Consider the following 57,671-nt stretch of genomic DNA (forward strand, 5'->3'; position numbering starts at 1 on the left):
ACCTGGAGGCCGGGGTCTGCGCGGCGCGCCAGCTCTTCACCTCCACGTCCACGCTGCCCGGCTACCAAAGCTCCGGGCTGTTCTACCTGGGCGCGCTGGTGGACTCGCAGCGGTCGGTGATGGAGCTGCGCGAGGACAACAACGCCTTCGTCGAGAACTTCCTCGCGGTGCTGCCGTAGCCCTTCCCCACGGCACGTAGGACACGCGGGCGTCGGCCGGGGCCTTCACGAGCCCCGGGCGGCGCCCGCCGCCGTTTCACGCGGGCTTCAGCGGGAGGTGGCGCTCCACTCGCGGTACCACGCCACCAGCCGGGCCACGCCCTCGTCCACGGACACGCGCGGCCGGAAGCCCGTCAGCGCCTCCAGCCGTGAGGTGTCCGCCCACGTGGAGACCATCTCCGCGGGCGCCGGGGGCACGGACGTCACGCGGGCCTTCGCGCCCCAGTGCCGCTCCAGCAGGCCCACGAAGTCCCCCAGCGCCACCGGCTCGCCATGGCCCACGTTGAGCAGCCGGTGCGGGGGGCTTTCCGACGGCGGCCGGTCCAGCACGCGCAGCACGGCCTCCGCCACGTCGTCCACGAAGGTGAAGTCGCGCCGCATCCGGCCGTCGCCGTGCAGCCGCAGGGGCTCCCCCTTCGCCAGCGCGCGCAGGAAGAGCAGCGGCGCCATGTCCGGGCGCCCCCACGGGCCATACACCGTGAAGAAGCGCAGGCCGCTCGTGGGCAGCCGGTGCAGGTGGCTGTACGCGTGCGCCATCAGCTCGTTGGCGCGCTTGGTGGCGCCATACAGGTTGAGCGGCTGATCCACGGGCGCGTCCTCGCGGAACGGAGCGGGCGTGGCCGCGCCGTACACGGAGCTGGAGGATGCATGGACGAGGTGCTGGACGCGCGCCTCGCGGCAGGCCTCCAGCACGCGCACGAAGCCCGTGACGTTGGTGTCCGCGTACGCCGGGGCCTCCGCGTCCGGGGCCCGCACGCCCACGCGCGCGGCCAGGTGCACCACGCCCTCCGGACGCGCGGCGGTGAAGGCCTGTCCCAGCCGGGCCGCGTCGGTGATGTCCCCGGCGAGGAAGGTGAAGCCGCGCGCGCCGGCCAGCCGCTGGAGGCGCGAGCGCCGCAGCGCCACGTCCCCGGGGGCCGCGTCCAGCGCGTCCAGGCCCACCACCGTGTCGCCCCGGGAGAGGAGCCGCTCGCAGACGTGGGCGCCGATGAAGCCCGCCGCCCCCGTCACCAGCACCCGCATGTCACGGCACCACCTTGACCGCGTCGATGACGGCCCGGCGCAGGAACGAGTTCCAGTCCGTCGCGGACTGGTAGGCGCTCACCACGGGCTGCGAGCGGAACGTGTCCGTCCAGAGCACCTGGCCGTTGGGGTCCACCATGCCCAGCCGCAGCACCACGTCCACCCGGTTCAGCACCGCCGCGCCGGACACGTCCAGCCAGTCCAGGATGACCACCACCGCGGCCTCGGCCTTGTTCTGCTGGATGAAGGACGCCACCTCGTCGGTGAGCGGGACCGGGGCCTGGGACTGGCGCGTGGCCACGACCTCGAAGCCGCGCGAGAGCAGCTCCGCCTCCGTCTGGCGGGCCAGCACCGTGCGCGGGTTGCTCTCACCGATGATGTCCTGGCGGAACGAGCCCGTGGGCAGCACGTCCACGCGCGAGCCCGACACCACCACCACCTTGCGGATGGCTCCCTCCGGGCGCACCTGCCGGGCGGCGCAGGCCGGAAGGACGAGGAGGGACACGAGGAGCAGCGGGAGGAGTCGTGCGGGGCGCATGCCGTCACGCTAGGCCACAAGCGGCGGGGCCTCCACCCCGACCGCACCCGCCCGCCCCTCAATCGAACAACCCCTGCAGGTAGAAGTCCCCGTCCCGCCCGTCCCGGTACACCCAGGCGGGCCCCAGCCCCTCGAAGTGCACGCGGTAGTAGTCCCGCTGGTACGGGGTGTCCGTCCACCACTCACCCCCCAGGCGCTCCGGCCCCGCCATCGCCGTCACCCGGTGCCGCCGCCCCGCGAGCCGCGCCGCCAGCAGCTCCCCGGACGCCGCCACCTCCGCGTCCAGGCGGGCCGGCCGGGCGAGCAGCCGCGACGGCCGCTCCCGGGCGGCCCCCGCCTCGCGCCAGACGGTGATGGGGGCCCCGGGCCTCTCACCCTCCGGCGCCGGAGCCAGCGCGCCGGACGGGGACAGCAGGCCGCGCCGCGTCTCCGGAGGATGGAAGGCCCGGGGCGTGTGCGCGGACTCCGGCCGGTGCACCGCCTCCAGGGACGCGGCGAACAGCGCCTCCTCGCCCAGCGTCGTCGCCAGCCGCGACAGCACGCCCTCCAGGGCCGCGTCCCCCTCCGGCGCGTCCCCCAGCGCCAGTTGCTGGCCCAGGTCCTCGTCGTGCGCGTCCACCCGCACGGCGACCTCCGCCACCGGCCGCTCCAGGCGCAGCTCCCCCAGCCGGTGCCGCGCCAGGTCCAACAGCAGCTTCGCGCGCGCCGTGGGCCGCGCCAGCAGGAGCGGCACCTCGGCCTCGCCGGTGGGGTCCAGGCGCAGCAAGAAGGTGAGCCGCACCGCCGCCCGCTGCCGCCCGGACAGCCGCGCGCCCAGCCTGTCGAGCAGCGTCTTGAGCGCGAACTGCACGGGCTCGAAGGTGTCCGCGGGCGCGTCCAGCACCACCCGGTCCTCCAGCGCCTCCTCCAGCGGCTCCGGCGTGAAGGGCGTGTCGTCCACGCCCCGGCACCGGGCATGGGCCCGGGCCGCGGCCGCGCCTCCGCGCGCCGTCACCGCCCCGGCCGGCAGCGCCGCCACCTCGCCCAGCGTGGACAGCCCCAGGGCGCAGAAGGCCTTCGCCGCCGCGTCCTCCAGCGCGCCCAGCGGCAGGGGCGCCAGCGCCCTCGCGCCCTGCCCCTGGGGCACCACCTCCACCCGCCGGGAGCCATGCCGCGCCAGCGCCCGCGAGGTGAACGCCTCCGACGCCACCGTCACGTGCGCCCGGTAGCCCTGCTCGCCGCAGACCTCCAGCACGCGCGCGCCCAGCTCCCGCTCGCCCCCCACCAGGTGCGCCGCGCTCGCGTCGAACCACAGCCCGTCCGGCGCGTCGCGCTGGAAGCCGGGGCACAGGCCGAGCAGCGACTCCCCCAGCGCGGCCAGCGCCTGGGCCTCGTCCTTCAGCCGGTACGGGAAGTGCCGCAGCCCGGGCTCCAGCGCGGTGGCCGCCGTCAGCGTCATCCCCGGCCGCACGCCCACCTTCAGCGCGCGCGTGGAGGCGAAGGCCACCCGGCGCTGGCCGCGCACCTCCTCCACCAGCACCAGCGGCTGTCCCGCGAGCGCGGGCGATTCAATGACCTTGCGCTGCACCGGGAAGCGCGTGACGTACAGGTAGCCCCTCCGCATGGCCCCCCCTCCTTACGTGTCAGCGGCCGGCCGGGGACAGCGCGCTCCCCAGCGAAGGCATGGGCGCGTCCCGGCCGGGGCGCTGGCCCAGGATGCCCAGGCCGTTGCGCACGCGGTCGGCGGCGTCCCGGTAGAAGCCCGGCCCCGCGTCCCCGGACGCCTCCACGTCCACGTCCAGCAGCCGCGCCCCGGCATCCAGCCCCACCTCCGGGTAGAGCTCCCGCCAGGGGCTCACGACGCGCGTCCCCACGCCCCCGCCCCGGCTGCGCTCCAGCTCCACGGACCAGCCCTGGACGCCCCGGGCCTCCAGCCGCAGCCGCGCGAGCCCGTCCGCGGGCGCCTCCGGCGACGTCAGGAGCAGCACCAGCGCCCCGCCCCGCGCCGCCGCGTCCGCGAGCTTGCGCGCCTCCGTCAGGGCCAGCCGCTCCGGACGCCCCGGGGCGCCCACGCCGAGCGTCAGGTCCACCACCACCGCCGTGAAGGCGCCGCTGCGCGCGAGCTGCACGGCGGCCCACACCCGCTGCGCGAAGGCCTGGGGCCGCACGACGAGCAGCCGCTCCAGGTCCACGCCCAGCGCCGCCGCCGCGGGGGGATAGAGCTCCTTCGGGCCGTCCACCCACGCGCACAGGCGCAGCTCCCGGTGCGCGGACGCCACCGCGCGCAGCGCCAGGCTGGTGCGCCCCGACGCCGCCTCGCCGCACAGCTCCACGGAGGTCCCCAGCGGCAGGCCCCCTTGCGGCAGGAGCGCGTCCACCGCGTCCACGCCCGTGCGCAGCACCGACAGCGCGCGACGGGGCGCCGCCTGCAACTGGCGGATCCGTTCGCGCAGCTCCTCCACCACCGCCAACCCCGACCGTTCGACCGCCGCGCCCATGGGGCCTCCTCGAGTCGCGCACCCGCCACCGGCGCGCGCATGGGGCCAGTATCCGAAGCCGTCTGACACCCGAGCAGGCGGCGTTCCGGGCGCGCCGGACCTGTCGCGTCGGGTGCTCCGCTCGACGGACCGGGGCGGATCCGCGCGCATGGTTTTTCTGGCACCGGACATGACAGGTCACGTGCGGGGCCACGAAAAAGGGCCCCGCGTCCTTCGCGGGGCCCTCCGGGTGAGGCGAGCGCGGATCAGCTCCGGGCTACCCGGCGCACAGCACCTTCACCTCCACCTTCGTGTCGCCCACGCGCCGCAGGCACGGGCCCAGGAAGAAGATGCGCGCGGAGCGGTCGCCGCTGGGCGGCTCGTAGCGGAAGTCGCCGTTGGCCGCCGTGCACGTCTGCACGGAGCCGTCCGCGCGCGTGACGTACACCACCGCCAGCCGCGGATCCGGCAGGTTCACCACGGCCACGCTCTGCGCCACCGTGGCCAGGTCCGCGATGTCCAGCAGCGTCTGCCGGTAGCTGGGCTTGCAGATGGAGTCCAGGTTCGCCCGGGTCGCGTCGAACGCCTTCGCCATGTCGCTCTGCCGGTAGCCCGGCCCGTAGGACGTCGGGCAGTCGACGTTGCGCACGTAGGCGGTGCCGCCCGTCGTATCCACGGTCAGCTCCGCGCGCTTGTCCGTCACCGCCACCGGCCCGATGGTCGCCCACAGCACCTCGCGCGACGCGCCCCGGCTGTCATGCAGGCCCTGGAAGTCCTGGTAGTACTCCCCCACCGGGGTCAGCTTGTCCCCCTGCTCCGTGCACGAGTCCACGGTCCGGTCCACGCCCAGCCCCACCGGGGGCGGCCGCTGCTTGGAGCTGCAATCCTCCTCGTCGGACACCACCACCACCAGCAGGCGGGAGTCGTCCCGCAGGAAGCCCCCGTTGCCCCCCTCCTCCAGCGGCTGGGTGGCCAGGGGCGAGGCGACCGCCAGCCGCACCGCCTCGAAGGGCGCCTCCTGACCGCTGCCGGAGGTCCCCTGGTCCACCAGGCGCTGGAACTTGGGCAGCAGCAGCGGATCCGACCCCTCGATGAAGCGCTCGGCGGTGGGCTGGTTCGCGTCGTCCCGCACCGGCTGCAGGCGGCCCTCCTGATCCGGGAAGGAGCGGATGACGTCCCCCCCGTCCGGGAAGAGCTGGCGCTGGTACACGGAGGTGGTGATGACCCCCACGCGGAAGTCCTGGGACACGCCGTTGCCCTCCTTCAGCGCGGCCAGGAAGGCGGGCAGCTCCGTCGCGATGCCCTGCTGCTCCTCGCTCATGGATCCCGAGTTGTCGATGACGAAGAGGATGTCCGTCTTCTGGGGGGCCACCACCGGAGGGGTCGCCTCGCAGGCGTCCGGGACCGTGGAGCCGTCGTCATCCACGGGGGAGTGGCAACCGAGCGCCAGGAGCGCGGACAGCGAGACCAGGTGGGCGCAGGTGTGGAGCTTCACATCGTCCTCCAGTGCGGGGACGCGCGCTCGCGCACCGCATCAGGCGTGAGAGGGGGCGAGCATGCCCCACCCCTTCGCCGGACGCGAGACTTCTGGGCCGTTACATAGAGGAGCGTCGTACAGAAGACGAGGCACGGAAATAACGCACATCGCGTTTGCCATGTCCCGTTTGGTTGTTACGTTGGTTCATCCGCCGCAGAAAACAACCGGATGGTTCACCGGCCCGGCCGCTTGCTGACCGGGTTCAAGCAAGGAAGAGGCCGAACTCCTATGTCTGACGAGAAGAAGAAGGGCACCGCGGCCAGCGCCATGCCCACCGCGATGGCCCCTCCGGGGCTCATCAACAAGGAAGACATCCCGCAGGTGCTGCCCATCCTGCCGCTGCGCAACAGTGTCTTCTTCCCCGGCGGCGTGCTGCCCCTGGCCGTCGGCCGCCAGAAGACGATCGCGCTGATCAAGGACGCCGTCCGTGACGACCAGGTCATCGGCGTCGTGACGCAGCGCCGCGCCGAGGAAGAGGATCCGGGCGCGTCCGACCTGTACACGATGGGCACCGTCGCCCGCATCGTGAAGCTCTTGAAGATGGGCGAGGACAACTACTCGCTCGTGGTCCAGGGCCTCGCGCGCTTCCGCGTGATGGAGCTGGTCCAGGAAGCGCCCTACCTCAAGGCCCGCGTCGACGCGGTGGAGGACAAGACCTCCAGCGAGAACGTCGAGGTGGAGGCCCTGGGCATCAACCTGAAGAAGCTGGCGCGCGAGGTCATCGAGCTGATGCCCGAGCTGCCGGCCGCCGCCACGGAGCTGGTGGAGAGCATCACGCACCCGGGCCACCTGGCGGACCTCATCGCCGCCAACGTGGACGTGCCCATCGAGGAGAAGCAGGCCGTGCTGGAGACGGTCGACCTCAAGGCGCGCATGAAGCTCGTCCTGGAGCTGCTCAACCGCAAGCGGGAGATCCTCAAGCTCTCCAACAAGATCGACTCCGCCGTGAAGGGCGAGATGTCGAAGACCCAGCGCGAGTACTACCTGCGCCAGCAGCTCAAGGCGATCAAGGAAGAGCTCGGCGAGATGGGCGAGGAGGAGGAGGAGCTCGACGAGCTCCAGGAGCGCCTGAAGAAGGCCGCCCTGCCCCCCGAGGTGGAGAAGGTCGCCCAGAAGGAGCTCAACCGCCTGAAGACGATCCCGGCGGCCTCCAGCGAGTACACCGTCGCGCGCACCTACCTGGACTGGATCGCGGACCTGCCGTGGTCGAAGGTGTCCGAGGACAACCTCGACATCGAGAACGCGCGCCAGCAGTTGGACAAGGATCACTTCGGCATCAAGAAGGTGAAGAAGCGCATCCTGGAGTACCTGGCCGTCCGCAAGCTCAAGAACGACATGCGCGGGCCCATCCTGTGCCTCGTCGGTCCCCCGGGCGTCGGCAAGACGTCGCTGGGCCAGAGCGTGGCCAAGGCCACGGGCCGCAAGTTCGTGCGCCTGTCGTTGGGCGGCGTGCGTGACGAGGCGGAGATCCGTGGCCACCGCCGCACGTACGTGGGCGCGCTGCCGGGCCGCTTCATCCAGAGCATGAAGAAGGCCGGGACGAAGAACCCGGTCATGATGCTGGACGAAATCGACAAGCTGGGCGCGGACTTCCGCGGCGACCCGAGCGCGGCGCTGCTGGAGGTGCTGGACCCGGAGCAGAACAGCACGTTCAGCGACCACTACCTGGACGTGGCGTTCGACCTGTCGAAGGTCATGTTCGTCGCCACGGCGAACCAGTTGGATCCCATCCCCGGTCCCTTGCGTGACCGCATGGAGATCATCGAGCTGACGGGCTACACGTTCGAGGAGAAGCAGGCCATCGCCCGCATCCACCTCGTGCCGAAGCAGCTCAAGGAGCACGGCCTCAACGGGGACCACATCGAGGTGCAGGACGACGCGCTGCTGATCCTCACCACGTCGTACACCCGCGAGGCGGGCGTGCGTAACCTGGAGCGCCGCATCGCGGACATCTGCCGCGCGGTGGCGGTGGAGGTGGCCGGCGGCAAGCTGGAGAAGCAGGTCATCGGCGCGGAGCGCGTGAAGGAGATCCTCGGGCCCGAGACGTTCTACTCGGAGGTCGCGGAGCGCACGGAGGTTCCCGGTGTGGCGACGGGCCTCGCGTGGACCGCGGCGGGCGGCGACCTGCTCTTCATCGAAGCGACCAAGATGGCGGGCAAGGGCGGCATGACGCTCACCGGCCAGTTGGGCGACGTGATGAAGGAGTCCGCCACGGCGGCGCTGAGCTACCTGCGCAGCAAGGCGGAGGCGCTCGGCATCAACCCGAACTTCCTGGAGAAGACGGACATCCACCTGCACTTCCCCGCGGGCTCCATCCCCAAGGATGGTCCTTCGGCCGGCGTCACCATCCTGACCGCGCTCACCAGCCTGCTGACGGGCATCCGGGTGCGGCACGACACGGCGATGACGGGCGAGGCCACGCTGCGTGGCCTGGTGCTGCCGGTGGGCGGCATCAAGGAGAAGGTCCTGGCGGCGCACCGCGCGGGCATCAAGCGGGTCATCCTGCCGGAGCGTTGCCGCAAGGACCTGATCGACGTGCCGGATCAGGCGAAGAACGAGCTGGAGTTCATCTTCGCCACGAAGATGGACGAGGTCCTCAGCGCCGCGCTGGAGACGTCTCCGTTCAAGGAGGGCGCCGCCATCCAGGCTCCCACCACGGACACGCCCCCGGCGGAAGTCCGGGCGTAACGAGGTCCAGGGTTTGAAGTGACGCGGGCAGGTTCCCTTCACCGGGGACCTGCCCGTCGTCTTTTGCGAACATCCCTGGCACTCAAGCCGAAGGAGCGGACCCATGAAGTACACGAACCTGGGACACACGGGCCTGCGGGTCTCCCGCATCTGCCTGGGCTGCATGAGCTACGGCACCCCGAAGTGGCGCCCGTGGGTGCTGGACGAAGAGGCGGCGCAGCCCTTCTTCCGCCGCGCGGTGGAGCTGGGTGTCACCTTCTTCGACACCGCGAACATGTACTCGGACGGCGTCAGCGAGGAGGTGACGGGCCGCGCGCTGCGCAAGTACGCGAAGCTGGACGAGGTGGTGCTGGCCACGAAGGTCTACTTCCCCATGGGCAGCGGCCAGAACGAGCGCGGCCTGTCGCGCAAGGCCATCACCCAGGCGTGCGAGGCGAGCCTCAGGCGGCTGGGCGTGGAGACCATCGACCTCTATCAAATCCACCGGATGGACCCGAACACGCCCATCGAGGAGACGCTGTCCGCGCTGGATCAGCTCGTGCGCCAGGGCAAGGTGCGCTACCTGGGCGCGAGCTCCGCGTACGCGTGGCAGTTCATGCGCGCGCTCAGCGTGTCCGAGCGCAACGGCTGGGCGCGCTTCGTGTCCATGCAGAACCACTACAACCTCGTCTACCGCGAGGAGGAGCGGGAGATGCTGCCCCTCTGCGAGGCGGAGGGCGTGGGCGTCATCCCGTGGTCGCCGCTCGCGCGGGGGCTGCTGGCCGGCTCACGCAAGTCGCTGGACGACAAGGAGGCCACGACGCGCGCGGGCTCCGACACGCTGTCGCCCATGCTCTACAACCAGCCCGGGGACTGGGACGTGGTGGAGGCGGTGAAGCAGGTGGCGGAAGGACGCAAGGCCCCGCCCGCGCAGGTGGCGCTGGCGTGGCTGTTGTCCAAGCCCGTCGTCACGGCGCCCATCATCGGCGCGACGAAGCCCGCGCACCTGGAGGACGCGGTGAAGGCCATGAGCCTCAAGCTCACGCCCGAGGAGGTGAAGGCGCTGGAGGCCCCCTACAAGCCGCACGCGGTGCGCGGCCTGTAGGCGGCGGCCAGGGGTGGACGCGCCTTCAGCGCTCCTTCACGAGCGCGTCCACCTTCTTCTCCAGCGGCTGCACGTCCTCGAAGAACGAGTCCATGGAGTGCGCCGGGGCCACGCGCAGCACCGGCGGCAGGAGCGAGCGGGGGAACTCCAGCGCCTCGCTGAAGGGCTCGTTGCCCAGCAACTCCGACACGTTGGTCAGCGCCAGCACGCCCAGCGACGCGATGACGAGCCCGCGCACCAGCCGCTTCGAGCTCCAGCGCGTCACGTAGCGCAGGTGCCAGTAGAGCCCCCACCCCACCAGCCCTAGCACCCCCAGCGTGCGCACGAAGCCCAGCCACGCGCCCAGCGAGAAGCTGAAGCTCAACAGCGCGAACAGGGGCGGCGACACCGCGAAGCCCAGCAGCAGCAGCGCGCCAAGGGTGGCGTGCACGCGGAAGTGGAAGCTGCGCCGGGCGATGCGGCTCGCCAGCGACCAGCCTCCGGCCCACAAGAGCGCCAGTCCCAGCGGCAGCACGCTGGACAACAGCAGGTCACCCCAGTCCGTCTTCCCGAACTGGGTCACCCGCTCGGAGATGAAGGACATGACCACCAGCGCCTGCATCGCCAGCGCGAAGGCGCGGGGGCGCTCGAAGAGGCGCTCCCGTGGCGCGGCGGAGGCTTCGTTGACGACGGTGTCCTCCACCACGAAGTTGCGCGGGCGGAAGCGCAGCACCGTGTCTCCCACGGACACGCGCGTGTCCGGGGTGAGCACCCGCTCCTTCAGCGCCGCCCAGGGATCCACGCTGAAGGTGCCGTTGACGCTGCCCACGTCGTGCAGCACCACCGCGCCGTCCTCGCGCCGCTCCAGGCGCAGGTGCTCGGCGGAGACCTTCGGGTCGTCCAGGATGACGTCGTTGGCGTAGCCGCGCCCCACCGTCACCGGGAACCGGTCCAGCTTGTGCCGCGCCTGGACGGCGTCCCCTTCCAGCACCTCCAGGAAGATCACTTCGTCCACGACAGGCCCTCCAGGTAGCGGCGCGCCAGCTTGCGCGCGTTCTCCGCGGAGAAGCCGCCCAGCGTGAGGCTGGTGTCCACGCCGTGCGTGGTCGCGTTCAGCGTGGCCGCGCGCAGCACCAGGTCGTAGAGGCCCGGGAAGCGGCGGTAGGCGCGCAGGCAGATGGCGGCGCGCACCGTGAGGCCCTTCACGTCCACGAACTCCGACTTGCAGCGGAAGTTGGTGACGTCCTCGCGCGTGGCCGCCACCGCGTCCGGGTCCTGGGAGAAGAGCGTGCTGTAGAGCGCGGAGAAGCGCATGGCGCCCAGCTTCTGGCTCTCCACGTGCTGGTGCAGGTATGCCACCACGCCCGTGCGGTGGCTGGAGGACAGGAAGATGTCCTCCTCGGAGGAGCACTGGTAGCTCGTGACCGTGTAGGGCGTCTCCGGATCATGCGGCGTGTCGCCCCAGCACTTGAGGAAGGGGCTCCAGCGGCCGGGGACGCGGTACTCGCCCAGCGACTGCTTCGGCAGGTCCGTGGCCATCAGCCGGTCGGTGATGCGCTGCTGGTTGGCCAGCAACTGCTCCTTCACGGACGTCATCAGCGCGGCCGGGTCCGGCGGAGCGCCCTGCTCCAGCGCCCGGTCCAGCAGCGCCCGCGCGCGGGCCACCGGCACCAGGAAGCCCACCTGGTTGCCCATGGTGGCCACGTTGACGCCCACGACGCCGCCCTCGCCGCTGAGCGTGGGCCCGCCGCTCATGCCGGGGTTGATGGCGCCGGTGAAGTGCACGCGCTCGTAGAGGGCGTCGCGCACCAGGCCGTTGTAGGTGCCCTCCACGATGGTGGTGCCCAGGTCGCGCGGGTTGCCCATGGCGAACAGGCGCGTGCCCTGCGGCGGTTCATGCTCCTCCAGCTTGAAGAAGTCGCTGACGGGCGAGTCCACCTGGATGACGGCCAGGTCGCTGGCCACGTCCACCGCGAGCAGGCGCACCGGCACCGTCGCGTCGCCGCGATCCAGCTCCGCGGTGTAGTCCTCCGGGTGGAGCACCAGGTCGGAGACGACGTGGTAGTTCGTGAGGGCGTGGCCCTTCGCGCTGACGAAGAACGCGGAGCCGATGGAGGACTTCGTCCCGGAGCGGCGCTCGATGATGCGCACCTGCGCGACGCGGCCCTGGATGCGGCGGAACAGCTCGTGCGTGGCGGGAGGCAGCGACGCCACCGGCAGGGGCGGCACCACCGCGTCCGCGACGCCGGCGTCCGGCACCGGGAGGACCGGCGGGGCCGGGGACGCCGAAGGCTCCGGCGGGGCCGAGGGCCCCTGCGCGAGCACGGCGACAAGGAGAAGGGAGAACATGGGCGGCGGCACCGTATCCCACCGCGAGCCCCACCGGGGGACGCCTTGGCCCTGCTGCCAGGCCGCGCTACGGACCGGCCGGCTCCTCCCCCTGCCGGCGGCGGCGCCACGCCGCGTACGACACCACCAGGGCCCCGGCCAGGGTGCCCGCCAGCGCCCCCGCGAGCCGCCGGGAGACGACGCCCGCCACCGGGGCCTCCATGCGGAAGGTCTCCAGTGACGCGCGCACCCCGGGGGCCAGGGCGTCCCAGCGGGCGGCGGGCGCGCTGACCGTCACCACGGCGTGCCGGCCCTCGGAGGCCAGCCCCGTCACCAGCACCGTGCGCACCTGCCCCGCCTCGCGGAGCGTCCCCAGCACCTCCACCCGGGGCACGGGCCCGCCCACGCGGTCTACCCGCTCCGGCGTCAGCGCCACGCCCAGCTCCCGTTGGAAGTGCTGGACCACGGCGGTGGAGAACGCATCGCGCTCCGAGGGGCTGGCGGAGAAGCCCCCGTCCACCACGGCGATGAGGAACGTGGCCGCGTCCGGGCCCTCCCCATCCGCCAGCGCCGCGGACAGGCCGCGCGTGCGCACGCCGTCCTCCGACACCGCGCCCACCTGCGAGCCGGTGTAGCGCTCCCAGCGCGTCATGCGGAACGTGTCCGGAGGCCGGAAGCTGTAGCCGTCCCGCCGCAGCTCCGTGCCGAGCGCGCCGGACAGCGACAACCACACACCGGTGAGGACGGGCAGGAGCACGGGCCCCGAGGATAACCCCGAAGCCCGCGCCACGCCCGCTCCCCTGCCCCGCCGCTACCCGAGCTTCTTCTTCAGGTCGTCCACCGGCGTCGTGTGCGTGACGATGCGGGACTGGAGCTCCCGCGCCACGTTGGTGATCAGCGGCTTGCGCATCATCGTCATGTGCGTGCCCGGCATGTCCACGATCTCCACACCGCCGGTGACGAGCTCCTCCCAGCCGGTGTGCTCACGCGTGTCCGGCCGCTGGCTGGCGCGCAGGAGCACGAGCTTCCCGTCGAGCGGCTTCGCGTCGTACTGCGTGAAGGCGCGCGAGGTGGACTCGAACACCCGGTACAGGTTGCGCACGCGCTCCACGCCCACGTCGGCGATCTGCGTGTCGCCCTGGCTGCCCACCTCGTAGAAGTAGTTCACACGCTCCGCCTGCGTCATCTTCGAGATGCGCTCGCGCAGCTCCATGGGATCGCGGCCGGTGGTGGCGGCCAGCATCATGGTGAGCTCGGAGGTGAGCATGTCCTCCAGGACCTGCTCCGGCGTCTTGTCCGGCACCATGTGCTGCACGGTGTACGCGTCGATGCTCGCCAGCAGCGCCACCTCTTCGCCCACGGCGCGCAACTGCCGCGCCATCTCGAAGGCGATGATGCCGCCCAGCGACCAGCCCGCCAGGTGGTAGGGCCCGTGCGGCTGCACCTCGCGCACGGCCGACAGGTACAGCGCGGCCATCTCCGCCACGGTGCCCAGGGGCTCCTCGCCCTCGGTGCCCCGGGCCTGCAGGCCGTAGCACGGCTGATCCGCGTCCAGCTCGCGCGCCAGGTCCACGTAGCAGAGGACGCCGCCGCCCGCCGGGTGGATGGCGAAGAGCGGAGGCTTCGTCCCCTCCGGCTTCAGCGCCACCAGCGGCGACCAGGCGCGTGAATCCGCCTCCAGCAGCGCGGCCAACTGCTCCACCGTCGACGCCTGGAACAGCGACGCCAGGGGCAGGTTCTTGCCGGTGAGCTGCTGGATGCGGCCCATGAGCTGCACCGCCAGCATGGAGTGGCCGCCCAGGTCGAAGAAGTCGTCGCGGATGCCAATGGGCGACATCCCCAGCGTCTCCTCCCAGACGCGGACCAACTGCAGTTGCAGCGGCGTGCGCGCCACCACCAGCGTGGAGGCCTCCGCGCGCGTGGTGTCCGGCGCGGGCAGCGCGCGGCGGTCCACCTTGCCGTTGGACGTGAGCGGCAGCGTGTCCAGCGTCACGAAGGCGGACGGCACCATGTACTCCGGCAGCGTGCGCCGCAACTGCTCGCGCAGCTCCTGGGGTCCCGCCACGGCCTGGCCCGGCGCGCCCACCAGGTACGCCACCAGGCGCTTGTCGCCCGGCACGTCCTCGCGCACCAGCACCACGGCCTCGCGCACGCTCGGGTGCGAGAGCAGGCCCGCTTCGATTTCGCCCAGCTCGATGCGGAAGCCGCGCACCTTCACCTGGAAGTCCGCACGGCCCAGGTACTCCAGCGTGCCGTTGGGACGCCACCGCGCCAGGTCGCCGGAGCGGTAGAGCCGCGCGCCCGGAACGGTGCTGAACGGATCCGGGATGAAGCGCTGCGCGGTCAGCTCCGGCCGGCCCAGGTAGCCGCGGCTGAGGCCGTCGCCGCCCACGTACATCTCCCCCGTGACGCCCGGAGGCACCGGCTGCCCGTGCGCATCCAGCACGTACACCTGGAGGTCCGGGATCGCGACGCCCACCTCGCTGCCGCGCCCGCCCTCCGCGTCCGCCGCCTTGAGCGCGCGGTAGGTCACGTGAACGGTCGTCTCCGTGATGCCGTACATGTTGACGAGCACCGGCGCGTTGTCCGCGTGGCGCGCGTACCACGGACGCAGGCTGCCGAACTCCAGCGCCTCGCCGCCGAACACGACCGTGCGCAGGGACAGGCCCTCGTGGTCGCCCGTGCGCTCCTCGTGCTGGATGAGCTGACGGAACGCGGACGGCGTCTGGTTGAGCACCGTGACGCCCTCGCGCTTGAGCAGCGCGTGGAAGTCCGCGGGCGTGCGGCTGACCTCGTACGGCACCACCACCAGCTTGCCGCCGTACAGGAGCGCGCCCCACATCTCCCAGACGGAGAAGTCGAAGGCGTACGAGTGGAACAGCGTCCACACGTCCTTCGCGCCGAAGTCGAACCAGTGCTTCGTGCCGTCGAAGAGGCGCACCACCTGGGCGTGTTCAATCTGCGCGCCCTTGGGACGGCCCGTGGAGCCGGACGTGTAGATGACGTACGCCAGGTGATGCGGCGCCACGCCGCTGTCCGGCGTCGTGGTGGGCGCGGAGGCCCACGCGGCGGCCTCCGAGTCCAGGCACAGGCGCTTCGCCGCGCCCGACGGCACCACGTCCAGCAGGTGCTGCTGCGTGAGCACCACCGGCACGCGCGCGTCCTCCACCATGAACTCCAGGCGCTCGCGCGGGTACGCCGGATCCATGGGCAGGTACGCGCCGCCGGCCTTGAGGATGGCCAAGAGGCCCACCATCAGCTCCAGCGAGCGCTCCACCGCGAGGCCCACCAGCACCTCCGGCCCCACGCCCAGCGTGCGCAGGTGGTGCGCCAACTGGTTCGCCCGCGTGTCCAGCTCGCGGTACGTGAGGCGCTGTTCGGCGTAGGTGACCGCGACGGCGTCCGGGGTGCGCGCCGCCTGACGCTCGAACAGCGTGTGCAGGCACGCGTCCACCGGGAAGCGCGCGTGGGTGTTCCAGCCGGCCACCACCTGCTCGCGGTCCTCCTCCGCGAGCAGCGGCAACTGGTGCAGCCGCGCGTCCGGGTTCGCCCCGATGCCCTCCAGCAACACGCCCAGGTGACGGGCGAGCCGCTCGGCGGTGCTCGCGTCGAACAGGTCGGTGTTGAACTCGAGCCCGCCCTCGATGCCGTTCGCCGTCTCCGTGAGGCCCAGCGACAGGTCGAACTTCGCGGTGCGGTGCTCCACCTCCACGCCTTCCAGGGTGAGGCCCGTCAGGTGGAACGACCCCTCCGGCGCGTTCTGCAGCGTCATGGACACCTGGAACAGCGGCGTGCGGCTGGTGTCGCGCGTGGGCGCCAGCTCCTCCACCAGCTTCTCGAAGGGCACCTCCTGGTGCGCGTACGCGCCCAGCGTCGTCTCCCGCACGCGGCCCAGCAGCTCGCGGAACGTGGGGTCGCCGTCCAGCTTCGTGCGCAGCACCAGCGTGTTGACGAAGAAGCCGATGAGGCCCTCCGTCTCCGCGCGCTGGCGGCCCGCGATGGGCGTGCCCACGCTGATGTCGTCCTGTCCGGAGTAGCGGGACAGCAGCGTCTGCCACGCGGCCAGGAGGACCATGAAGGGCGTGGTGCCCTCCTTCAGCGCCAGCGCCTTGAGCGTCTCCGTCAGCTCCCGGCCGACCTTCACCGGGACGCTGGAGCCGTGCGACGTCTGCACCGCCGGACGCGGACGGTCCGTGGGCAGCTCCAGCGCGGAGGGCGCGCCGGTGAGCTGCTGCTTCCAGTAGCCGAGCTGCTTCTCCAGCACCTCGCCCTGGAGCCAGCCGCGCTGCCAGCCCGCGTAGTCCGCGTACTGCACCGGCAACTGCGGCAGGGACGGCGTGCCGCCGTTGGAGAAGGCCTCGTAGGACGCGGCCATCTCGCGCACCAGCACGCCCATGGACCAACCGTCGGAGACGATGTGGTGCATGACGAGCAGGAGGATGTGCTCCTTCTCATCCAGCTTGAGCAGCTTCACGCGCAGCAGCGGACCGGTGGCCAACTGGAACGGGTGCACCGCTTCTTCGTCCGCGAGCCGGCGCGCCTCGTCATGGCGCTCGGGGTCCGGGATGTCGGAGAGGTCCACCACCGGGAGCGGCAGCGACACCGCCGGGTGGATGACCTGCGTGGCCTGGCCATGGTCCAGATGGAACGACGTGCGCAGCGATTCGTGCCGGCGCACCAGCTCCGTGAAGCTCTGCTCCAGCGCCGTCACGTCCAGCGAGCCCTTCAGGCGAAGGACCATGGGCACGTTGTAGGCCGGGCTGGACGCGTCCAACTGGTGCAGGAACCACAGGCGCTGCTGGGCGAAGGACAGCGGCAGGCGGCCTTCGCGCGGCAGCGGCACGATGGCGGGCGCCTGGGTGCCCGCGCCGGCCTGGAGCGCCTGGTCGATGAGGACGGACAGCTTCTGCACCGTGGGCGCGTTGAAGACGTCCCGCAACTGCAGGTCGATCCGGAAGATGCTCCGCACGCGCGACAGCACCTGCGTGGCCAGCAGCGAGTGTCCGCCCAGCTCGAAGAAGTCGTCCGTCGAGCCCACGCGCTCCACGTTGAGCAGCTCGCTCCACGCTCCGGCGAGGAGCTGCTCCGTGGGGGTGCGCGGCGCGATGAACGCCTCGTCCTGCGCGCGCTCGTCGCTGGGGACGGGCAGCGCCTTGCGGTCCACCTTGCCGTTGGAGGTCACCGGCAGCGCCTCCATCACCACGAAGGCGGACGGCACCATGTACTCCGGCAGCGTGCGCTCCAGGTGCTCGCGCAGGCCCTTGCGATCCAGGACCTCCACGTCACCCGCGACGTAGGCCACCAGCCGCTTGTCGCCGGCCACGTCCTCGCGGACGACGACCACGGACTCGCGGACGCCGTAGGCGCCCATGAGGGCGGATTCGATCTCCCCCAGCTCGATGCGGTAGCCGCGCACCTTCACCTGGTGGTCGACGCGGCCCATGTACTCCAGCGTGCCGTCGGCGCGCCAACGGGCCAGGTCGCCGGAGCGGTACAGCCGCGCGCCGGCATCCGTGCTGAACGCATCCGGGACGAACTTCTCCGCCGTGAGCTCCGGGCGGCCCAGGTAGCCGCGGCCCACCTGCACGCCGCCGATGTACAGCTCACCCGGCACGCCCACCGGCACGGGCTGCGACTGCGCATCCAGCACGTACATCCGCGTGTTGGGCAGCGGCTTGCCGATGCGCACCGCGCCGGAGCCCGAGTCCTCCGGGGCCACGACGTGCACCGAGCAGCCCACCACCGTCTCCGTGGGGCCGTACTCGTTGATGAGCCGCGTGGCCGGCGCGTGCTTGCGCCAGAACGCCAGCTCCTCCGCGAAGAGCGCCTCGCCGCCGATGACGAAGGCGCCCGTGCGCCCCGCCGCCGCGTCCGCGCCCAGGAGGTCCGACAACAGCCGCAGGTGGCTGGGCGTCAGCTTCACCAGGCTGAAGCCCGTGCCCTCACGCAGCACGTCCGCCAGGCCCTCCACGCCCCGCGTCTCCGACACCATCACCACGCCCCGGCCCGCGACCAGCGGCGCCAGCATGCTGGTGACCGTGAGGTCGAACGCGAGCGACGAGTGCACCGGCGCGCCCGCTCCCGTGTCCAGCCCGTACGCGGACAAGCACCACGTCAGGTAGTTGGACACGCCGCGGTGTTCGATGGCCACGCCCTTGGGCCGGCCCGTGGAGCCGGACGTGTAGATGACGTAGGCCAGGTTGCCGGCGGACACCGCCGTCACGGGCGCGTCCTCGCGCTCGCGGGAGATGCTCCGCTTCCAGTCGCCATCCAGGCTGATGAGCTGCTGGGTGGTGACGGGCAGCTCGTCCGCCAGCGAGTCCTGCGTCAGCACCACCGGCACCTGCGTGTCCTCCAGCATGAAGGACAGGCGATCCAGCGGGTACTTCGGGTCGAGCGGCACGTAGGCGCCGCCGGCCTTGAGCACGCCCATCACGGCGATGACCATCTCCAGCGAGCGCTCCAGGCACAGGGCGACCTTCACCTCCGGCCCCACGCCCAGCCGGCGCAGGTGGTGCGCCAACTGGTTCGCCTTCGCGTCCAACTGCCGGTACGTGAGCGTCTCACCCTCGAAGGTCGCGGCGATGGCGTCCGGGGTGCGGGCCACCTGCGCCTCGAAGCGCTGGTGGATGCAGGCGTCGCGCGGGAAGTCGGCCCGCGTGTCGTTCCACGTCGTCAGGAGCTGCGTCTTCTCGCCCTCGGTGAGCAGCGGCAGGCGCTGCACGGGCACGTCCGGCCGGGACGCCACGCCCTCCAGGAGGACGCGGAGGTGCTCCAGCATCCGCTCGGCGGTGCCGGCGTCGAACAGGTCGGAGTTATACTCCATGGCTCCGCGCAGCTCGCCGTCCACCTCCGACAGGGTCATGTTCAGGTCGAACTGCGCGGTGCGGTGCTCCAGCGGGACGGCGCGCAGCGTGAGGCCCTTGACCTCCAGCTCCGGCACCGGCGCGTTCTGGAACGACAGCAGCACCTGGAACAGCGGCGTGCGGCTGGTGTCGCGCGTGGGCGCCAGCTCCTCCACCAGCTTCTCGAACGGCACCTCCTGGTGCGCGTACGCGCCCAGCGTCGTCTCCTTCACCTGGGCCAGCAGCGCGCGGAAGGACGGGTTGCCGTCCAGCTTCGTGCGCAGCACCAGCGTGTTGACGAAGAAGCCGATGAGGCCTTCGGTCTCCGTGCGGCCACGGCCCGCGATGGGCGTGCCCACGCTCACGTCGTCCTGACCGGAGTAGCGCGCGAGCAGCACCTGCCACGCGGCCAGGAGCACCATGAAGGGCGTGGCGCCCTCCTTGAGGGCCAGGGCCTTCAGCGTGTCCGTCACCGGCTTGCCCACGCGCAGGTTCACGCTGGCGCCCCGGTACGTCTGCACCGCCGGACGCGGGCGGTCCGTGGGCAGCTCCAGCGCGGCGGGCGCGCCGGTGAGCTGCTGCTTCCAGTACGCCATCTGCTGGGCCAGCACGTCACCCTGCAGCCAGCCGCGCTGCCAGCCCGCGTAGTCCGCGTACTGCACCGGCAGCTCCGGCAGGGACGGCGCGCGGCCGGAGGCGAAGGCCTCGTAGAGGGCCGCCATCTCCCGCACCAGCACGCCCATGGACCAGCCGTCGGAGACGATGTGGTGCATCGTCGCGAGCAGCACGTGCCGCTGGGCCTCCAGCTTGAGCAGCTTCACGCGCAGGAGCGGGCCGTTCGCCAGGTGGAACGGACGCTGCGCCTCTTCGTTGGCCCGGCGCTGGGCCTCGGCCTCACGCTCGGCCTCGGGCTGCGCGGACAGGTCCACCACCGGCAGGGACACCGTCACCGCCGGGTGGACGACCTGCGCGGGCTGGCCGTCACGCATGGGGAACGTGGTGCGCAGCGATTCGTGGCGGCGCACCAGCTCCGTGAAGGCGCGCTCCAGCGCGGACACGTCCAACGTGCCCTCCAGCCGCACCGGCAGCGGGAGGTTGTAGAAGGCGCTGTCCGGCTCCAACTGGTTGAGGAACCACAGGCGCTGCTGGGCGAACGACAGCGGCATCCGCTCCGCGCGCGGCAGCGCCACGAGCGGCGGCGCCTTCACGCCCCTGCCCTGCGCCACGAGCGTGTCCACGCGCCGGGCCAGGTCCGTCACCGTGGGCGCCTCGAAGAGCGTCCGCAGCGGCAGCTCCACGTCGAAGGCCTCGCGGATGCGCGACGCCAGCCGCGTGGCCATGAGCGAGTGGCCACCCATCTCGAAGAAGTGGTCCTCCACGCCCACGCGCTCCACGCAAAGCAACTGCGCGAAGAGGGCCGCGAGCAGCTCCTCCGTCGGTGTCCGCGCGGCCACGAAGGCGCGCGAGCGCGACACCTCGCCCGTCGGCGCGGGCAGGGCCTTGCGGTCCACCTTGCCCGCGGGCGTCAGCGGCAGCGCCTCCAGCACCACGAAGGCCGAAGGCACCATGTACTCCGGCACCTCCGTCTTCAGGTGGCGGCGCAGCTCCACCGCGTCCAGCGTGCCCTGCCGGGGCACGACGTACGCCACCAGGCGCTTGTCGCCCGGCGCGTCCTCGCGCACCACCACCGCCGCCTCACGCACCTCCGCGTGGTGCAGCAGCACGGACTCGACCTCGCCCAGCTCGATGCGGAAGCCGCGCACCTTCACCTGCGAGTCGATGCGGCCCAGGTACTCCAGCTCCGCCGAGGACGTCCACCGCACGCGGTCGCCGGTGCGGTACAGCCGCGCGCCCGGCTCCTGGCTGAACGGGTTCGGGATGAACCGCTCCGCCGTCAGGTCCGGCCTGCCCTGGTAGCCACGCGCCAGGCCCACGCCCGCCACGTACAGCTCGCCCGGGACACCCGCCGGCTGCGGCCGGAGCGCGGCGTCCAGCACGTACACCTGAACGTTCGCCCACGGCTTGCCGATGGTGAGCCGCTCCGGGTTCGCGCCGTTCTCGGTCAGCGTCGCGCAGACCGTGGCCTCCGTGGGGCCGTAGGCGTTGATCATCAAGCGCCCTTCGCCCCACTTGCGCGCCAGCTCCACGCTCAGCGCCTCGCCCGCGGAGATGACGGTGCGCAGCCCCTCCAGCCCCTCCGTGCCCAACTGCGCGAGCACCGACGGCGTCAGGGTGACGGCGGTGATGCGCTGCTGCTGGAGCAGCGTGCGCAGCGGCTCGTCCGGCAGCAGCCGGTCGCGCGGCGCGAGCACCAGCGTGGCCCCGGCGACGAGCGTGCCGAAGACCTCGCACACGCTCGCGTCGAAGCTGGACGCCGCGTACTGCAAGACGCGGCTGCCCGGCGCGTAGCGGTGCGCGCGGCCCGCCTGCAGGGCCGTGTTCACCAGGCCCTGGTGCTGCAGGAGCGTGCCCTTGGGACGGCCCGTGGAGCCGGACGTGTAGATGACGTACGCCAGGTTGGCGGAGGTCATGTTCACGGACGGCGCCGTGGTGGGAAGGGCCTGGAGGACGTCGCGGACGTCATCCAGGTGCAGCCCCACGCGGTCCTCCGCGTGCAGGCCCGGCATGGGCTCGCCGCGCGTCACGAGCACCGTGGCGCCGCTGTCCTCCAGCATGTAGTCGAGCCGGTCGATGGGGTACGCCGGGTCGAGCGGCACGAACGCGCCGCCGGCCTTGAGCACGCCCAGCATGCCGACCACCAGGTCCAGCGAGCGGTCCAGGCAGAGCGCCACGCGCACCTCCGGCGCGACGCCCAGGGTGCGCAGGTGGTGCGCCAACTGGTTCGCCTTCGCGTCCAGCTCCGCGAACGTGAGCGACGTGTCCTCGTAGACGAGCGCCACCGCGTCCGGCGTGGCGCGGGCATGCGCCTGGATGAACGACTGGATGCACGCCTCGCGCGGGAACTCCACGCGGGTGTCGTTCCACACCACCAGCGCCTGCCGCGCCTCGTCCTCCGTCATGAGCGGCAGCGCCATCACGCGCTGGTCCATGTCCGCGGCGATGCCTTCCAGCATCATCACGAGGTGCTGCACCAGCCGCTCGGCGGTGGCGCGGGAGTACAGGTCGGAGTTGTACGCGAGCCGGCCCAGGAAGCCCTCGGACGCGTCCGCCAGCGACAGGGACATGTCGAACTTGGCCGTGCGCGCTTCCGCTTCGAACGTCTTCAGCGTGAGGCCGGCCACGGACACCTGACCGGACAGCTCCTCCGCCTGGAGCACGAACATGGCCTGGAAGAGCGGCGAGCGGCTGGTGTCGCGCACCGGGTGCAGCTCCTCCACCAGCTTCTCGAACGGCACCTCCTGGTGGACGTGCGCGGACAGCACCGTGTCACGCACCTGGGTCAGCACGTCGCGGAAGGACGGGTTGCCCTCCAGCTTCGCGCGCAGCACCAGCGTGTTGACGAAGAAGCCGATGATGCCCTCCGTCGACGAGTGCCCGCGGCCCGCGGCCGGCGAGCCCACGCTGATGTCGTCCTGGCCCGCGTGGCGCGCCAGGAGCACCTGCCACGCCGCCAGCAGGAACATGAACGGCGTCACGCCCTTCTCGCGGCACAGCGCCTTGATCCGCTGCGACAGCGCCTGCGGCACCTTCACCGCCACGCCGCCGCCCGAGTACGTCATCACCGCCGGGCGCGGGAAGTCCGTGGGCAGCTCCAGCGCGGAGGGCGCGCCGGAGAGCTGCTGCCGCCAGTACTCCACGTGCTTGCCCATCACGTCGCTGCGCAGCCACTCGCGCTGCCAGCCCGCGTAGTCCGCGTACTGCACCGGCAGCTCCGGCAGCGGCGACGGCTTGTCCTCGCGGAAGGCCGCGTAGATGGCGGCGATCTCCCGGACGAGCAGGCTCATGGACCAGCCGTCCGTGATGATGTGGTGCAGCGACAGGAGCAGCACGTGCTCCGTCTGGGACATGCGCAGGACGAGGGCGCGCATGAGCGGCCCCGTGTCCAGCTTGAAGCCGCGGTTGGTCTCCGCGTCGGCCAGGCGCTTCGCCTCGGCCTCGCGCTCCGCGTCCGGCAGGCCGCTCAGGTCCACGACGTTGAGCGACGCCGGCGCGGGCGCGTGGATGCGCTGCACGGGCTGGTCGCCCTCCGCGTGGAACGTGGTGCGCAGCGATTCATGCCGGCGCACCAGCTCCGTGAAGGTCCGCTCCAGCACGCCCAGGTCCAGCTCGCCCTCCAGACGGACGGGCAGCACGATGTTGTAGAACGCGCTGTCCGGCTCCATCTGGTCCAGGAACCACAGGCGCTGCTGGGCAAGCCCCAGCGGCAGCGAGCCCTCGCGCGGCAGCGGCACGATGGGCGGCGCCTGGAGCCCCTGCTCCGAACGCACGGAGTGATCCACGCGCTGGGCCAGGTCCGCGATGGTGGGCGCCTCGAAGAGCGCGCGCAGCGGCAGCTCCACGCCGAACGCCTCGCGGATGCGCGAGGCGACCTGCGTGGCCAGCAGCGAGTGCCCGCCCAGGTCGAAGAAGTTGTCGCGCACCCCCACCCGCTCCACGCCCAGGACCTCCGTCCAGACCGTGGCGAGCAGCTCCTCCGTCGGCGTGCGCGGCGCGGCGAACTCCTCCTCGCTGCGCTCCGTGCGGGCGTCGGACGGCGCGGGCAGCGCCTTGCGGTCCACCTTGCCCGCGGGCGTCATCGGCAGCGCGTCCAGCACCACGAAGGCGGACGGCACCATGTACTCCGGCACCTCGCCCTTCAGGTGACGCCGCAGCTCCGCCACGTCCAGCTCGGTGTCCTCCTGCGCGACGACGTAGGCCACCAGGCGCTTGTCGCCCGGCGCGTCCTCGCGCACCACCACCGCCGCCTCACGGATGTCCGTGTGGTGCAGCAGCACGGACTCGACCTCGCCCAGCTCGATGCGGAAGCCGCGCACCTTCACCTGGAAGTCGATGCGGCCCAGGTACTCCAGCTCGCCCGTCGCCAGCCACCGCACGCGGTCGCCCGTGCGGTACACGCGGGCGCCCGGCTCCTGGCTGAACGGATGCGGCACGAACTTCTCCGCCGTCAGGTCCGGCCGGCCCTGGTAGCCGCGCGCCAGCGCCACGCCGCCGATGTACAGCTCACCGGCCACGCCCACCGGCACCGGACGCCGCGACGCGTCCAGCACGTACACCTGCGCGTTCGCCCAGGGCTTGCCAATGGTGATCCGCTCCGGGTTCACGCCGCCTTCGGTCAGCGTCGCGCAGACCGTGGCCTCCGTGGGGCCGTAGGCGTTGATCATGAGGCGCCCCGCGCCCCACTTGCGCGCCAGCTCCACGCTCAGCGCTTCACCGGCGGACACGACGCTGCGCAGGCCCTCCAGCCCCTCCGTGCTCAACTGCGCGAGCACCGACGGGGTCAGCGTGGCCGTGGTGATGCCCTGCTCCTTCAGCAGCGTGCGCAGCGGCTCGTCCGGCATCAGCCGGTCGCGCGGCGCCAGCACCAGCGTGGCGCCCGCGGCCAGGGTGCTGAAGATCTCCCACACGCTGGCATCGAAGCTGGACGCCGCGTACTGCAACACGCGGCTGCCCGGCCCCACCCGCTTCGCCGCGGCGGCGCGCAGGGCCGTGTTCACCAGGCCCTCGTGCTGGAGCAGCGTGCCCTTGGGGCGGCCCGTCGAACCGGACGTGTAGATGATGTACGCCAGGTTGTGGGCGGACACGCCCGAGCGCGGCGCCTCCTCCGGCATCCGCTCGATGGCGTCCACGTCCATGTCCAACTGGATGGTCAGGCGGCCGTCGGTGGGCAGCGAGTCCATCAGCGACTCCTGCGTCACCAGCACCGGCGCGCCCGAGTCCGCCAGCATGTAGTCGAGCCGCTCGACCGGGTACGACGGATCCAACGGGATGAACGCGCCGCCGGCCTTGAGGATGCCGAGCATGCCCACCACGAGCTCCAACGAGCGCTCCAGGCAGAGCGCCACGCGCACCTCGCGCCCGACGTAGCGGCGGCGCAGGTGGTGCGCGAGCTGGTTGGCCTTCACATCCAGCTCCGCGTACGTGAGCGACTGGTCCTCGTACACGAGCGCCACCGCGTCCGGCGTTGCTTCCGCGTGCGCTTCGATGAGCGAGTGGATGGTCGCCTCGCGCGGCAGCTCCGCGCGCGCGCTGTTCCAGCCCACCAGCACCTGGTGCCGCTCCTCGGCGGACAGCAGGGGCATCTCGCCCACGGGCGACTCGGGCGTCGCGACGATGCCCGAGAGCAGCACGTGCAGGCGCGCCATCATCCGCTCCGCGGTCGCGCGGGCGAACAGGTCGGAGTTGTACTCCAGGCGGCCCACGAAGCCGTCCGCCGCGTCCAGCATGGACAGGGCCAGGTCGAACTTCGCGGTGCGCGCCTCCGCCTCGTAGGCGCTCAGGGTGAGGCCCGGCACGGACAGCTTCGCCGCCAGCTCCTGGTGCAGCACGAACCACACCTGGAAGAGCGGCGAGCGGCTGGTGTCGCGCACCGGCTGCAGCTCCTCCACCAGCTTCTCGAAGGGCACTTCCTGGTGCGCGTGCGCGCCCAGCACCGACTCCCGCACCCGCGCGAGCACCTGGCGGAACGAGGGGTCCCCTTCCAGCCGCGTGCGCAGCACGAGCGTGTTGATGAAGAAGCCGATGAGTCCTTCGGTCTCCATGCGGCCACGGCCGGCCACGGGCGAGCCCACCGTGACGTCGTCCTGGCCCGCGTGGCGCGCCAGCAGCACCTGCCACGCGGTGAGCAGCAGCATGTACGGCGTGACGCCTTCCTTCAGCGCCAGGGCGCGCAGGGCCTCCGACAGCTCGCGCGGCAGCGTGAAGGGCAGCGTCTCACCGCGGTACGTCTGCACCGCCGGGCGCGGGAAGTCCGTGGGCAGCTCCAGCGCGGAGGGCGCGCCGGACAACTGCTGCTTCCAGTAGCCGACCTGCTTCTTCAGCACGTCGCCCTGGAGCCAGCCGCGCTGCCAGCCCGAGTAGTCCGCGTACTGCACCGGCAGCTCCGGCAGGGGCGACGGCTTGCCCTGGCGGAAGGCCTCGTAGAGCGCGGCCACTTCGCGCACGAGCACGCCGCGCGACCAGCCGTCGGACACGATGTGGTGCACCGTGAGCAGCAGCATGTGGCGCACGTCCGAGATGCGCACCAGCGTGGCGCGCAAGAGCGGGCCCGTGGCCAGGTTGAACGGCCTGCCCGCGTCCTCGTCCGCCAGCCGCTGCGCCTTCGCCTCGCGCTCGCCCTCCGGCAGGTGCGTGAGGTCCACGAGCGGCAGCGGCATGGGGGCCGCCGGGTGGACGACCTGCACCGGGTTGCCGCCCTCCGCGCGGAAGGTGGTGCGCAGCACCTCGTGACGGCGCACCAGCTCCGTGAAGGCCTGCTCCAGCGGGGCCACTTCCAGCGCGCCGTCCAGCATCACCGGCGCGGCGATGTTGTAGAACGCGCTGTCCGGCTCCAACTGGTCCAGGAACCACAGGCGCTGCTGCGCGAACGACAGCGGCAGCGTGTGCTCGCGAGACAGCGGCACGATGGCCGGCGCCTCCAGGCCGAAGCCCTGGCGGACCGCCTCGTCCACGCGGGCGGAGAGCGTCTCCACCGTGGTCGCCTCGAAGAGCGCGCGCAGGGGCAGCTCCACGCGGAACGCGCTCCGGATGCGGGAGATCATCTGCGTCGCCAGCAGCGAGTGGCCGCCGAGCGCGAAGAAGTCGTCCTTCACACCCACGCGCTCCACGCCCAGCAGCTTGGACCACAGGCCCGCGATGAGCTCCTCGGTGGGAGTGCGCGGGGCCACGTGGGCGCGGCCGGCTTCGGTCTCCTTCTCCGGCGCGGGCAGCGCGCGGCGGTCCACCTTGCCATTGGACGTGAGGGGCAGCGCGTCCAGCACGACGAAGGCGGACGGCACCATGTAGTCCGGCAGCCGCGACTTCAGGCCCTGGCGCAGCGCCCCGGCCTCCAGCGTGTGGCCGGGCACCGCGACGACGTAGGCCACCAGGCGCTTGTCGCCCGGCACGTCCTCGCGCGCCAGCACGACGACCTCCGCGACGCCGGGCAGGCCGCTCATCGCGGCTTCGATTTCCGGCAGCTCGATGCGGAAGCCGCGCACCTTCACCTGGAAGTCGACGCGGCCCAGGAACTCCAGCGCGCCGTCCGGCAGGTAGCGGACGCGGTCGCCCGTGCGGTACACGCGCGCGCCCGGCTCCGGGTGGAACGGATCCGCGAGGAAGCGCTCCATCGTGAGGTCCGGCCGGCCCAGGTAGCCCCGGGCCACGCCCGCGCCGCCGATGAACAGCTCGCCGGGCACGCCCACGGGGACGGGCTGGAGCGCCGCGTCCAGCACGTACATCCGCGCGTTGGGCAGCGGACGGCCCAGCGGCACGGAGGCCGTGGCCGACAGTTGCGTGCCCCGCTCCACCTTCCACGTCAGCACGCCGACCGTGGTCTCCGTGGGGCCGTAGTGGTTGAAGACCTCGAGCCCGGGCACGAGCGCGTGCACGCGCGCCACGAGCGCCGGGTCGGACGCCTCACCGCCCAGCACCAGCCGCTTGCGAGGCAGGACGCGCTCGGGCGACGGCGACGACAGGAGCGCCGTCAGGTGCGAGGGGACGATCTTCAAGCAGTCCACCGCGTGGCGCTGGAAGTAGTCGCCCAGCGCGGCCGGGTCGGACGCGCGGTCGCGGGAGATGAGGTGCAGCGTGCCGCCGCCGCTCAGCGTCGGGAAGACGGCGGTGTGGCCCAGGTCCGCGGCCAGCGTGGACACCGACGCGAAGCTCGCCGCCGGGGGCAGCTCCAGCCGGAGCGTCACGCCCTCCACGTAGTGGTTGAGCTGACGGTGCTCGATGGCCACGCCCTTGGGCCGGCCCGTGGAGCCGGACGTGAAGATGACGTAGGCCAGGGAGCTCGCGTCGCCCAGGCGCGTGGGGTCGTCCTCACGCTCGCGCGACAGCATCGCGGCGTCGGAGTCCAGGCACACGTGTCCCCTGGAGGCGTCCGCCACGTGCGCGGCGAGCGAGGCCTGCGTCACGACGAGTGAAGCCGACGCGTCCTCCAGCACCGTGCGCAGGCGCTCCGGCGGATGCGACGGATCCAGCGGCACGTACGCGCCGCCGGCCTTGAGGATGCCCATCATGCCGACGATGGCCTCCGGGGTGCGCTCGGTGAGCAGGCCCACGCGCGCATCCGGGCCCACGCCGCGCGCGCGCAGCCAGTGCGCGAGCTGGTTGGCCCGGCGGTTCAGCTCCCCGTAGGTGAGCTGGCCGTCGTCGCAGGCCACCGCCACCGCGTCCGGCGTGCGGGCCGCGTAGACGGCGAAGCGCTCGTGGACGCAGGTGTCGCCCGCGGGCTGGGAGCCCGTGGCGTTCCACTCCACCAGCAGCTTCTGGCGCTCCGCGTCCGGCAGCAGCCGCGCGTGCTCGTGACGCGCGTGCGGGTTGGCGGCCATCGCTTCGAGGGCGCGGAAGTAGTAGCCCGCCAGCGCCTCCGTCTGGTCCGCGTCGCGCTGCGTGCCGTTGGTGCGCAGCACGAGCATCAGCGCGCCGGTGTCCGGGCGCTGGAGGAACAGCGTGCTCAGCGGCAGCTCCATCCACGCGGTGGACGGCGTCTCCTCCAGCAGGCGCACGCCTTCGAGCTGCGACAGGCCTCCGGCCACGTGGAAGTGGACGAAGTTGAAGATGGTCTCGAACAGCCGCTGGCCCCCCAACTGCTGCTGCAACCGGCCCATGGGGTAGCGGCGGTGCGGCCAGATGTCGCCGTCCGCCTTGGAGACCTGGCGCACCAGGTCCAGCCACGTGCCGTCCTCCAGCGTCACCGGGAACGGGATGCTGTTGAGGAACAGGCCGACCATGCGCTCACTGTCGGCCGTCTCCGGACGGCCGTTGGAGACCACGCCCGTCACCACCGAGCGCTGTCCCTCCATGAGCGCGCGCACGCGCAGGTGCGCCGCCAGCAGCACGGTCTTGAGCGGCACGTTGGCCGCCTGCGCCACGCGCTGCAGGCCTTCCTGGAGCGCGGCGGGCACGTCCACCTGCCGCATGCTCAGCACCGGCTCCTGGCCCGCGGGCAGCGGCGCGCGGGGAGCAGGACGGTCCACTTCCGACAGGCGCGACTTCCAGAACCGCTCGCCCTCGCCGGAGGTGAGCGACTGGTGCTCCAGCGCGACGAACTGGCGGTAGGTGACGGCCAGCGGCGCCGCCTCCGGGGCCGGCGTGCCGCGCAGCAGGTTCACGTAGCCGCGGAACAGCTCCGACAGCAGCGTCGCGAGGCTCCAGCCATCCAGGATGGCGTGGTGGAAGATGAGCGAGAACTGGAGCGTCTTCTCCGAGCGCCGGTAGATCGCGAAGCGCAGGAGCGGCGCGCGGCTCCAGTCGAACGGACGGCAGCGGTCCTCCTCCACGAGCTTGCGCAGCAGCGCGTCCTGCTCGGAGGCGGGCACGTGGCGCACGTCGTGGAGCTCCAGCGGCACCTGGGCCTCGCGGTGCACGAGCTGCAACGGCTGCTCGTAACCGGTGAGGTCGAACGACGTGCGCAGGATGGCGTGGCGGCGGGCCAGCTCGGCCAGCAACTGGCGCATCTTCGCCTCGTCCAGCGCCATCTCCAGGTGGTAGCTGGTGGCGTCGTGGTACATGCCGGACGCCTGGTCCAGCTCGCTCTGGAAGAGCATGCCGGCCTGGAGCACGGCCACCGGGTACGCGTCCTCCACGTCCGAGGGCAGGCGCGCGCGGTCCGCGTCGGACAGCAGGCTGAAGGGCTCCGAGCCCGGGATGGCCTGCGCCGCGGCCTTGGACGGGGCCGCGTGCACCAGGTTGCCCAGCGCGCGGATGGTGGGCTGACGCAGCAGCTCCACCATGGGCAGATCCAGCCCGCGCTCGCGCAGCTTCGCGATGAGCTGGATGCTGCGGATGGAGTCACCGCCCAGGTCGTAGAAGCTGTCGTCGATACCGACGCGCTCCACGCCCAGCGTCTCCGCCCACACCTCGCACAGCGCCGTCTCCTCCGGGGTGCGGGGCGCGGCGTACGCGGTGGACATCTGCGGACGCTCGCTGCCGGGCACGGGCAGCGCGCGGCGGTCCACCTTGCCGTTGGGCGTGAGCGGCAGCGCGTCCAGCGCCATCAGCGCCGTGGGCACCATGTACGCGGGCAGCTTGTCGTGCAGGAACGCGCGCATCGTGTCCACGCCCAGGGGCTCCGCGCCCTCCTCCGTGACGACGTAGGCCACCAGGGCCTTCTCGCCCGCGACCTCCTGCACGGCGACGGTGACGTCGAGCACGGACGGGTGTCCGCGCAGCGCCGCTTCAATCTCTCCCGGCTCGATGCGGAAGCCGCGCACCTTCACCTGCTGGTCGATGCGGCCCAGGAACTCCAGCGTGCCGTCCGCGCGGAAGCGGACCAGATCGCCGGTGCGGTACAGCCGCGCGCCCGGCACGGTGCTGAACGGATCCGGGATGAACTTCTCCGCCGTCAGCTCCGGCTGGTTCAGGTAGCCGTGCGCCAGACCGTCGCCGCCCGCGAACAGCTCGCCGGGGGCGCCCAGGGGCACGGGCTCCAGGGACGCGTTGAGGACGTGCACGCGCGTGCCGTTGATGGGACGGCCGATGGGCACGGAGATGCCCAGCGCGCTCGCGTCCTCCACCGGGTAGCACGCGGTGAACGTCGTGTTCTCCGTGGGGCCGTAGCCGTTGATGACGCGGCAGCCCGGCAGTTGCTCCATCACGCGCAGCACGTGCGCGGGGGACAGCACGTCACCCCCCGCCAGGAGCTGGCGCACGGGACGCAGGCCGTCCAGGTTGCCGTCCACCATCTGGTGGAACAGGCCGGCGGTGAGCCACAGCGTGCTCACGCCCTCGCGGGTGATGACCTGGCCCAGCTCGTCCAGGGTGGGCGCGCGCGGCGGGAATACGGCCAGCTTCGCGCCGTTGAGCATCGCGCCCCACAGCTCGAGGGTGGACGCGTCGAACGCGAGCGGCGCCAACTGGAGGAAGACCTCCTTCGACGACAGGCTCACCCACTCCGGTCCGCACACCAGGCGCACCACGGCGCGGTGGGGCACGGACACGCCCTTGGGCCGGCCCGTGGAGCCGGACGTGTAGAGGACGTACAGCTCGTCCTCGCCCGTGGGCGCGGTGTCGAGGTTCGCCTCCGGACGCTTCGCGAGCGCGGCCGCGTCGTCATCCAGGCAGACCACCTGGAGCCACTGCGCGGGCAGCTCGTCCGCGATGGCGGAGACGCTGACGAGCGCGGACAGGCCCGCGTCCTCGATGAGCATCGAGAGGCGCTCGGTGGGGAAGCTGGGGTCGAGCGGCACGTACGCGCCGCCCGCCTTGGCGATGCCCAGCACCGCCACGACGAGGTCCAGCGAGCGCTCCAGGGACACGCCCACGCGCTTGCCGGGCCTGACGCCCAGCGCGCGCAGGTGGTGCGCGAGCTGGTTGGCGCGCGCGTTGAGCTGGCCGGCGGTGAGCGTCTCACCCTCGAAGCTCACGGCCACCGCGTCCGGGGCGCGGGCGGCCTGCGCCTCGAAGACGCGCGACACGGGCTGGCCGTGCGGGTACGTCCGCGGGCGGTCGTTCCACGCGGCGAGCGTATGGCGCTCATCCGGCGTGAGCAGCGGCAGCGTGCCGATGCGGCGCTCCGGGTCGTCCACGACGGCGCGCAGCAGCGTCTCGAAGTGGGCGAACAGGCGCTCCGCCGACGCGCGGTCGAGCACGTCCGTGTTGTGCTCCACCGTGACGGTGAGCCCGCCCTGCCACGGGAACACGACGACGAGCAGGTCCCACTTCGCGGTCCCGTTCGTCTCCGCGTCCAGGAGGCTCAGCTCCAGGCCGGGGAGCTGGAGCGGCGGCAGCGGCGCGTTCTCCAGCACGAACTTCACGTTGAAGAGCTGGCCACCCGGCTCGCGCGGCGGCTTGAGCGCCTGCACCAGGGTGCCGAAGGGCAGGTCCTGGTGCTCGTACGCGTCCAGGGTCCCCTTGCGCACGCGGTCCAGCAGCGCGCGGAAGGACAGGTCGCCCGACACCTGCGTGCGCAGGACGAGCTGGTTGGTGAAGAAGCCGACCAGGGACTCCAGCTCCTCGCGGGCGCGGTTCGCGATGTCCGTGCCCACGACGATGTCGTCCTGGCCCGTGCGGCGGTGCAGGAGCGCGTCGAACGCGGCGAGCAGCACCATGAACAGCGTGGCGCCCTCCCCTCGTCCCAGCGCCTCGATGCGGGACGTGAGGTCCGGGGACAGGTGGAAGCGGCGGCTGTCACCGTGGAAGCGGTCGCCCGCGGGGCGCGGCGCGTCCGTGCGCAGCGTGATGCGGGGCGCTCCGGCGAGCTGCTTCTTCCACCAGGAGATCTGCTGCTCCAGCACGTCGCCGCTCAGCCACTGGCGGTGCCAGAGCGTGTAGTCCGCGTACTGCACGGGCAGCGCGGGCAGCGGCGAGGGCTCGCCGCGAGAGAACGCGGTGTAGAGCGCCTGGAGCTCGTTCATGAACACGCCCACGGCCCAGCCATCCACCACGATGTGGTGCATGGCGAGGCACAGCACGTGCTCGCGCGCGCTCAGCTTCAGGAGCTGGGCGCGCAGCAGCGGGCCCTGCACCAGGTCGAACGGCCGGGCGGCCTCCGCGTTCAGGTGCTTGCGGGCCTCGGCCTCCGCCTGGTCGGTGGGCAGCGAGGACAGGTCCACCACGGGCAGCACGAACGGCTTCGCCGGCAGGACGACCTGCACGGGAGAACCGGACGCGTCCTGGTGGAAGACGGTGCGCAGCGCCTCGTGGCGCCGGACGATCTCCTCCAGGCCGCGGCGGAGCACGTCGACGTCCAGGTCGCCGCTCAGGCGGGCCGCGCTGGGCACGTTGTAGATGGGCGTGCCCGGCGTGAGCTGCTCGAAGAGCCAGAGGCGCTCCTGATCGAACGACAGCGGCAGCGAGCCCTCGCGCGAGGCGGGCTTGAGCGGCGGCGTCTTGAACTTCCGCTCGGCGCCGGTGGCCTCGTCCACGCGGGCGGCCAGGGCGGCCACCGTCGGGGACTCGAAGAGCGCGCGCAGGGGCAGCTCCACCTGGAACTCGCCGCGCAGGCGCGACACCAACTGCGTGGCCATCAGCGAGTGGCCGCCCAGCTCGAAGAACGAATCCTCCGCGCCCACGCGCTCCACGGTGAGCACGCGCGCGAAGAGGGCCGCCACGCGCTCTTCCGTCGGCGTGCGCGGGGCCACGTAGGCGTCAGGACGCGTGAGCGCGCCCGTGGGGGCCGGCAGGGCCTTGCGGTCCACCTTGCCGGCGGGCGTCATCGGCAGCGCGTCCAGCACCATGAACGCCGACGGCACCATGTACTCCGGCACGCCGTCCTTCAGGTGCTTGCGCAGCGAGGCCGCGTCCACCGTCCGTCCCGGCTGCGGCACGACGTAGCCGACGAGCCGCTTGTCACCCGGCACGTCCTCGCGCACCACGACCGCCGCCTCGCGCACGTCCGCGTGGCGCAGCAGCACGGCCTCGATCTCTCCCAGCTCGATGCGGAAGCCGCGCACCTTCACCTGGTGGTCGATGCGGCCCAGGTATTCGATCTCACCCTCGGCCAGCCAGCGCACGCGGTCGCCGGTGCGGTACAGCCGCGCGCCGGGCTCCTGGCTGAACGGGTGGGGGACGAACTTCTCGGCCGTCATGTCCGGCCGGCCCTGGTAGCCGCGCGCCAGGCCTTCGCCCGCGACGTACAGCTCACCGGCCACGCCCACGGGCACCGGGTGGTGCAGGGCGTCCAGCACGTACACCTGCACGTTCGCCAGCGGCTTGCCGATGGTCAGGCGCTCCGCCCGGACGCCGCCGTACGTGAGGGTCGCGCAGACCGTGGTCTCGGTGGGGCCGTACGCGTTGATCAGCGTCCTCCCCTGCCCCCACTTGCGAGCCATCTCCACGCTCAGCGCCTCACCGGCGGAGACGATGGTGGACAGCCCGTCCAGCCCGTCCGTGCTCAACTGCGCGAGCACCGACGGCGTCAGCGTCACGGTGGTGATGCGCTGCTGCTGAAGCAGCGTGCGCAGCGGCTCGTCCGGCAGCAGCCGGTCGCGAGGCGCGAGCACCAGCGTGGCCCCGGACACGAGCGTGCTGAACACCTCCCACACGCTGGCGTCGAAGCTGGACGCCGCGTACTGCAACGCGCGGCGGCCCGTGCCCAGGCCCTTCGCCGCGGCGGCCTGCCGGGCGGTGTTGTTGAGGCCCCGGTGCGGCAGGAGCGTGCCCTTGGGGCGGCCCGTGGAGCCGGACGTGTAGATGACGTACGCCAGGGTGTCGGCGTTGGCGCTGGAGGGCGGAGCGGTCTCCGGCAGCGTGCGCAGGTGCGCCGCCTCCACGTCCATGCGCACCACGCGCAGGCCGTCGGTGGGCAGTTGCTGGCTCAGCGACGCCTGCGTCACCAGCACGGGCGCGCCGCTGTCCTCCAGCATGAAGGACAGGCGCTCACGCGGGTAGGACGGATCCAACGGCACGAAGGCGCCACCGGCCTTCTGGATGCCGAGCATCGCCACCGCGAGCTCCAGCGAACGCTCCACGCAGAGCGCCACGCGCACCTCGGGCCCGACGCCCAGCGTGCGCAGGTGGTGCGCCAACTGGTTCGCCCGCGCGTCCAATTGCGCGTACGTCAGCGAGGCATCCTCGAACACCAGCGCCTGCGAGTCCGGCGCGCGACGCACCTGGGCCTCGTAGAGCACCGGGAACGTCACGTCGCCCGCGACGTCGCCGCGCGTGTCGTTCCACGCCACCAGCACCTGGTGACGCTCCTGCGCGCCCATCAGCGCCAGCTCGGACAGCTTCGCCGAGGGACGCGCCGACACGGACTCCAGCAGCACCCGCAGGTGCTCCGTCATCCGCCGCGCCGTCGCCGCCGCGAACAGGTCGGTGTTGTACTCCAGCGTCCCTTCCAGCCCGCCCGCCGTCTCCGTCAGGGACAGCGTCAGGTCGAACTTCGACGACTTGGACTCCACCTCGTACGGCGACAGCTCCACGCCCGACAGCTTCAGGTGCGGCAGCACGTCCTGCTGCAACGCGAACATCACCTGGAACAGCGGCGCGTGGCTCAGGCTGCGCTGCGGCTGGAGCTCCTCCACCAGCTTCTCGAACGGCACGTCCTGGTGCGCGTACGCGCCCAGCGTCGTCTCACGCACCTGCTGGAGCACCTGCTGGAAGCTCGGGTTGCCCGACAGCTTCGTGCGCAGCACCAGCGTGTTGACGAAGAAGCCGATGAGCCCTTCCGTCTCCGCCTGCGTCCGGCCCGCGATGGGCGAGCCCACCGAGATGTCGTCCTGGCCGCTGTAGCGGGACAGCAGCACCTGGAACGCCGCCAGCAGCAACTGGTACGGCGTGACGCCTTCCTGCTTCGCCAGCGCGTTCAGCGTGCGGCTCAAGTCCGCGCCCAGCTTCACCGGGACGTTCGCGCCCCGGTACGTCTGCACCGCCGGACGCGCGAAGTCCGTCGGCAGCTCCAGCACCGCCGGAGCCCCGGCCAACTGCTGCTTCCAGTAGCCGACCTGCTTCTCCAGCACCCCGCCCAGCAGCCACTCCCGCTGCCACTGCGCGAAGTCCGCGTACTGCACCGCCAGCTCCGGCAGCGGCGACTTCTGGTTGAGGACCTGGGCCTCGTAGAGCGCGGCGACCTCGCGCACGAGCACGCCCATGGACCAGCCGTCGGAGACGATGTGGTGCATCGTCACCAGCAGGACGTGCTTCGCCTCGCCCAGCTTCAGCAGCTTCGCGCGGAAGAGCGGGCCCGTGCCCAGATCGAACGGGCGCGCGGCTTCTTCCTCCGCCAGCCGCCGCGCTTCCGAGTCCAGGACACCGGAGACCTCCACCACCGGCAGCTCGAAGGCCTGCGCCGGGTGGATGACCTGCACCGCCTGACCGTTCTCCTCGCGGAAGGTCGTGCGCAGCGACTCATGCCGGCGGACGATCTCCTCCAGGGCCCGCCGCATGGCTTCCACATGCAGCGCGCCCTCCAGCTTCACACCGCCCGCCACGTTGTAGAAGGCGCTGCCCTGCTCCAACTGGTCCAGGAACCACAGACGCTGCTGCGCGAACGACAGCGACTCCGTGGCGCTCCGGGGCCGAGGCGTGATCGCCGGGGCCTTGGACGCATCACGGCCCGAGATGGCCGTGTCCACGGACGCGGCCAACGTCGCCACCGAGGGCGACTCGAAGAGCGCGCGCACGGGGATCTCGACACCGAAGGCGGCGCGCAGCCGGGAGACCAACTGCATCGCCAGCAGCGAGTGGCCGCCCAGCTCGAAGAACGAGTCCTCCGCGCCCACGCGCTCCACGCGCAGCAACTGCGCGAAGAGCGTGGCCACCTGCTCCTCCGTCGCCGTGCGCGGGGCCACGTACTGGCCCTGCGAGGTCTGGGCCTCCGGCGCCGGCAGCGCCTTGCGGTCCACCTTGCCGTTCGGATTGAGCGGCAGCGCGTTCAGCACCACGAACGCCGACGGCACCATGAACTCCGGCAGCCGCGCCTTCAGCCCCTTGCGCAGCTCCGCCACATCCAGCGACGCGCCCGCCACGTACGCCACCAGGCGCTTGTCGCCCGGCACGTCCTCGCGCACCACCACCACGGACTCGCGCACGCCGGGCTGCGTGGACAACACCGACTGCACTTCACCCAGCTCGATGCGGAAGCCACGCACCTTCACCTGGAAGTCGAAGCGGCCCAGGTACTCCAGCTCGCCGTTCGGCAGCCAGCGCACGCGGTCGCCCGTGCGGTACATGCGCGCGCCGGGCTCGTCGCTGAAGGGATTGGGGAGGTACTTCTCCGCCGTCAGCGCCGGCTTGCCCAGGTAGCCTCGCGAGAGGCCCGCGCCCGCGATGTAGAGCTCGCCCGGCACGCCCTGAGGCACCGGACGCAGCCACGCATCCAGCACGTACCCCCGTGAGCCCGTGAGGAGCCGGCCCACCGTCGGCTCCCGCGTCGCGCCCTTCTCCACGAGCAGGTACGTCGAGTACGTCGTGTCTTCCGTCGGACCGTAGAAGTTGTAGACGGCCTCCACGTTCTTCAGTCCGTAGACGGACTGCGCCAGCCGGTTCAGCAGCGGCTCGCCCGCGAGGTTCACCGTCCGCACGGTCTCCGGCACGCCCTGGCTGCGCACGAGCTCCGCCATCGCGGAGGGCACCGTGTTCACCAGCGTCACCCGGCTCGCGTCCTTCATCGTCGGGAGCGCCAAAGCGTTCTCCGCGACGATGACCGCACCACCGACGCTCAGCGGCGCGAAGACCTCGAACACCGAGATGTCGAAGTTCAGCGACGTCGACGCCAACATGCCCGACAGTTGCCGCGGCGTGAAGAACGCCGTCGCCCAGCGCAGGAAGGCCACCACGCTGCGCTGTTCAATCGCGACGCCCTTCGGACGGCCCGTCGAGCCCGACGTGTAGAGCACGTACGCCAGGTTCCCCAGGCTCGTGCGCGCATCGACGCGCGACACAGGGTGCTTGGAGATGGTCTCCCAATCCGTATCCAGGCAGACGTTGCGCGCCGAGTGCGCAGGCAGCGTGCCCAGCAGCTTCTGCTGGGTCAGCACCACGGGCGCCTGCGCGTCCTCCAACATCCAGCCCAGGCGATCACGCGGGTACGCCGGATCCAGCGGCACATACGCGCCACCGGCCTTCAGCACGCCCAGCAGCGCCACCACCATGCGCGCCGAGCGCTGCATGCTCACGCCCACCAGCGTGTCCGGGCCCACGCCCATGCCACGCAGGTGGTGCGCGAGCTGGTTCGCCTGCGCCTCCAACTGCGCGTACGTCAGCACCTGCCCGTCGAAGTACACGGCCGCCGCATCCGGCGTCCGCGCCGCCTGCGCCTCGAAGAGCGCCTGCATCGTCCCGCTCACCGGGGCCGGCAGGTCCGTCCCCGAGATGTCCTTGAGCAGCGACTGCTTCTCCTGCGCGCTCATCAGCGCCAGGTCGAACACCTTCGCCATGGGGCGCACGGCCACGGACTCCAGCAGCACCCGCAGGTGCTCCGTCATCCGCCGCGCCGTCGCCGCGGTGAAGAGGTCGGTGTTGTACTCCAGTGTCCCTTCCAGCCCGTTCGCCGTCTCCGTCAGGAAGAGCGTCAGGTCGAACTTCGCCGTCTTGGACTCCACGTCGTACGGCGACAGCTCCATGCCCGACAGCTTCAGGTGCGGTAGCACGTCCTGCTGCAACGCGAACATCACCTGGAACAGCGGCGCGTGGCTCAGGCTGCGCTGAGGCTGAAGCTCCTCCACCAGCTTCTCGAACGGCACGTCCTGGTGCGCGTACGCGCCCAGCGTCGTCTCGCGCACCTGCTGGAGGACCTGCTGGAAGCTCGGGTTGCCCGAGAGCTTCGTGCGCAGCACCAGCGTGTTGACGAAGAAGCCGATGAGCCCTTCCGTCTCCGCCTGCGTCCGGCCCGCGATGGGCGACCCGACCGAGATGTCGTCCTGACCCGAGTAGCGAGCCAGCAGCACCTGGAACGCCGCCAGCAGCAACTGGTACGGCGTGACGCCTTCCTGCTTCGCCAACGCGTTGAGCGTGCGGCTCAGGTCCGCGCCCAGCTTCACCGGCACCGTGGCGCCCCGGTACGTCTGCACCGCCGGGCGCGCGAAGTCCGTCTGCAGCTCCAGCAGCGCCGGAGCCCCGGAGAGCTGCTGCTTCCAGTAGCCGACCTGCTTCTCCAGCGCGCCACCCAGCAGCCACTCCCGCTGCCACTGCGCGAAGTCCGCGTACTGCACCGCCAGCTCCGGCAGCGGCATGGCGCGGCCCTGCGAGTGCGCCTCATAGAGCGCGGCCATCTCGCGCACGAGCACGCCCAGCGACCAGCCGTCGGAGACGATGTGGTGCATCGACACCAGCAGCACGTGCTGCGCTTCACCCAGCTTCAGCAGCTTCGCGCGGAAGAGCGGGCCCGTGCCCAGATCGAAGGGCCGCAGGGCCTCTTCGTTGACGCGGTGCTGGGCCTCCTTCTCGCGGGCCGCTTCGGCCACGGCCGAGAGGTCCACCACGGGCAGGTCCATCCGGCCCGCGGCGTGGATGACCTGCACCGCCTCGCCGTTGTCCTCACGGAACGTCGTGCGCAGCGACTCGTGCCGCGTGACGATCTCCTGGAGCGTCAGCCGCAGTGCCTCCACGTCCAGCGCGCCCTCCAGACGCACCGCGCCCGGCACGTTGTAGAGCGCGCTGCCCTGCTCCAGCCGGTCCAGGAACCACAGGCGCTGCTGCGCGAACGACAGCGGCAACGTGCCCTCACGCGACACCCGTTTCATCGGCGGCAGGTTCGCGCCTTCCGCCTGCTGCTTCTTCCCGTCGACGAACGACGCGAGCGAAGCCACCGTGCTCAGCTCGAAGAGCGAACGCAGCGGGACCTCGACGCCGAAGGCCGCGCGCAGCCGGGAGACCAACTGCATCGCCAGCAGCGAGTGTCCGCCCAGCTCGAAGAACGAGTCCTCCGCGCCCACGCGCTCCACGCGCAGCAACTGCGCGAAGAGAGTAGCGACCTGCTCCTCCGTCGCCGTACGCGGCGCCACGTACTGGGACCCGGCCTGAGCCTCCGGCACCGGCAGGGCCTTGCGGTCCACCTTCCCGTTCGGCGTCAGCGGCAGCGCGTTCAGCACCACGAACGCCGACGGCACCATGTACTCCGGCAGCCGCGCCTTCAGCCCCTTGCGCAGCTCGGCCACGTCCAGCGACGCGCCCGCGACGTACGCCACCAGGCGCTTGTCGCCGGGCACGTCCTCGCGCACCACCACCACGGACTCGCGCACGCCGGGCTGAGACGCCAGCGCCGATTCGACCTCACCCAGCTCGATGCGGAAACCACGCACCTTCACCTGGAAGTCGATGCGGCCCAGGTACTCCAGCTCGCCCGTCGCCAGCCACCGCACGCGGTCGCCCGTGCGGTACATCCGCGCTCCAGGCTGCTCCGAGAACGGGTTGGGCACGAAGCGCTCCGCCGTCAGCGAATGCTTGGCCAGGTAGCCGCGCGCGAGGCCCGCGCCCGCGATGTACAGCTCGCCCGGCACGCCCTGCGGCACCGGACGCAGCCACGCGTCCAGCACGTACGCGCGCGAGCCCGTCAGCGGACGGCCAATCGTCGGCTCCCGCGCGCCGTCCTTCTCCACGCGCGTGTACGTCGAATACGTCGTGTCTTCCGTCGGGCCGTAGAGGTTGTAGACGCCCTCCACGTTCTTCAGCCCGTAGATGGCTTGAGCCAGCCGCCTCAGCAGCGGCTCACCGGCGAGGTTCACCGTCCGCACGGACTCCGGCACACCCTGGCTGCGCACCAACTCCGCCATCGCGGAGGGCACCGTGTTCACCAGCGTCACCCGGCCCGCGTCCTTCAGCGTCGGCAGGGCCAGCGCGTTCTCCGCGACGATGACGGCGCCACCGCTGCTCAGCGGCGCGAAGACCTCGAACACGGACAGGTCGAAGTTCAGCGACGTCGCGGCCAGCACGCCCGCCAGTTGCTGCTTCGTGAAGGCCGCCTTCGCCCAGTGCAGGAACGCCACCACGCTGCGCTGCTCGATGGCCACGCCCTTCGGACGGCCCGTGGAGCCCGACGTGTACAGCACGTACGCCAGGTTCCCCACGCCCGTGCTCGTCGCGACAGGCGTGGTCGGCTGCCGCGCGATCACGGCCCAGTCCGTGTCCACGCAGACGGTCTTCGCGGAGTGCTCGGGGAGCACGCCCAGCAGCTTCTGCTGCGTCAGCACCACCGGGGCCTGCGCGTCCTCCAGCATCCAGCCCAGGCGATCACGCGGGTACGCCGGATCCAGCGGCACATAAGCGCCACCGGCCTTCAGCACGCCCAGCAGCGCCACCACCATCCGCGCGGAACGCTCCAGGCTCACGCCCACCAGCGTGTCCGAACCCACGCCCATGCCACGCAGGTGATGCGCGAGCTGGTTCGCCTGCGCGTCCAACTGCGCGTACGTCAGCACCTGCCCGTCGAAGTAGACCGCCGCCGCGTCCGGCGTGCGCGCCGCCTGCGCCTCGAAGAGCGCCTGCATCGTCCCGCTCACCGGGGCCGCCAGGTCCGTCCCCGACATGCCCTTCAGCAGCGTCTGCTTCTCCTGCGCGCCCATCAGCGACAGGTCGGACAGCTTCGCGCCCGGATCCGTGAGCAGCGACTCCAGCAGCACCCGCAGGTGCTCCATCATCCGCCGCGCCGTCGCCGCCGCGAACAGGTCCGTGTTGTACTCCAGCGTCCCTTCCAGCCCGCCCACCGTCTCCGTCAGGTAGAGCGTGAGGTCGAACTTCGCCGTCTTCGACTCCACGTCGTAGGGCGACAGCTCCACGCCCGGCAGACGGAAGTGCGGCAGCACGTCCTGCTGCAACACGAACATCACCTGGAACAGCGGCGCGTGGCTCAGGCTGCGCTGAGGCTGGAGTTCCTCCACCAGCTTCTCGAACGGCACGTCCTGGTGCGCGTACGCGCCCAGCGTCGTCTCCTTCACCTGGGCCAGCAGCGCGCGGAAGGACGGGTTGCCCGACAGCTTCGTGCGCAGCACCAGCGTGTTGACGAAGAAGCCAATGAGGCCTTCCGTCTCCGCGCGCGTGCGGCCCGTGATGGGCGAACCGACCGAGATGTCGTCCTGCCCGCTGTAGCGCCCCAGCAGCACCTGGAACGCCGCCAGGAGCAGCATGTACGGCGTGACGCCTTCCTTCTTCGCCAGCGCGCCCAGCGCCTTGCTCAGCTCCGCGCCCAGCTTCACCGGGACGTTCGCGCCGCGGTACGTCTGCGCCGCGGGACGCGCGAAGTCCGTCGGCAGCTCCAGCACGGCGGGCGCTCCGGCCAGCCGCTGCTTCCAGTAGCCGACCTGCTTCTCCAACACGCCGCCCAGCAGCCACTCCCGCTGCCACTGCGCGAAGTCCGCGTACTGCACGCGCAGCTCGGGCAGCGGAGAACCCCGCCCGCCACGGAACGCGTCGTAGAGCGCGGCGACCTCACGCACGAGCACGCCCATGGACCAGCCGTCGGAGACGATGTGGTGCATCGTCACCAGCAGCACGTGCTTCGCCGCACCCAGCTTCAGCAACCGCGCGCGCACCAGCGGCCCCGCGCCCAGGTCGAACGGGCGCACGGCCTCTTCGTCCACGCACCGCCGCGCCTCCGCCTCGCGCGACGCCTCCGGGAAGCCCGTCAGGTCCACCACCGGCAGCTCGAAGGCCTTCGCCGGGTGGATGAGCTGCACCGCCTCGCCGTTCTCCTCGCGGAAGGTCGTGCGCAGCGACTCGTGCCGGCGGACGATCTCCTCCAGGCTCCGCCGCAGCGACTCCGCATCCAGCGCGCCGTCCAGCCGCACCGCGCCCGGGATGCTGTAGAGCGCACTGCCCTGCTCCAGCCGGTCCAGGAACCACAGGCGCTGCTGCGCGAACGACAGCGGCTGCGTGGCACCTCGCGGCCGGGGCGCGAGCGCCGCCGCCTTCGGCTCCTGCTTCGACGCGGTGACCCGCTTCGCCAGCTCCACCAGGCTCGGGCCCTGGAGCAGCAGCTCCATGGGCAGCGAGATCCCCAGCCCCTTCTCCACCGCGTGCGCCAGCTCCACCGCGCTCAGCGAGTCCAGGCCGTAGCGCGTGATGGGCTCACGCACGTCCACCGTCTTCGCCGGCACCTTCAACTGCTCCGCCACGCGCTCCACCAGCCACGTCAGCGTGGCCCGGGCGGCCTCCGGCACGTCCTCACGGACCGGCGCCGCGGCGGGCTCCGGGGACTCCTCCGACGCCTCCGCCTCCTCGAACCCCGGCTCGCGCCACACCAGCACCGTGCGCAGCTCGTCCGCGAGGAACTGCGCCTTGCACGCGTGGCGCTGGATCTTCCCGCTGGAGGTCTTCGGGATACTGCCGGGCTCGATCAGCGCCACGGCGTGCACCTGCACCTCGTGCCGCTCGGCGACGCGCTGGCGGATCTCCTTCACCGCCGCCTCCGCCATGTCCACCTGCTTGCGCAGGTTGCCCGCCTTGCGCAGGTCGATCTCCTGCACCACCACCAGGCGCTCCTCGCCCGCCACCTCCAGGGACACCGCCGCGACGCTGCCGGCGCGCAGCGCGGGGTGGCTCTCCTCCACCGTCTGCTCGATGTCCTGCGGGTAGTGGTTGCGGCCGCGGATGATGATCAGATCCTTGGCCCGGCCGGTGACGAACAGCTCGCCGTCCCGCATGAAGCCCAGGTCGCCCGTGCGCAGGAACGGCCCTTCGTCCGTGCCCTTCACGCGAGCCTGGAACGCCTCCGCCGTCGCCTCCGGCTTGTTCCAGTAGCCCTGCGCCACGCTGGGGCCGCGCACCCAGATCTCCCCCACGCCGCCGGGCGCGCACGCCTCGCGCGTCTGGGGATCCACGATGACCACGGGGTGTCCCGGCCGCTCGTCGCCGCAGCCCACCAGGACGCGCGCCTCCGGCTTCGCCGCGTCCACCAGCACCGCCCGGCGCTGCTCCAGCGCCTGGGCATCCAGCGCGCAGCGCACCGGCGGCGCCTCCACGCGCCCGCCCGACACCAGCAGCGTCGCCTCCGCCAGGCCGTAGCACGGGAAGAAGAACTCACGCTTGAAGCCGTGCGGCCCGAAGGCCTGCTCGAAGCGATCCAGCGTCGCCGGGCGGACGGGCTCCGCGCCGGTGAACGCCACCCGCCACGAGCTCAGGTCCAGCGCCTGCCGCTCCTCCGCCGGGATGCGCCGCACGCACAGGTCGAACGCGAAGTTCGGCCCGCCGCTGATGGTGGCCTTGTAGCGGCTGACGGCCTCCAGCCACACGCGCGGGTTCTTGAGCATCGTCAGCGGCGACATCAGCGCCGCGTGGAACGTCGCGTACAGCGGCGTGAGGATGCCGCCGATGAGCCCCATGTCGTGGTACGGCGGCAGCCAGATGACGGCCGAGCTGCTGGGGCCCAGCTCGAACGCGTCCGTGATCAGCGCCAGGTTGTGCGCCAGGTTGCCGTGGCTCAGCATCACGCCCTTGGGCGAGCCCGTGGAGCCGGACGTGTACTGGAGGAACGCCAGCGTCGACGCGTCCACCGCCGGCGGCGTCCAGTCCGCCTCGCCCCCCGCCGGGAGCTCGTCCGTCCCCATCCAGTGCAGCGAGCGCAGGTCCGGCGCCTGCTCGAAGACGAACTCCGTCATGGACAGGATGCCGGACGTGGTGAGCACCACCGTCGCGCTCGCGTCCTGGATGATCGCCCGCAGGCGCGGCAGCGTCCGCTCCAGCCGCATCGGATCCGGCGGATACGCCGGCACCGCGACGAGCCCCGCGTAGAGGCAGCCGAAGAAGCCCGCCACGTACTCCAGGCCGGGCGGATACAGCAGCATCACGCGCTCGCCCGGCTTCGCAACCTTCCGCAACGCCACCGCGATCCGCCGGGCCCGCGCGTCCAGCCCCGCGTAGCTCAGCGTTCCGTCTTCCTGACCCGCGTCATCCAGGAAGGTGTACAGCGGCTGATCGGACCGCGACTCGGCCCGGCTCCGCAAGATTTCGACGAGGGTGGAATGCGAGGGCGTCAGCTCAAGGGAACGCGACAAGGAAGAACCCATCAGGAAAGCCGGAGAACACCGCAAGGGCTTCAGTGGGCCGACTGCCTGTAGGGCTCACGCACACAACGTGCGTGGCACAGGCGCCCTTGCAATGGATCCGGGGGAGCAGAACTGGATACGAGAATACCACTAGGAATGGGTTCTACTGAACTTGAACAATTTGCTCGAATCGCTCAGATTCGCTTGTCAGCTCTGCATCCTGGTCTTCAGCACCCGCCCCGACCTGCCTTGACTCCGCGAGTTCCACCCTCGGAACCGCTTGGAGCTTTGTCAGGGTGTGGGCGTCTCTCCGATTGCACGCACCCATCATGACCGCTCCCCTGTATCGCCTCGCGGACGCCACTCTCGTTGAACCGCTCGTCCAGGACTTCCAGGCCTGGTGGATGACGGTGGCGCCCATGCCCGCGAGCCTGCATCTGCAGGCCTACCTGCTGCCGCTCCTGAAGGCCTACCTGCAGACGCCGGACTTCCACGCGAAGGCGGCGAAGGATCCGGCGCTCAGCGGCAGCTCGTTCGTGGGCATCGCGCCGGAGCGCGCGGACGAGGTGCGGGCGCTCATGCAGCGGATGACCGCCGCGCAGGAGGACAACATCAAGCTGGCGGAGGCGTTCGACGAGTTCCAGACGCAGTTGTTGGCGGAGGCCAAGGGCCAGTCCCTGGAGCCGCTGTACGCGCGGCTGCCGGAGCCGCTCAAGGGCGTGGTGGAGCTGGTGTACGACTACGTGAACCGCCCGTCGATGCGGGTGCACGAGGGCCTGCTGTACCGGGGGCGCCACTACAAGTCGGACCTCCAGTCGATGCGGATCCGCCGGCTGAAGGCGGACGCGGAGCGCGACTCGCTGCTCACCACGCCGCGCCTGATGGAGGCGGGGCACCTGGACTGGAAGGTGCCCTTCCACGACGAGCGCCTGGACAAGCTGTTCAGCCTGGACCTGGAGCCCAAGCCGCTGGAGTGGATCCGCGACCTGCTGGGCGACGCGGTGAAGTCCGACGCGGACCTGATGCCCCTGCTCACGGAGGCGCCGCAGACCCTTCCGGAGACGTGGAGCGGGCCGGGGCCGCGCATCCGCTACGTGGGCCACGCGTGCGTGCTGGTGGAGTGGAAGGGCACGTCCATCCTCATCGACGCGGTGGTGCCGGTGCGGCCGGAGAAGGTGGGCCCGCTGGAGCGCATGTCCTTCGCGGACCTGCCCCGCCGCATCGACTACGTGATCATCACCCACAGCCACCCGGATCACCTGGACATCGAGACGCTGCTGCGCCTGCGCCACCGCATCGGGACGCTGATGGTGCCGCGCGCCAGCGGCGCCCTGGCCGGTGACTACTCGCCGCGGCTGTTGGGCAAGGCGCTCGGCTTCAAGAACGTGCTGGAGCCCTACTTCTACGAGTCGCTGCCCATCGCGGACGGGGAGATCATCGCCGCGCCGTTCATGGGCGAGCACGGCGACGTGGCCCACGCCAAGACGGCGTGGATCATCCGCACCGGCGAGGAGCGCCTGTTCTTCGCCGCCGACTCCATGTGCGTGGACGAGACGACGTACCGCGACCTGCGAAGCACGGTGGGCGAGCTGCAAACGGTCTTCATGAACACGGAGATCGAAGGCGCCCCGCACACCTGGATGATGGAGGGCTTCTTCCCCAAGAAGCGCGACCGCAAGCTGGAGAAGAACCGCCGCTGCCGCGGCAGCAACTCCACCGAGGGCCTGCGCCTGCTGGAGCTGGTGGGCGCGAAGCGGCTCTTCAACTACGCCATGGGCCTGGAGCCCTGGATGGAGCACATCATCGGACCGGCCGCCACGCCGGAGACGCCCCGCATGAAGGAGTCCGATCTGCTGCTCACCACCGCCCGCGAGCGCGGCCTCCAGGCCGAGCGGCTCCAGGGCGCGCAGCAGGTCCACCTCAAGGGCTGAAAAGCGCACGCGGGCGCGGGGCGGCCTGGCCCGCCCTCCCCTCGTACGTAGGGCTCGACGGGACGAGCCCAACCGGTATGCTCCGGAACATGAGGAATCCCCGGAAAGAAACCCTCACGTTCATCGCGGTGACGCTCGCGGTGAGCTGGACGATGGCCGTGGCGTTCATCGCCGGCGGCGAGAAGTCCGTGTGGTTGATGCGCTGGATGATGTGCGTGCCCGGCATCGTGGGGCTGGCGTGCTCGTGGTTCTTCCGTCGCGAGCCGCCCTCCGCGGTGGGCTTCGCCTTCCCCGGCTGGAAGTGGTGGCTCGTGGGGCTGGCGCTGCCCCTGGCGTACGGCGCCGTCATCGCGCCGCTGGCCTACGCGATCCGCTTCGTGACCGGGGACGCGGCCTTCATCACGTACCAGCCGGAGCTGCTCAAGGGCCCGTTCGGGGTGACGGGCGTGGCGACGGTGCCGGTGATGATCCTCCTGTTCTGGGCGCTGACGATCACGTGGTGGCTGGCCGCGGCCTCCGTGCGCTGGCGCTGGGTGGAGAAGCTGGGCGCGAAGCTGCCCGAGCGCTGGCGCTGGCTGCGCCACGGCCTGTTCGCGCTGGTGTGGTGGCCCGTCGTGGGCTTCGGCGTCCCCAGCGAGCTGGGTGAGGAGGTGGGCTGGCGCGGGACGCTGGCGCGCTGGTGGATGCACCGGCCGGCGCTGGCCGCGGCCATCACCATGCCGGTGTGGGCCGCGTTCCACCTGCCGCTCATCTTCTCCTCCACGCAGCGCGGGCACGTGGGGCAGAACGTGACGTTCCTCCTGTCCATCGCCGTGGCCGCGGTGGTGTTCGCGCAGCTCTACATGGCGTCGCGCTCCATCTGGCCGCCCGCGCTCTTCCACGTGAGCTGGAACCTCATCAACCCGCTGCTCTTCGGCAGCGTCTACAACGGCCGGCCGGGGCTCTTCGGCGGTCAGGTCTGGGTGTTCAACGGCGAGGGCGTCTTCGGGCTGCTGCTCAACGGGCTGGTGGCCGTGTGGCTCTTCCGCCACTGGAGGCGGAGCGCCCGGAGCGCGGAAAGCGCGGTATTGCCGGAGTCCTCCGCGACGCCCGCCTGAGAAGCGATGCGGCCCGCCGAGCGCAGGCTTTTCCGCATGTGACATCCCGGGTGGGCAACAGTTACTCTGCCGCGCGAGATGACCCCTGCCGCCCGGGCCGACATGGAAGCACGTGCCGACCGCGCCCTGCGCCGGGGTGAGCTGGCGGAGGCGTTCGAGCTCTTCGAGCACCTGCTCGCCGCCTTTCCGCGCGAGGAGGCGCTGGCGGCCAAGCTGGCCCACCTGCGCGACAGCCTCCAGCCGGAGGAGCTGCAGCACCTGAAGAACCGCGTGCGCGAGCCCCAGCGCCTCCCGCTGGGCCCGCCCTCGCCCATGCAGGAGGGCGAGCGGCTCTTCACGTTGGGTGACTACGTGGGCGCCGCCGCCGCATACCGCCGGGCGCTCCAGGAGCGCCCCGGCAACGAGCTGGTGCTGGAGCGGCTGGAGGAGCTGTACCGGATGGCCCGCGAGATGCCCGTGCAGTCCCCCACGGACCGGGCCCTCCCCGCGCAGAAGGAGGACCGCCTCCAGGCCCTCCTGGACCGGCTGGCCTCCCGGCGTCGCATCAAGCGCGACTGAGGGGCCGCCCCCGCGTCCCTCCGAGCGCGGATCCGACAGCACCGCTGATTCGTGCGTTGCACCCCCTGGGGGTGGCACCTACTATCCGCACCGACGTTGCTGTCATAGTGTCGCCCGTCCCCACTGACACCCGCGTCCGACTTTCTTCGTTCCTATGGCTCGACCTCTTCGACTTGGCGTCCTCACCGGCGGTGGTGACTGCCCCGGACTCAACGCGCTCATCCGAGGCCTCGTGCGACGGGGTGTGCTCGAGTTCGGCCACTCGTTCGTGGGCATCGAGAACGGCTACATGGGCCTGGTGGAGCCGGAGCTCGTCCGCCCGCTCGGCCTGGAGGACACGCGCGGCATCCTGCCCAAGGGCGGCACCATTCTTGGCACGTCCAACAAGGCGAACCCGTTCTCCTACCCGGTGCGTGAGGGCACGGGCTGGGTGACGCGGGACGTGTCGGATCAGGTCCTGCGCCGCTGCGAGGAGCTGCGGCTGGACGGCCTGGTGGCCATTGGCGGGGACGGCACGCTGTCCATCGCGCACCAGTTGGCGGAGAAGGGGCTGAAGGTCGTCGGGTGTCCGAAGACCATCGACAATGACCTGTCCGGCACGGACCAGACGTTCGGGTTCGACACCGCGCGGCTCATCGTCACGGAGGCGCTGGACCGGCTGCACTCCACCGCGGAGGCGCATGACCGCGTGATGGTGGTGGAGATCATGGGCCGCCACGCGGGCTTCCTCACGCTGGAGAGCGGCATCGCCGGCGGCGCGGACCTCATCCTCATCCCGGAGATTCCGTACCGCGTGGAGTCCCTGCTGGAGACGCTGAAGAAGCGGGCCACGCGGCGGCGCAGCTTCTCCATCATCGCGATTTCGGAGGGCGCGTATCCGGAGGGCGGCGCGCTGTCCGTGCTGGCGGAGGCCGCGGACATCCCGGGCCGGGGCGTGGTGCGGCTGGGCGGCTCCGGCAAGGTGTGCGCGGATCTGCTGGCCAGCCACATCGAGGCGGAGATCCGCGTCACCGTCCTGGGCCACCTGCAGCGCGGCGGCAGCCCGAGCGCGGCGGACCGGGTGCTGGCCACGCGCTACGGGTGCAAGGTGCTGGACCTGGTGCGGGACGGACAGTGGGGGCACATGGTGGCGCTCAGGAACAACGACGTCATCCCCGTGCCGCTGAGTGAGTCTCGCAAGGAGCGCCGCGTGGACGTCCGGGGAGACCTGGTGCGGTTCGCGCGGAGCATGGGCATCGGGTTCGGGGACTGAGGGGAGAGCGCGCACCGCACGCCATGACGCTCGTCGGCCGCCATATCGGTCGCTATCGCATCCTGGAGGAGCTGGGCTCCGGGGGCATGAGCGTCGTGTACAAGGGCCTGGACACGGCCCTGGACCGCGAGGTCGCGGTGAAGGTGCTGCACCCGCACCTGGCCGGCAAGGACGAGTCGCGCCGTCGCCTGGCGCGCGAGGCCCGCGCGGTGGCGAAGCTGCACCACCCCAACATCCTGGAGGTGTTCGACTTCTCCTCGGCGGAGGCGCACGACGCCTTCATCGTCACGGAGTACATCCGGGGCCGCACGCTCAAGACGTACCTGGACGAGGGCCCGCTGGAGCCGCCGGAGCTGGCGGCGATGATCATCCACGAGCTGGCGGCGGCGCTGGCGCACGCGCACGAGGCGGGCGTCATCCACCGCGACCTGAAGCCGGAGAACGTCATGGTGCGCGAGGACGGGGTCCTCAAGCTCATGGACTTCGGCATCGCGCGGCTGCTGGACATCGAGGACCGGATGACGGTGACGGGCGCGCTGGTGGGCTCGCCCGCGCACATGTCGCCGGAGATCATCGAGGGCCTGGAGGCCGGGCCGGAGGCGGACGTCTTCAGCCTGGGGATCATGTTCTACGCGCTGATGACGGGCCGGCTGCCCTTCACGGCGTCGAACACCACGGCGACGTTGAAGCGCATCCTGGACGGGGCGTACGAAGACCCGCGCCGCCGCGTGCCCACGCTGTCGGACGAGCTGGCGGAGATCTGCGCGACGTGCCTCCAGCGCGACCCGGCGCGGCGCTACCCCAACGCGGGGAAGCTGCGCGACGCGCTGGCGGACGCGCTGGCGGGGCTGGGGTTCTCCCGGGTGGGCGAGGAGCTGATCTCGTTCTTCGCGGATCCGCCGTCGTACCAGCGGCTCGCGCGCCAGCGCATCGTCGCGGCGCTGCTGGAGCGCGGGGAGCGGCAGCTCGCGGAGAAGCGGACGCCGCGCGCGCTGGCGTGCCTCAACCACGTGCTGGCGCTGGACGCGACGAATGAACGGGCGCTGGGGTTGCTCAAGGGCATCCAGCGTCAGCAGCGGCGGCGCACGTGGCGCAGGCGTGGCATCCGCGTGGGAATCGGGGCGGGCGTGGCGCTCGCGTTGGGGCTGGGCGGCTGGCAGGTGTCCCGGATGAACGCGAGCGCGCCCGAGACGCCGAAGGCCCCGGGAGCGCAGGTCGCTGCTGGCGCCGCTGCGTCCGCGGGAACGCAGGGCACGGGCGGCACGGCGGCCCCCAACGGCACAGGCCCCCTTCACGGCGGACAGGGCACGGGCGGCCCGGCGGGTTCACCCGGCGGTACGGGCATCCCCAATGGCGCGCAGGGCACGGGTGGCGTAACGGGTTCACCCGACGGTAAGGGCGCCCTTCACGGCGGCACGGGCACGGGCGGCACGGCGGGCTCACCCGACGGTACGGGCGCCGCGCAGGCCCCGGGCTCGCGGCCCACCGGCACGGGGACTCCCGGCCGCGACGCACTCGCGCCTCCCACGGACTCCTCGCCCCGCGTCCCCTCCCCTCCGGAGCGCACGCCCTCGCGCCCCACGGTGGTCGCCAGCCTCGACCCCCAGGACGACTCCAGGCCCGCGCGCGCGGGCAGGATCCCCGTGTCCATCCTCGTGCGCCCCTACGGCTCCATCCGCGTGGACGGCGGCCCCGCCGGCACGCAGCAGCTCGCGCAGCACGACGTGCACCTGTCCCCGGGCCAGCACACCGTCACCGTCTCCTGCGGCTACTGCGAGGACGCCACGGAGACCATCGACGTGAAGCCGGACGGCGAGAACGTCTTCCGCCTGCGCGCCCTGCTGAAGTCCTCGCAGCTCGCCATGGACTACCAGCCGCCGGACGCCACCGTGCGCGTGGGCGACGTGGAGCGCACCGCGCACGACAGCCTCCAGCACCCCTTCGACATCCGCTCCCCCCGCGGCCCCGCCAGCTTCCAGCACCGCGTGGAGGTGGAGATCTCCTCCCCCGGCTACAAGACGGAGAAGCGCGTCGTCCTGCTGGAGCCCGGCAAGCCCACCACCCTGCGCGGGAGACTGGCCCCCGAATGAGCCGTGGCCCGTTGCTCCTCGTCGTCCTCCTGCTGGCCGCCCTGCTCGGCCCCGCGTCCGCGCGCGCCCAGACGCCCATGGGCGCGGATCCGGAGGTCGCCGCGCTGCGCTCGTCATTCGAATACGGCAAATACGCGGAGGTGCTGGAGCGCGCCGGCCAGCGGATCGACCGGGGCGACCTGCCGGAAGAGGACCTGGTGGAGCTGCACAAGCTCGCGGGCCTGTCCGCCTTCAACCTCAACAAGACGGACGAGGCCGAGCGCCACCTGCGCGCCGTGCTCCGGCTGGATCCCGACTTCAGCCTGGACCCCTTCGTCGTCCCGCCCCCGGCCGTCGCCTACTTCGAGGACCTCAAGAACCAGATGTCCGGCGAGCGCGAGTTCCTCCGCCAGGAGCAGCGCCTGCGCCTGGAGCGCGAGAAGGCCGAACAGGAGCGCCGGGAGCAGGAGCGCGTCGCCCTGGAGACGCAGCGCCGCCGCGCGGAGGAGCTGGCCCGCCAGGTCACCGTGCGCACTGTGGAGAAGCGCAACTTCCTGGTCAACTTCGTCCCCTTCGGCGCCGGCCAGTTCCAGCAGGGCCGCAACGGCATGGGCATCGCCATCGCCGCCACCGAGGGCGTGCTGGCCATCACCAGCATCATCGCGTTCTTCGCGTACGACTCGCTCTTCGAGGAGCGGCTCGTCAACCTGGACAACGTGCTGGATGAGGACGGCCGGGCCTCCATCCCCATCCGCTACATCCCCACGGACCGCGCCCGGCAGGCGGACACCTGGCAGTTGCTCAAGCTCGCGTCCGCCACCGGCTTCTACACCGTCTACACCCTGGGCGTGGTGGACGCCGTCTACCACCACGAGGACCAGGTGGTGACCAGCACCACCGTCGAGTCCCGCCCCGAACCGAAGCCCTCTCCCTCCGTCTCCCAGGCCGCGCCGCCGCGCGTGCGGCTGTACTCCACCCGTGGTGGGCTGGGCGCCGGCTTCTCCCTCACGTTCTAGCCCCGAACCAAAGTCCACCCATGGCCAGCCTCACCGTCCGCACCCCCGATGGAAAGGTCCGCACGGTCTCCCTGCTCAAGCGCATCACCAGCCTGGGGCGGGGATCCGACAACGACGTGCCGCTGGAGGACCCAAGCGTCCCCGCCAGCGCCCTGCACGTCACCTTCGACGGCACCCGCTACGAGGTGGGCAGCCTGGGCGCCACCTTCCACGTCAACGGCAAGCGCCGGGACAACCACGCGCTCGCCACCGGCGACGTGGTCAAGGTCGGCGGCACCGAGCTGACCTTCTCCCGCGAGGACGCCCCCCGCGAGCCCGTGCGCCGCGAGGTGCCCGAGCGCGAGGTGTCCCTGCCCTCCGCCGCCACCGCGTCGTCGGATTCACACACGGCGGAGCTGCCCGGCGTGGTGGGCCGGGAGCTGGTGCTGCTCAAGCGGCTGACGGCCTTCAGCGAGCGGCTCTTCGGCAGCTACGACGTGGACCGCATCCTGGAGAGCCTGCTGGACGAGGCGATTGAGGTCACCCGCGCCGACAAGGGCTTCCTCATCCTGATGGAGAGCGGCGAGCCGCGCGTGAAGGCCGCGCGCAACGTGGCCCGGGAGAACATCGAGGACGCGGTGGAGAAGCTGTCCGACTCCATCATCGCCAAGGTGGTGAAGGACCAGAAGGCCATCATCGTCGCGGACGCGCTGGACGCGCCGGAGTTCAAGGCCAGCGAGTCCGTGGTGAACCTCAAGGTCCACTCCGTCATGTGCGTGCCCGTCATGCACAAGGGCGACCTGTTCGGCGTGCTCTACGTGGGCAACGACCGGCTGGTGAACCGCTTCGAGCCCAAGAGCCTGGACATGCTCACCGTGTTCGCGGCGCAGGCGTCCCTGCTCTTGCAGAACGCGCTGCTCGTGAACGACCTGAAGCTCGACAACACGGAGCTGCGCCGCAAGCTGGAGGACCAGCGCTACGGCGACATCGTGGGCGCGTGCCAGGGCATGCGGGACGTGTACAAGCGCATCGACAAGATCGCGCCCACGGACATCTCCGTCCTCATCACCGGCGAGACGGGCACGGGCAAGGAGCTCATCGCCCGGGAGATCCACCGCCGCTCGCCGCGCACCAAGGGCCCGTTCATCACGGTGAACTGCGGCGCCATCCCGGAGAACCTGCTGGAGAGCGAGCTGTTCGGGCACGCCAAGGGCGCCTTCACCGGCGCGGTGGCCACGCGGCCCGGCAAGTTCCAGGCGGCCATCGGCGGCACGCTCTTCCTGGACGAAATCGGCGAGATGCCGCTCCAGCTCCAGGTGAAGCTCTTGCGCGCGCTCCAGGACAAGGTCGTCTACAAGGTCGGCGAGAACCGCGGCGAGCCGGTGGACATCCGCGTGGTGGCCGCGACGAACAAAGTCCTGGAGGAAGAGGTGAAGCGGAACACGTTCCGCGAGGACCTCTACTACCGGCTCAACGTCGTCACCGTGAAGCTGCCGCCCCTGCGCGAGCGCGGCGAGGACGTCATCGTCCTGGGCCGCTTCTTCCTGCAGAAGTACGCGCGCGAGTTCAGCTCCAAGGCGCGCGGCTTCACGCCCGCGGCCGCCGTGTCCATGAAGAAGTACGGCTGGCCGGGCAACATCCGGGAGCTGGAGAACCGCCTGAAGAAGGCGGTGGTGCTGGCGGACAAGCCGCTGCTCGGCGCGGACGACCTGGACCTCAAGCCGGAGAACCTGGAGCCCATCATGCCGCTGCTCCAGGCCAAGGAAGAGTTCCAGAAGCGTTACATCAACGAGGTCCTGGCCCGGAACAACGGCAACCGCACCAAGACGGCCAAGGACCTGGGCGTGGATCCCCGCACCATCTTCCGCCACCTGGAGAAGCTGGAGGCGGAGAAGACGGGCGGTCCGCTTCCTCCCGAGGAGAACGAGGAACTGTTATAGCGTTCCTCCAAGCCACGCCATGCACCGTCACGCGACGCGACAGTCCCGGGGCCTCCTCCAGCCGCTGGTGACGGCCCTGGGGATCGCGGCGCTCGCGACGGGCTCCGGGTGCCTCATCCCCCAGGACGAGGCGCTGCTGGAGAGCGTGCCCCAGTTCAAGAACCGGCCGCCGCGCATCCTGGAGGAGCAGGTGGAGCCCTCCGAGCGCATCCTGCGCGCGTTCGGCGTGGGGAGCTGCACCCAGGACTTCAACGTGGTGGTGGAGGACCTGGACGTGGACGACCGCATCACCGTGGAGTGGTACGTGGACTACAACCCGTCCAACCCCACGGGCTTCTACCGGCAGATCGTCCTCGCCAACACCGGCCAGCCCCGCCGTGACGACCGCGGCACGCTGCGCATGGACCTGCGCTCGGCCAACAACCCGCTGGCCCCGCCGGGCATCCACCTGGTGGAGGCGCTCGTCACCGACCGGCACCTCACCAACCGCCAGCCGGATCCGCCGGACGAGGTGTTCCTCGCGGACGGCGGCGTGGTGAAGAACCCGGGCTTCGTGACCTCGTACTCGTGGGTGGTGAACACCGTGGCGGGGGACTGCCAGTGAGGCGCGCGCTCCGGGCCCTGGCGCTGGCGCTCGGGCTGACCGGGGCCGGGTGCGACTTCCTGAAGGAAGAGCCGCCCCCGGAGCAGTTGGTGTGCCGCTCCGACGCGGAGTGCGCCGCCGGCCAGGTGTGCTTCGTGGACGGCTGCGGCAACCCCGGCGGCGACATCGTCGTGGAGGTGCAGCCCCACCCCAAGGCGGGCCTGCTCGCGCAGGACTTCCCGGTGGACCGGCTGCGGGCGGAGCAGAACCTGGAGCTCTTCAGCCCCGTGCGCCTGGCGGGCACCGTCACGCGCGGCACCACCGCCGCGGCGGACGGCGGCACGGCCCCCCTGCCCTACCGCGCCCCCATCCACCTGCTGGCCACGGGCGACAGCCGCCTCATCCCGGGCGTGGCGCGGCGCTATGAGACGACGCTCACCCCGGACGACGGCGCGTGGGTGCTGCCCGTGGGCAGCGGCAGGTACACCGTGACGCTCACGCCGGTGGACCCGGCCCTGCCGCCCCTGTCGCGCGACGCCGTCGTGGATCCCTCGTCGGGCGGCGCGGTGGCCTTCGACCTGCCCACCGCTTCGCGCGTGGTGACGCTGACGGGGACGCTGGTGCTCCAGGGCTCGAAGCGGGTGGACGCGGACATGGAGGTGCAGGTGCTGGATGAGTCCCTGCGCCCGCTGTCCCAGCGCGCCCGCGTGGCCCGCGATACGGGGGCGTTCCAACTGGTGCTGAGCGCGGAGGACGCCGCGCGCGCCACGGTGCTCCTGCGCGCGACGCCCGTGGACGCCGGGGACCTGGTGCCCTGGAAGACCTTCGTGGTGGTGCCGTCCAGCACCCTCCCCGCCCCGCTGGAGCTGGGCGACCCCGGCGCGCCCGTGCGGGTGGAGGGCCGCGTGCTGGAGATGGACGGCCAGACGCCCATGGCCGGCGCGCGCGTGTCGCTCCAGGGCCGCGTGGCCGGCGGCGGCACCTTCAAGGGCGTGCCGGTGCTGACGGACGCACAGGGGCGCTACCAGCTCACGTCCCCGCCCGGCGTCGCGGAGTCCCCGCTCACGCTGGTCATCGTCCCGCCGCCGGGCTCGCGCTCGCGCCTGACGCCCCAGCAGGTGGCGGTGGCGGCGGTGGACACGGTGCTGCCGGACGTGGCGTGCCCGGCGCGCATGACGGTGGCGGGCAGCGTGAGGAACCCGGAGGGCACCGGCCCCGCGTCGGGCGTGCGCGTCGTGGTGGAGCCGGTGGGGGCCCTGGAGGGCTATCCGCAGCCGCCCCTGGGCTTCGAGTCGCCCCTGACCACCAACAGCGAGGGCAGCTTCTCGCTGGCGCTGGACCCGGGCGAGTACCGGCTGGACTTCTTGCCCGGGGAGAACCTGCCGCGCGTCAGCCGCTTCGTCACCGTGCCGGCCGGCACCTCCGAGTCGGACGTGATGACGCTGGCCGCCTTCACGCTGTCACGGGGCCGTTCGCTGAGCGGCCGCATCACCCTGCCCCCGGACCCGGCCCTGGCGCCGGACGGCATCGCGGCGAACGCGTCCGTGCGCTTCTTCCGCGTGGTGACGGTGGGGGGACGGCCGGAGTCCATCCTGCTCGCGCAGACGGTGTCCGACAGCACCGGGCGCTACTCCACCGTGCTGCCCACGCGCTGAGGCGGCGCGCTACCGGCCGCTGTCCTTGCGGCGCGCGGTGTCGAAGGCGGCGTGCAGCGCGTCCACCGCGCCGCCCACCTCGCCCGCGTACTGCACCGCGTGGATGGTGTAGAGGTCCTGCACCCGCGTGAGGTGGCGGTACACCGAGCGCAGCTCCACGCGCGCCGGATCCCGCGACTCCAGGGCGCACTCGGACTCGGACTTGCGCACGCGCGTCAGCCAGTCCGTGCGGAAGCGCATCCACTCCTGGTCGACCTTGCGGGCGGGGAGGACGTGCACCAGCTTCTCGCGCTCGGACTCCAGGTCCTTCCAGTGCGCGGTCGCGGCGTCCAGGCACTCGCGCACGGTGAGCGGCGGCGTCACCGGCGGGGGCCTGGAGGGCGTCATCGCCGCGACGGAGTGCCCCACGTTCCAGATCAGCCACAGCGAGACCAGCGAGGCCAGCGTGATGTGGACCGCGTACGCGGCGCCACGGTAGCGGCGGAAGCGGGGGTCTTTCTGCGAGTCGGGAGCGGACACGGGGTCCAGGTCTTACGACCCTGGACCCCGGGTGGCAATGCTTCCCTTGCGCGCCGTCCGGAAGGCGAACCCTCCGGGAGGACGCCAACGGCGGGGGACTACTGGCCGGGGGTGCCCACGGCCGGAGCGGCCTGGGGCGCGGCGGCCGGAGCGGCGGCGGGCACCGCGGCGGCGTCACCACCGGCGGCGGCGCGCTTGGCGGAGCTCAGGCGGCCGCGGAACTGCGACAGGTACTGGGTGGCCGGGTACGTGGCCAGCGCGTCGCGCACCGTGTCCGCCGCCTTATCGAACGCGCCCGTCTCCTGGTACGACTGGGCCAGCAGCAGCATGGCGTAGTCACGCGTCTTGGACTTCCTGTCGCCTTCCACGAAGCGGGCCAGCAGCGGCACGGCCTTGTCGTGCTGACGGAGCTGGTTGTAGGCGGTGCCCAGGAAGAAGGACGCATCCAGCGCGTCGGCCTCCTGCGGGTTCATGGCCAGGAAGCGCGACAGGTTCTCCACCACGGCGGGCATCTCGTTCTTGCGGAAGGCGATCTTCCCGCGCTCCAGGGCGGCGTCGCCCGTCTCGCGGCGCAGGATGGCGGCGCGGTCGTTCAGCGCCTGGCGCTCCAGCGAGGACAGCTTCTGCGTGTCCAGCTTCACCAGCGCGTCGATGCCCTTGAGCCGCTCGTCGCCCGGCAGCGTGGTCATCATCTTGTAGACTTCGTTCGCGGCGCGCTGGGCCGTCAGGTGCGCCGTGGTGTCCGCGCGCTGCTTCTCCAACTGCGAGGACAGGTCCGCGACCTGCTTCTCCAGCCGCTCCCGCTCGTTGGTGTTGCTGGAGCTGCGAGCGCCGTTCACCAGCACCGCGCCACCGACCGCCAGCACCGCGAAGAGCGCGTAGGCCACCGCCGAGGAGATCCACTGCCGCTTCTGGA

23 protein-coding genes (2 of these 23 cut by a window edge) are annotated in these 57,671 nt (G+C 71.7%); 12 read left to right on the forward strand and 11 right to left on the reverse strand.

Annotation, left to right across the window (positions count from 1 at the left end; translation table 11 throughout):
• A protein-coding gene (locus tag K8556_RS12250; protein ID WP_223740233.1) for a CARDB domain-containing protein crosses the window boundary here: on the forward strand, nucleotides 1–179 show its end. The gene continues 3,952 nt to the left of window position 1, outside the view; 179 of the gene's 4,131 nt are visible here — the last part of the coding sequence; its start codon lies beyond the left edge, outside the window; it ends in the stop codon at nucleotides 177–179.
• Between the two features lie 87 nt (nucleotides 180–266).
• Here the strand turns inward: K8556_RS12250 and K8556_RS12255 are convergent, their stop codons facing one another.
• From K8556_RS12255 to K8556_RS12275, 5 genes are all read right to left on the reverse strand, one after another.
• The gene (locus K8556_RS12255; protein WP_223740234.1) at nucleotides 267–1,241 is read right to left on the reverse strand and encodes an NAD-dependent epimerase/dehydratase family protein; all 975 of its coding nucleotides are present in this window, start codon (nucleotides 1,239–1,241) and stop codon (nucleotides 267–269) included.
• A 1-nt stretch (nucleotide 1,242) separates the two neighbouring features.
• Nucleotides 1,243–1,779: a hypothetical protein gene (locus K8556_RS12260; RefSeq protein WP_223740235.1), complete on the reverse strand. Its 537-nt coding sequence runs from the start codon at nucleotides 1,777–1,779 to the stop codon at nucleotides 1,243–1,245.
• Nucleotides 1,780–1,837: 58 nt separating this feature from the next.
• A complete protein-coding gene (locus K8556_RS12265; protein ID WP_223740236.1) occupies nucleotides 1,838–3,382 on the reverse strand; it encodes a DNA polymerase Y family protein in 1,545 nt (514 codons plus the stop codon).
• Between the two features lie 19 nt (nucleotides 3,383–3,401).
• A complete protein-coding gene (locus K8556_RS12270; RefSeq protein WP_223740237.1) occupies nucleotides 3,402–4,256 on the reverse strand; it encodes an ImuA family protein in 855 nt (284 codons plus the stop codon).
• 256 nt (nucleotides 4,257–4,512) lie between these two features.
• Nucleotides 4,513–5,730: a vWA domain-containing protein gene (locus K8556_RS12275; protein WP_223740238.1), complete on the reverse strand. Its 1,218-nt coding sequence runs from the start codon at nucleotides 5,728–5,730 to the stop codon at nucleotides 4,513–4,515.
• 270 nt (nucleotides 5,731–6,000) lie between these two features.
• On the opposite strand from K8556_RS12275, the gene lon reads away from it, so the two are divergent.
• A complete protein-coding gene (gene lon / locus K8556_RS12280) occupies nucleotides 6,001–8,460 on the forward strand; it encodes an endopeptidase La (RefSeq protein ID WP_223740239.1) in 2,460 nt (819 codons plus the stop codon).
• 103 nt (nucleotides 8,461–8,563) lie between these two features.
• Nucleotides 8,564–9,544 carry an aldo/keto reductase gene (locus K8556_RS12285; RefSeq protein WP_223740240.1) on the forward strand — a complete coding sequence of 327 codons (981 nt, stop codon included), beginning with the start codon at nucleotides 8,564–8,566 and terminating at the stop codon, nucleotides 9,542–9,544.
• Between the two features lie 25 nt (nucleotides 9,545–9,569).
• On the opposite strand, the gene K8556_RS12290 is transcribed toward K8556_RS12285, so the two are convergent.
• The 4 genes from K8556_RS12290 to K8556_RS12305 all read right to left on the reverse strand — a co-directional run bounded on the left by K8556_RS12290 (nucleotide 9,570) and on the right by K8556_RS12305 (nucleotide 44,165).
• On the reverse strand, nucleotides 9,570–10,538 hold the full coding sequence (locus K8556_RS12290) for an FHA domain-containing protein (RefSeq protein ID WP_223740241.1): 969 nt from the start codon (nucleotides 10,536–10,538) through the stop codon (nucleotides 9,570–9,572).
• Nucleotides 10,526–11,872, reverse strand: coding sequence for a serine protease (locus K8556_RS12295; RefSeq protein WP_223740242.1), 1,347 nt, complete (start codon nucleotides 11,870–11,872; stop codon nucleotides 10,526–10,528). The genes K8556_RS12290 and K8556_RS12295 overlap by 13 nt, the downstream gene beginning before the upstream one ends.
• Nucleotides 11,873–11,939: 67 nt before the next feature.
• Nucleotides 11,940–12,608 (reverse strand): hypothetical protein, encoded by a 669-nt coding sequence (locus K8556_RS12300; RefSeq protein ID WP_223740243.1) that lies wholly within the window; start codon nucleotides 12,606–12,608, stop codon nucleotides 11,940–11,942.
• A gap of 54 nt (nucleotides 12,609–12,662) precedes the next feature.
• Entirely contained in the window at nucleotides 12,663–44,165 is a 31,503-nt protein-coding gene (locus tag K8556_RS12305) for a non-ribosomal peptide synthetase (RefSeq protein ID WP_223740244.1), read from the reverse strand.
• A 320-nt stretch (nucleotides 44,166–44,485) separates the two neighbouring features.
• Between K8556_RS12305 and K8556_RS12310 the strand changes: the two genes are divergently transcribed.
• From K8556_RS12310 to K8556_RS12350, 9 genes are all read left to right on the forward strand, one after another.
• Nucleotides 44,486–46,087: an MBL fold metallo-hydrolase gene (locus K8556_RS12310; protein ID WP_223740245.1), complete on the forward strand. Its 1,602-nt coding sequence runs from the start codon at nucleotides 44,486–44,488 to the stop codon at nucleotides 46,085–46,087.
• An 89-nt stretch (nucleotides 46,088–46,176) separates the two neighbouring features.
• Nucleotides 46,177–47,184 (forward strand): CPBP family intramembrane glutamic endopeptidase, encoded by a 1,008-nt coding sequence (locus K8556_RS12315; RefSeq protein ID WP_223740246.1) that lies wholly within the window; start codon nucleotides 46,177–46,179, stop codon nucleotides 47,182–47,184.
• A 78-nt stretch (nucleotides 47,185–47,262) separates the two neighbouring features.
• A complete protein-coding gene (locus tag K8556_RS12320; protein ID WP_223740247.1) occupies nucleotides 47,263–47,742 on the forward strand; it encodes a hypothetical protein in 480 nt (159 codons plus the stop codon).
• 154 nt (nucleotides 47,743–47,896) lie between these two features.
• Nucleotides 47,897–48,994 carry a 6-phosphofructokinase gene (locus tag K8556_RS12325; protein WP_223740248.1) on the forward strand — a complete coding sequence of 366 codons (1,098 nt, stop codon included), beginning with the start codon at nucleotides 47,897–47,899 and terminating at the stop codon, nucleotides 48,992–48,994.
• Nucleotides 48,995–49,017: 23 nt separating this feature from the next.
• On the forward strand, nucleotides 49,018–51,084 hold the full coding sequence (locus K8556_RS12330) for a serine/threonine-protein kinase (protein WP_223740249.1): 2,067 nt from the start codon (nucleotides 49,018–49,020) through the stop codon (nucleotides 51,082–51,084).
• A complete protein-coding gene (locus K8556_RS12335; RefSeq protein ID WP_223740250.1) occupies nucleotides 51,081–52,079 on the forward strand; it encodes a tetratricopeptide repeat protein in 999 nt (332 codons plus the stop codon). Before K8556_RS12330 ends, K8556_RS12335 begins: the two co-directional genes overlap by 4 nt.
• A gap of 20 nt (nucleotides 52,080–52,099) precedes the next feature.
• Entirely contained in the window at nucleotides 52,100–53,998 is a 1,899-nt protein-coding gene (locus K8556_RS12340; protein WP_223740251.1) for a sigma 54-interacting transcriptional regulator, read from the forward strand.
• Between the two features lie 19 nt (nucleotides 53,999–54,017).
• Complete coding sequence (locus K8556_RS12345) at nucleotides 54,018–54,602, forward strand: hypothetical protein (RefSeq protein ID WP_223740252.1); 585 nt, start codon at nucleotides 54,018–54,020, stop codon at nucleotides 54,600–54,602.
• Complete coding sequence (locus K8556_RS12350) at nucleotides 54,599–56,236, forward strand: carboxypeptidase regulatory-like domain-containing protein (RefSeq protein ID WP_223740253.1); 1,638 nt, start codon at nucleotides 54,599–54,601, stop codon at nucleotides 56,234–56,236. Before K8556_RS12345 ends, K8556_RS12350 begins: the two co-directional genes overlap by 4 nt.
• Nucleotides 56,237–56,245: 9 nt before the next feature.
• Here K8556_RS12350 and K8556_RS12355 read toward each other — a convergent pair whose 3' ends face one another.
• On the reverse strand, nucleotides 56,246–56,755 hold the full coding sequence (locus K8556_RS12355) for a hypothetical protein (RefSeq protein WP_223740254.1): 510 nt from the start codon (nucleotides 56,753–56,755) through the stop codon (nucleotides 56,246–56,248).
• Between the two features lie 98 nt (nucleotides 56,756–56,853).
• Nucleotides 56,854–57,671: the 3' portion of a tol-pal system YbgF family protein gene (locus tag K8556_RS12360; RefSeq protein ID WP_370639913.1), read on the reverse strand. It continues 154 nt past the right edge of the window; the window shows 818 of its 972 coding nt (coding positions 155–972); the start codon falls outside the window, past its right edge — the gene reads right to left on this strand; it ends in the stop codon at nucleotides 56,854–56,856.

The sequence above is a fragment of the Corallococcus sp. AS-1-12 genome, assembly GCF_020036995.1.
GTDB lineage: Bacteria > Myxococcota > Myxococcia > Myxococcales > Myxococcaceae > Corallococcus.

Coding starts and splice junctions, on each gene's coding strand:
- K8556_RS12255 (WP_223740234.1), bottom strand. CDS start 1,241: ATGCGGGTGCTGGTGACGGGGGCGGCGGGCTTCATCGGCGCCCACGTC.
- K8556_RS12260 (WP_223740235.1), bottom strand. CDS start 1,779: ATGCGCCCCGCACGACTCCTCCCGCTGCTCCTCGTGTCCCTCCTCGTC.
- K8556_RS12265 (WP_223740236.1), bottom strand. CDS start 3,382: ATGCGGAGGGGCTACCTGTACGTCACGCGCTTCCCGGTGCAGCGCAAG.
- K8556_RS12270 (WP_223740237.1), bottom strand. CDS start 4,256: ATGGGCGCGGCGGTCGAACGGTCGGGGTTGGCGGTGGTGGAGGAGCTG.
- lon (WP_223740239.1), top strand. CDS start 6,001: ATGTCTGACGAGAAGAAGAAGGGCACCGCGGCCAGCGCCATGCCCACC.
- K8556_RS12285 (WP_223740240.1), top strand. CDS start 8,564: ATGAAGTACACGAACCTGGGACACACGGGCCTGCGGGTCTCCCGCATC.
- K8556_RS12295 (WP_223740242.1), bottom strand. CDS start 11,872: ATGTTCTCCCTTCTCCTTGTCGCCGTGCTCGCGCAGGGGCCCTCGGCC.
- K8556_RS12310 (WP_223740245.1), top strand. CDS start 44,486: ATGACCGCTCCCCTGTATCGCCTCGCGGACGCCACTCTCGTTGAACCG.
- K8556_RS12315 (WP_223740246.1), top strand. CDS start 46,177: ATGAGGAATCCCCGGAAAGAAACCCTCACGTTCATCGCGGTGACGCTC.
- K8556_RS12320 (WP_223740247.1), top strand. CDS start 47,263: ATGACCCCTGCCGCCCGGGCCGACATGGAAGCACGTGCCGACCGCGCC.
- K8556_RS12325 (WP_223740248.1), top strand. CDS start 47,897: ATGGCTCGACCTCTTCGACTTGGCGTCCTCACCGGCGGTGGTGACTGC.
- K8556_RS12330 (WP_223740249.1), top strand. CDS start 49,018: ATGACGCTCGTCGGCCGCCATATCGGTCGCTATCGCATCCTGGAGGAG.
- K8556_RS12335 (WP_223740250.1), top strand. CDS start 51,081: ATGAGCCGTGGCCCGTTGCTCCTCGTCGTCCTCCTGCTGGCCGCCCTG.
- K8556_RS12340 (WP_223740251.1), top strand. CDS start 52,100: ATGGCCAGCCTCACCGTCCGCACCCCCGATGGAAAGGTCCGCACGGTC.
- K8556_RS12345 (WP_223740252.1), top strand. CDS start 54,018: ATGCACCGTCACGCGACGCGACAGTCCCGGGGCCTCCTCCAGCCGCTG.